We start from the raw sequence: 41,309 nt of genomic DNA, 5'->3' as shown, positions 1-41,309 counted from the left end.
CTGGCCGTCCCTCAGGCTGCCGGCCGCCTGGAGGAGGGCGATGGCCTCCGGGGTGAACCGCCGGCGCACCTCCTCGGGCGAGAGCCACCGGCAGCCCCATGGCCCGCAGCTTGTCGTTGACATCGGTGATCTGGTTGCCCGCCAGGACGCGCGGCAGCTTCAGCAGCGTCGTGCGGACCTTCTTGAGGGGCACCTCGCCCTCGCCGGTGCCCACGATGAAGTCGTGGACCGGGACGTCGGGCATGATCCGGGCCAGCTTCTTCTTCTCGGCCGCGAGCAGCGTCTTCACCCGGTTCGGGTTGCCCTCGGCGATCAGGACCACGCCCGCCTTGCCGACGGCCCGGTGGACGATGTCCTGGTTCCGGTTCATCGCGACGGCCGGGGTGGTCGTCCAGCCCCGTCCCACGTTGTCCAGTACGGCCGCGGCAGCGCCCGGCTGCCCCTCCATCTGCCCGAAGGCAGCCCGCTCCGCCCGTCGCCCGAAGACGATCGCCATCGCGAGGAACGCCACCAGGAAGCCCAGGATGCCCAGGTAGACCGGGTGGCCGATCAGGAAGCCGATCGCAAGAAAGACACCGAAGGTGACGATTCCCACGCCCGCGACGATCAGACCGACCTTCGGGTCGGCCTTGCGCGTCATCTTGTACGTCAGGGCGATCTGCTTCAGTCGCCCGGGGTTCGCAGCAGTCTCTGCGTTTGACTTCCTCGCCATAAGGCGAAGTTTACGTGGCCTGCGGGGTACGGGTCGCCGCGGCCTCGAGTACGTGCTCGGTTTCCACCCGGTCCTTGGCCCTGCGGCGGTCCTCCAGGACGGCCGTCCAGGCGTTGCGCCGGGCACCGCTCATGAGCAGCGATTCGATGCCGCGGAAGGCCTCGGTGAAGGACGGGATGGCGATGGCGCGGACGGGCGCGGCCTGCATGATGTCGGTCCCTACTCTCGGTACTCGCATCGGGGCGTGTGCGGTGCGTGGATCCAGCGTCACTGACTGGTGTTACCAGGGCATGACCGGTGGGTCAAACGTGATGAAAGATTGACGCGGCCCGCCGGGCTCCTCCATGAGAAGAGCCTAGGGGCCGCGTCATCGCGTATTACCCGTTGGTAAGTTTTTGTGCCCGACTTCACACGGAGTGTGACGAAGTGGATCAGGCGCCGGCGCGCTTCTCCATCGCCTGGCCGTAGAGGCGGCCGGCGCGGTAGGAGGACCGGACCAGCGGGCCGGACATCACGCCGGAGAAACCGATCTCCTCGGCCTCCTTCGCCAGCTCGACGAACTCGGCCGGCTTCACCCAGCGCTCCACGGGGTGGTGGCGCGGCGAGGGGCGCAGGTACTGGGTGATGGTGATGAGCTCGCAGCCGGCCTCGTGCAGCTCCTTGAGCGCCTCCGAGACCTCCTCGCGCTCCTCGCCCATGCCCAGGATCAGGTTGGACTTGGTGACGAGGCCGTAGGCGCGGGCCTGGCGGATGACGTCGAGGGAGCGCTCGTAGCGGAAGCCGGGGCGGATCCGCTTGAAGATCCGGGGGACGGTCTCGACGTTGTGCGCGAAGACCTCGGGGCGGGAGGCGAAGACCTCCTCCAGCAGCTCCGGGACCGCGTTGAAGTCGGGGGCCAGCAGCTCGACCTTGGTGTGGCCGCCCTCGCGGCCGGCGGTCTGCTGGTGGATCTGGCGCACCGTCTCCGCGTACAGCCAGGCGCCGCCGTCGGCCAGGTCGTCGCGGGCGACGCCGGTGATGGTGGCGTAGTTCAGGTCCATCGTGACCACGGACTCGCCGACGCGGCGGGGCTCGTCCCGGTCCAGCGCCTCGGGCTTGCCCGTGTCGATCTGGCAGAAGTCACAGCGCCGGGTGCACTGGTCGCCGCCGATGAGGAACGTGGCCTCGCGGTCTTCCCAGCACTCGTAGATGTTCGGACAGCCGGCTTCCTGGCACACGGTGTGCAGCCCCTCGCCCTTCACGAGGTTCTGCATCTTCGTGTACTCGGGACCCATCTTCGCCCGGGTCTTGATCCACTCGGGCTTGCGCTCGATGGGGGTCTGGGCGTTACGGACCTCGAGGCGCAGCATCTTGCGTCCGTCGGGTGCGACTGCGGACACGACCGGCTCCCTGTGACTTCGATTCTTCGGCGCCCACCAGGGTACGCCCGTAATTCGTACGCTCTTACGTCCGGCCAACCCGGGGGCGGCAGGACACATTCCCGCTGCCGTCAGCCGGCGGCGGGCTCCGTCTCCCGCTCGACCTCGCGCGGCTTCAGCTCGGCGTGCTCCAGCACGTCCTTCAGGTGCCTCTCGACCACCGGCAGCACCTCGGCGATGGTGACCTCGCGGCCCAGCTCGTACGAGAGCGAGGTCACACCGGCGTCCCGGATGCCGCAGGGGATGATCCGGTCGAACCAGGTGCTGTCCGGGTTCACGTTGAAGGAGAAGCCGTGCATCGTGACGCCCTTGGCGACGCGGATGCCGATCGCGGCGAGCTTGCGGTCCTCACGGCGCTGGCCGGCGTTGGACGGGGCGTACTCGGGACCGTTGAGGCGGGCGTCGAACTCGTCGTCGCCTATCCGGGGGTCGAAGTCCAGGGAGAGGCCGCCGATCCTCGGGCGCTCCTCCACCGGGTCGCCGAGGACCCAGACGCCGGAGCGGCCCTCGACCCGGGTGGTCTCGACGCCGAACTCGGCCGCGGTGCGGATGAGGGCCTCCTCCAGCCGGCGGACGTGGGCGACCACGTCGACCGGGCGGGGCAGCTTCATGATCGGGTAGCCGACGAGCTGGCCCGGGCCGTGCCAGGTGATCTTGCCGCCGCGGTCCACGTCGATGACGGGGGTGCCGTCGAGCGGGCGCTCGCTGGGGTCGGTGCGGCGTCCGGCGGTGTAGACCGGGTCGTGCTCCAGCAGCAGGCAGGTGTCGCCGGTCTCGTCGGCGAAGCGGGCCGCGTGGACGCGGCGCTGCTCCTCCCAGGCCTCGGTGTACTCGACGGATTCCGGCCCGAAGCCCAGATGGACAAACCGAAGCTCAGTCACCGCAGCGCCTCCTCGTTGAACCTGCTGTGTGCACGTATCCGCACCGGTCCAGGGTACGGCGGCCCGCGCGCGGCCCCTCAGCCCCCCGGGCGGGGGTCCTGCGCGGGGGCCGGCCCGGGCTCGGCAGCGGACCCGGCGCGGGGCTCGGTGGCGGGCTCGGCGCCGGGCTCCGTCCCGGGCTGGGCGGCCGGGAGGCGGCGGGGGCGGCGGCCGGCGGGCGGGCGGTCCGGGTCCTCGTCGGCGCCCGGGAGGCGGCGGTGGCCCTCGGAGTGGTCGTTGACCCAGCCGCACACCCCGCACGCGTAGCGCCCGTCCAGTCCCGCGATGTGGGTGCCGCACCGGCGGCACTGCCCCTCGGTGAGTTCGGGGGCGGGGAGGGGGGCGCCGGGCTGCGGGTTCGCGTGCGCGCCGGGCGGACGCGCCCCGTGTGATCGGCGGCTCATGGGGGCGCAGCTTACGCGGACGGAGTGGGACGGTCCGTAAAGAGCCCTACCCATTCTGCACACGATCGGATGAATGTGGGGCAGAGAGGGCGGCAGAGGCGGAGTTGGCCGCTACATTCACGCCGTTCAGAGGGCCGGGACTCCGGTCCGTCACGTACGGGAACCGTGGAGCCGATGACCGAACGACCTGCCCAGCGCGTCCCCAACCGGCAGCTCGCGGCGCTGATCGCGGAAGCCGGGTTCTCCAACGCCGGGCTCGCCCGCCGCGTCGACCAGCTGGGGCTGGAGCACGGGCTGGATCTGCGGTACGACAAGACCTCCGTGACCCGGTGGCTGCGCGGCCAGCAGCCCCGCGGCACGACGCCGGCGCTGATCGCGGAGGTCTTCACCCGGCGCCTCGGGCGGCGGCTGTCGGCCCAGGACCTGGGCCTGGACGCGTGCGCCCCCGTGTACGCGGGGCTGGAGTTCGCGGCCACCCCGGAGGAGGCCGTGGACATCGCGAGCGGGCTGTGGCGCAAGGACTCCGGTTCTCACGCCGAGCTGCGGAAGATCGCGTTCACCCCGGCCGGGCTGGTGGTGCCCAGCCGGGACTGGCTGATCGGGCGGGCCGACGAGCGGGTGGGGCGCGGCGCCGACCCCGCCGCGAACCGGGTCCCGTCCCAGGGCCGCACCACCGTGCCCCGGCAGCGGCAGATCGACCGGGGGCCCGGGCAGCGGGTCACGGGCGGTGACATCGCGGCGCTGCGGTCGGTGAGCGAGCTGTTCCGCACCCTGGACCACGCCTACGGCGGCGGGCACGCCCGCCAGGCGCTGGTGCGCTACCTGGAGCACGAGGCCGAGCCGATGCTGCGCGGCACCTACGGGGAGACCACCGGGCGGCGGCTGTTCTCGGCGGCCGCCGACCTGACCCGGCTCGCGGGCTGGACCTCGTACGACATCGCGGCGCACGGGCTGGCCCAGCGGTACTTCGTCCAGGCGCTGCGGCTGGCGCAGGCCGCCGGGGACCGGCCGTACGGGTCGTACGTGCTGGTGACGATGAGCCGCCAGGCGGTCTACCTCGGGCACGGCCGGGAGGCGGTGCAGCTGGCCCGGGTCGCCCAGCAGGGCGTGGGATCGGGTCCGCCGCCGGTCGTCCAGTCGCTGCTGCACGCGGCCGAGGCGCGGGGGCACGCGGTGCTGGGCGAGGTCCGGGCGGCGACGGCCTCGCTGGTGCGGGCCGAGCGGTCGCTGGGCGCGGCCCGGCCGGGGGACGACGTGCCGCACTGGGCGCGGGCGTTCGACGAGGCGCAGCTGGCGGACGAGTTCGGGCACTGCCACCGCGACCTCCAGCAGTACCGGGCCTCGGCGCAGCACGCGGAGCGCTCGCTCCAGCTGCGCTCGCCGGGGTTCGCGCGCTCGCGGCTGTTCTGCCGGGTGGTGCTGGCGACGGCCCGGCTGGGGCTGGGCGAGCTGGACCAGGCGTGCGCGCTGGGGGCGGAGGCGGCGCAGCAGGCGAGCGAGATGCGGTCGGTGCGGGCGGTGGAGTACGTACGGGACTTCGAGCGCCGCCTGGAGCCCTACCGCGACGCGTCGGCGGTCCGGACGTACCGGGACCGGGTGGCGGCGCTGTCCTGATCCCGGACGCGGCCCTCGCGGGGCCCCGGCCCGGCCCCTGTGCGGGGGCCGGGCCGGGGCGTTCGTGTCAGGCGGCTACCGGAAGGATCGGTTCCGGGTGGCTCTGGAGGGGGATGCCGAAGTCGCGGAGCAGGGCGGTGGCCGCGCGGCGGGCGGAGTGCAGGGCGCCCTGGACGGTGTTGGAGTCGCGGTGGTCGCCGCAGACGTAGAGCCCGGCCAGGACCCGTACGGGGCGCTGGCGGTCGTGCGGCGGGGGCATGGCCGGGACGGCCTCCGGGGTGTGGTGGACGGCCAGGAGCTCCCAGTCCCGGGTGGAGGTCTCGTAGAGCCGGGCCAGGCGGGCGGCGACCGTGCGGGCGGGCGGCGGGGGGCCGTGGACGGTGGTGGTGACCAGGCTGCGGCCGGCCGGGGCCCGGGTGGGGTCGACCGCGCTCATCACGGTGGTGTGGGCGACGGGCCACTGGGGGTCGGCGTCCAGCAGCAGCGAGCCGTCCCAGGGCAGGGGTTCGGGGGTCGCGTGGTGGATGACGGTGACCTCGTGGAAGGCGGGCACCCGCAGCCCCGGGAGCAGTTCGGCGGCGGCGCGGGCGCCGGTGGCGAGGAGGACGGAGCGACAGCCGAAGTCGCCGTGCTCCTCGGTGGTGACGAGGTTGGTCGCCACCGACCGCACCCGTATCCCGGTCCGTACGGTGCCGGGCGGCAGGCCGGCGGCGAGGAGGCCGGGCAGGGTCGCCGCGCCGCCCTCGGGCACGGCGAGGCGGCCCCGGGCGAAGGTGCGCAGGGCGAGGTCGGCGACGCGGCTGGAGGTGGTGAGGTCCGGGTCGCGCAGCAGGGCGGAGAGCAGGGGTCGCAGGATCCCGTTGACGGTGCGCGGCGGCAGGCTGCGGGAGCCGAGGGCGGCGTGGGCGGTGCGTTCGGGCCGGGCGAGGACGCGGTCCGGGGGCAGCGCGGCGAGCCGGGCGAGGGCCGCGCTGAGCCGGGCCTGGTCCAGGGAGCCGCTGGCCAGCGCGCGGGCGGGGGTCAGGGCCCCGGCCCGCTGCCGCTTGGCGTCGGCCCCGTGCACCAGGACCCCGGGCGCGAAGGGCCGCAGGACCAGTCCTTCGAGGCCCGGGGTGCGGGCGGGTTCGGTGTACGCGGTGTTGAGGAGCTGGCCGACCCGGTCGAGGCGGAAGCCCTCGGCCGATGCGGTGGCCATGCGGCCGCCGGGGTCGTCGGCGGTCTCCAGGACGCTGACGCTGACCCCGGCGGCGATCAGGTGGTGCGCTGCCGCGAGTCCTGAGACTCCGGCTCCTACGATGACGACGTCGCTGCTGAGCACGTGCCCCTCCCCGAGGTCGGCGCGGCGGCTGTGTGGGGATCCTTCTTCCCCCAACGGACTCCAGGAGAACCCGAGTCCGGCGCGGTATTGCGCACAACTCCGGTCGCACGGCGGTCGCATGCGGGTCACGAACGGTCGCACGTGGACGCCGGGTGCGCCGGACCAGCGCCTGGACCAACGCCCGTACCAGCGGTGTGCGGTTGGCGGACCAACGGCGTACGGGCGGCGTACGGGCGGCTAGGCCAGGGCGGCCCTGAGCGCCTCCTCGATACCGGGGTGGGCGAAGGTGAAGCCCGCCTCCAACAGCCGCGCCGGGCGCGCCCGCTGGCTGCCCAGCACGTCCTGGGAGAACTCCCCCAGCGCGACGCGCAGCACGGGCGCGGGGACGGCGAACAGCGTCGGCCGGTGCAGTACGCGGCCCATGGCGGCGGTGACCTCACGGTTGGTCAGCGGCTCGGGGGCGGTGAGGTTGAAGGGCCCGGACAGCCCGGGGGTCTCGATCAGGAAGCGGAGGGCGGCGACCTCGTCCCGCATCGAGATGAACGGCCAGTACTGGCGCCCGTCGCCGAGCCGGCCGCCGACGCCGGCCCGGAAGACGGGGAACAGCCGCCCCCAGGCCCCGCCCTCGGCGGAGACCACCAGCCCGGTGCGGGCGAACACGGTCCGGATCCCCGCCTCCCGCGCGGGGGCGGCGGCGGCCTCCCACTCGACGCAGACGGAGGGCAGGAACCCCTGCCCGGCGGGGGCGGACTCGTCGACGGCCCTGCTTCCGGTGTCCCCGTAGTAGCCGACGGCGGACCCGGACACGAGCACGGGCGGCGGGGCGTCCATCGCGGCGAGCGCCCGCGCGACGGCGGCGGTGCCGAGCACGCGGCTGTCGCGGATCTCCTTCTTGTAGGCGTCCGTCCACCGGTGGTCCCCGACCCCGGCCCCCGCGAGGTGCACGACGGCGTCGCACCCGCGCAGCCCGTCGGGGTCGACGAACCCGCTCCCGGGGTCCCAGCGGGCCTCGCCGGGGGCGGCGGGGGCGCGGCGGACGAAGCGGACGGTGTCGTGGCCGTCGGCGTGGAGGGAGCGGACGAGGGCCTTGCCGATGAGTCCGGAGGCTCCGGTGATGGCGATGCGCATGCCTGTAGTTTCCCTGGGGCTCCGCCCCGGACCCCGCGCCTCAAACGCCGGCGGGGCTGGAATTTCGCGCAGCGAAATCCAGTCCGCGCGGCGCTTGAGCGCAACGGGGTCCGGGGCTCGCCCCGGGAAACGGCGAAAGGGCGGGGCGGGGAGCAAACCCACCCGGCGGGGTCAGCCGCCGCCCAGCCAAGTGCCCACCGCGTAGGTGACCGTCATGGCCAGGGCCCCGCCCAGCACGTTCCGCAGGACCGCCCGCCCCACCCCCGCCCCGCCGAGCCGCGCGCTCACCACCCCGCACAGCGCCAGCGCCCCCAGCACCGCGCCCACCGTCACCGGGACCCGCGCGGACGCCCCCGGCAGGACGATCGCCAGCAGCGGCAGCAGCGCCCCGGCCGTGAAGGCGACCAGGCTGGCGAGCGCCGCGTGCCACGGGTTCGCCAGGTCGTCGGGCTCGATCCCCAGCTCCACCCGCGCGTGCGCCCGCAGCGCGTCCCGTTCCGTCAGCTGCTCCGCCGCCTCCCGGGCCACCTCCGGGGTCAGCCCCCGCGCGGCCAGCAGCTCCGTCAGCTCGGCCAGCTCCGCCTCGGGCTCCGCCGCCAGCTCGCGCCGCTCCAGGTCGAGCGCCGCCCGCTCCGAGTCCCGCTGCGAGCTCACCGAGACGTACTCCCCCACCGCCATCGACAGCGAGCCGGCCAGCAGTCCGGCCACCCCGGCCGTGAGGATCTCCGTCCGCGAGGTGGTGGCGCCGGCCACGCCCACCACCAGGCCGGCCGTGGAGATGATCCCGTCGTTGGCGCCGAGGACCCCGGCCCGCAGCCAGTTCAGCCGGGTGCTGATGGCCGCGCTCTGCGTCTGCGTCACGCCACCACTGTCGCGGCCCCCGCCCGTCCCGGCCAGCCCGCCGGGGCCACCCGGCGTGCGCGGCCCCGTACCCCGTACCAGGGTGGAGGGGTGAGAGCTGGGGCGAGACGGAGGGCGAGGGACGGACGGGACGAGCCCGGCTGGCTGCACGGGGCGCCGCCGCCCCGCTGGGCCCGGATCGCGCCGCCGGTGGCGCTGGTCGCGCTGTGCGCCGCCCAGTGGACCACAGCCACCGCCGAGCTCGGCTACTTCCTGGCGGCCCTGCCCGCCGTGGCCGCCTTCTCGTACGGGGCCGTCGGCTCCGCCTTCTTCGCCGTCCTGGTGCTGGTCCTCCTCGGCGTCCCCCAGCTCGGGGTCGGGCACGCGCGCGGCGCCGACCTGGCCACCGTGGCGACGGTCGGCCTGCTCAGCGTGGTCATCGCCTGGGTGCGGCGGCGCCGGGACGCCCAGCTGGTCAGCGTGCGGACCGTCGCCGAAGCGGCCCAGCTGGCGGTGCTGCCGCCGGTCCCGGCGCGGGTGGGCGGGGTGAACTGCTCCGGGCTGTACCGGGCGGCCCAGCGGGGCACGCTGGTCGGCGGCGACCTGTACGACGTGCGGGCCGGGCCGTACGGGGTGCGGGCGGTGGTGGGGGACGTCCAGGGGCACGGGCTGGCCGCCGTCGGCACGGTGGCCTCCCTGCTGGGCGCCTTCCGGGAGGCGGTGCTGGACGATCCGGGGCTGGCGGCGGTCGCGGTCCGGCTGGACCGGCGGCTGACGGCCGACGCGGCGGCGGACTCGGTGGCGCACCCGGAGCTGTTCGCGACGGCGGTGCTGCTGGAGTTCCCGCCCGGACTGGACCTCGTGCGGATCGTGTCGTGCGGGCATCCGCCGGTGCTGCTGCTGCGGGGCCACGGGGTCACGGAGGTGGCCGCGGAGCCGGGCCCGCCGCTGGGGCTGGGCCTGTCCGGGCCGGCCCTCCCCGAGGTCGCGGAGCTGCCGCTGCTGCCGGGCGACCGGCTGCTGGCGCACACCGACGGGGTGACGGAGGCGCGTGACGCGGCGGGCTGCTTCTACCCCCTGGCCACCCGGGTCCCGGCCCTGGCGCGCGACCCTGCGGGGCTGGCGGCGGCGCTGTGGCAGGACCTCGCGGCCTTCAGCGGGGGCGGGCCGCGCGACGACGTGGCGCTGCTGGTGCTGTCGCCCGATCAGCGGCTGTCCGGTGGGCCGGGGCCACCACTAGGTTCAGGGGCCACGCACTGAGCGTTCTCGTCCCGACATCCAGGGAGCCGACATGGCCATGCCGATGTTGCTGATCCGAGGAACCTTCCGGGCGAAGGGCTTCGAGCCGGACGGTGACACCGTCAACTTCACCCCCGACGACGTGGCCGACTGGAAACTCGTCCCCGGCGCCAGACCGGTCGTGCCGCGGGCGTTCGGCAACGCCGCGATCCGGCTGGAGGGCATCGACGCGCTGGAGACCCACTACGGGCTGGACGACTCGCCCTCGGGCGTGCAGCACCAGCCCCTGGCCCTGGCGCACCAGGCCGCGGACGCGCTCCTGACGGCGCTCGGCTTCACCGCCGTCGTCCGGGACGACCCCGAGCGGCCCGAGAAGGTCACCAGCACCACCCCGGAGGTGGTGCACGGCTACATCCTCACCCGCGGGGCCGACGTCTTCGGCCGGTGCGTCGCCCTCGTCGGCAAGGACTCCCAGCCGGCCTTCAACGGCTCCTTGCTCCAGGTCGACGAGCGGGCGCTGAAGAACACGGCCAACTACCAGCTGGTCAAGGCCGGCCTGGTCTACCCGACCTACTACAGCGAGTTCCCCGAGCTCCTGCGCGCCTCCCTCACCGCGGCGGCGGCGGCCGCGGCGGCGGCCCCGGAGCCGGGCAAGAGCGTATGGGAGAAGGACACGACCACCACCGGGACGAAGGTCACCGGACTGCGGTCCCTCACGGCCGACGACGGGGCGGTGATCCTCCCGAAGCTCTTCCGCCGCCTGAAGGACTACCTGGACCTGAACCCGTCGGACCCCTCCCTGTCCTGCTTCCGCGCCTACCTGGCCGGGGCCTCGGACGACCAGTTCTACCTCCAGGGCAAGCCGGAGGTGTTCAGCGGCATGCACCACGTCGTCGAGGTCACCGGCGACACCGTGCGGATGACGCACGGTCCGGAGGAGATCGTCTTCGTGGAGAAGTGAGCGGACGGGCCGGCCGGCGCACCGGCCGGCCCGCCGCCGTCTCAGCCGGCGTTCGCGATGATGAAGGCGCGGACCAGCCGGCAGGTGTGGTTCGACGGCCGGTGGATCCCCACCCGGACGGCCATCGTCCGTATCTTGCGGTTGGTGGCGCGCTTGGCGTCGTACGTCCCCGTGTCGAGCAGGGAGATCGCCAGTCGCATGGCCTTCAGACGGCGGTTGTGGTTCTCGTACCACTCGCGGGGCAGCCCCGCCGGCAGCGGCTTCTTCTTGGGCATCACAATGATCGCGGCAGCGGCCATCTACAGCCTCCCAAACGGTAGTTGGCTTCCTGTCGTGCTCCCTCGATTTTACCGGGGGGCACTGACAAAAGCCCTGGCCGGACGGGACCCGACTAGGCTTCCGGGCATGGAGATCTGGATCAATCCCGCCTGTTCGAAGTGCCGCGGCGCGCTGACCCTGCTGGACGCGGAGGGCGCCGAGTACACCGTCCGCCGCTACCTGGAGGACGTGCCGTCCGAGGCCGAGATCCGCGAGGTGCTGGGCCGTCTCGGCCTGGAGCCGTGGGACATCACGCGCACCTCGGACCCCCTGGCGAAGGAGACCGGCGTACGGGACCTCCCGCGCGAGGCGACGCAGGAGGCCCGCGCCCGCTGGATCGGCCTCCTGGCCGCCCACCCGAAGCTGATCCAGCGCCCGATCATCACCGCCGAGGACGGCACGGCGATCGTGGCCCGCTCGGAGGAAGCGGTCCGCGAGGCCCTCTCCCGCAAGGCGTAGGCGCCGGTCAGGGGGCGAGGAGGCGGGCGACCTCGGCGGCCGCCGTCAGGGGCAGCGCGTGGTGCGAGGTCCCGCGCAGCAGCCGGACCCGCGCCCCCGGCAGCGTGCGCGTGGCGGCGGCCAGCGCCCGGAGGGGGTCGTGGCAGCGGGCGCGCTCGGCGAAGAGGACGTCGATCCCGAAGGGGGCGAGCCCCGTCAGGTCCGGGCGGGGCCCGGTGACCGGCCGGGCGGTGGGGAAGGCGGCCGTCTCCTCCTGGAGGCGCAGCCAGGCCGGGTCGAGCGGGACCCCGCCCGTCTCCCAGGCGAGGAAGGAGCGGATCCGGCCCGAGGTGGGGCGCGCCAGCATGGGCAGCGCCCGCAGGACGTAGCGGGGGCTCAGCCCGGCGAAGACCTGGGTGGGGTCGAGCAGCACGAGGCGGTCGAGCCGTGGGCGCGGGGCGTACCAGCCCGCGCGGCGGGCGGCGTAGTGGGCGGCGATCCAGGCCCCGTAGGAGTGGCCGGCGAGGGTGATCCGCCCCTCGGGGACGAGCCCGTCCAGGACCGCGTCCAGCCATCCGGCCAGGTCCTCGGGCGTCCGTATCCCGCGGCCGGCCTCCGGGACGCTCAGCCCCGGCTCCCCCATCAGGTCCACGGCGTACACCCGCCGCTCCCGGGCGAGCCCGGCGGCGACGCAGGCGCCCCAGACGGTGGAGGTGGCCCCGCCGCCGGGGAGCAGGACCAGCGGGGGCGCCCCGGCGGGACCGCAGCGGTTGACGCGGGTGACCCCGTAGGGGGTGGGGACCTCGACGGCCTCGACGGGTACGGGCCACCGGGCGAGGGCCTCGTCGTAGGCGGCTCGGAAGGACGCCGGTACCGCTTTCGCCACTGCACTGCCCCGATCTCTCGCTGGGCGATAATCTCGCTTAGCGAGAGATCCTAGGCCGGAGGCGACGTGGACGACAACCATCTGGAACTGGTGCACCTGCTGCGGGCGGTGGCCGTCGAATTCGGCCTGCGGCAGGCGGAGTTCGCCACCGCCAACGGCATGCACCCCACGGACGTACGCGCCCTGGTCTGCCTGCTGGACGCCGCCCGGGCCGCCGAACCGGCCACGGCCGGCCTCCTGGGCGCCCGCCTGGGCCTCAACTCGGCGGGCACGACGGCGGTGATCGACCGCCTGGAGCGCCTGGGCCACGTGGCCCGCACCCGCGACCCCCACGACCGCCGCCGCGTCCTGCTGTCCGTCACCCCGGAGGCGGTCCGCCTGGGCCGGTCCTTCTTCGGCCCGGCGATCGAGACGCTGGCGGGGGTCTCGGCCTCGCTCACCCCGGCGGAACGGGAGGCGGTGCGCCGGTTCCTGACCACGGCACGGACGGCGTTCGGCGGGGCCTGAGCGGCTCACACCGGGCACTCGGCCCACACCGTCTTGCCGACCACCCGGTCGGCCACCCCCCACGCCCCGGCGACCGCCCCGACCAGCCGCAGCCCGTACCCGCCCTCCCGGAGGCGGGGCCGCCGGTCCCGCCGCCCGTCGGACACCTCGACCCGCACGAGTCCGTCGAGCCGGGTCACCCGCAGCTCGAAGTCCCGCCCGGGGACGCGTCCGTGCGTGACCGCGTTGGCGGTGAGCTCGGCGATGACGATCCCGACACCGTCGGAGGCGGCGCCGCCGTGGGGAGATCCCCAGGCGTGCAGCTGCACGAGCGCAAGATGCCGGGCGAGGCGCGCGCCGCGAGGGGTGGCGCTGAACCGCTGCACGAAGACGTAGCCGCGCAGGGCGGCGTCGAGGCCGGTGACGAGATCGGCCCAGGCGCCGTCCAGCTGGGGGAGGACGGCAGCGAGCCATTCGGTGTCGGCCGTCTCGCCCCCTGGCCGCACTGGTTCACACATGACACTCCACCATTCGTTCGAGTGGGCAATCGCCCTGAGTGAGGCCAGGGTTACGGACGGGGAGATACGATCGGAAGCACTTGGGCGACCGACCTCGACTGCGGTCAGAGCGGCATATTCCAGCATTCTGACCTGCACAGATACCGTCGGCTCGGCCCTGACCAACCGCTTGGGAACGTGGGAAGGGGACGTCCGTGGAGTCGGACCCGCGCCGCCGGTTCGCGGAGGAACTCCAAGGCGCCAGGGAGCTGCACCCCGGTCGTCGCCTGACCCAGACGGACGTCGCGCTCCTGACACGCACGTCGAAGAGCACGATCAGCCGCGTCGAATCGGGCAAGGGGCCGATCCCGCCGGAACTGCCGGCGATTCTGGACCAGGCACTCGGCACCGACGGCCTCTTCAAGCGGCTGTACGGAGAGATGACCGCCTACAGCTTTCCCACGACCATGCGGCGCCGTATCGAACTGGAGCAAAAGGCCGTCGCCGTCTGGGAATGGTCCCAGAGCCTCGTACCGGGGCTGTTCCAGACGCCCGACTACGCCCGTGCGATCCTACGCGCGGGCGACACCCGCGCCAGCGACGCCGAAGTGACGGCCGCCGTACACGCGCGACTCGCGCGCCAGGAAATCTTCCGACGGCCGGTCCCCCCGGAGGCACGCGTCGTGCTGTGCGAGTCGGTGATCCACCGCACCCTGGGGCAGAGGAAAGTCATGCGCGACCAACTCGCCGCGCTCCTGTCCCACATGGAGCGCCCCACGACGCGGATCCGCATACTCGGCCTCGACGCGGAACCACACCTCCTGATGATGGGTGAGGCGAGTTTCATCATCAGCCCCAACCGCGCGGTCGCTACCTGTATCGATACCTACCGGGCTACGGAAATCGTCGAGGACGCCAGGTACGCCCGGAGAGCACAGCGCACCTTCGAGGACCTCGTGGGCGAGGCCCACTCCGAGGCACGCAGCATGGAGCTCATCCGGGCTCAGATGGAGACATTGGCGTGAGGACGCACTCACCCCCGGACCGTTCCTCGGCGGGGGACCGTGCCGTTGATCCGGACGGCGTGGGGTGCGTGAGGGCTTCCGTATACGTGCGGACGACCCTATGGGCCCGGGCCCGGCGGATCTTCATCTCCTCCCCACCCCTCGCCTCGTAGGGTGGAGCGGAACCAAAGGGATGAACCGTAGCAAACCGCACCCCAGTACGAGGATCCGCCGTGACCGACCAGCTCCCGCAGCAGCCCGCCCCCGCAGGCCACCCCCTGCCGCCGCCGCGACGGGGGGCCGACTGGATGTTCGGCGGGGTGTACGGGACCGTGCTGGCGAGCGGGCTGCTGGCCGCGCTCGACCAGAAGGGCGGGGAGTACACCCCCTTCTACGACGCCAGCTGGGTCCTCGTCACCGCCGCCACCGCCGGCCTCGCGCACGGGTACTCGCACCACATGAGCAGCCACCAGGCCGGCTCGGCCGCGCACCGGTGGCGGCTGCTCGTGCGGGCGCTGTGGAACGAGTGGCCGATGATCGCGGCCACCCTGCCCACGGTGCTGCTGCTCTTCGTCGCCGGCGTCGCGCACTGGGAGTCGTACGGGGTGACGGCCGTCGGGCTCGGGCTGAACACCGCGCTGCTCTTCGCCTGGGGGGCCTTCGTGGCGATCCGGGTCGGCTACCGGCTGGGCTCGGCGCTGCTGATCGGCCTGGCCGACGCCACGATCGGCCTGGCCATCATCGTCGCCAACGCCCTGATCAAATAGCCCGCCCCAGCTGGGCCTCCGCCTCCGCCAGGATCTCCGTCAGCCGGGCGCCGAACTCCGCCCCGCGCGGGTCGGGGACCCCCGTGCGGGCGGCGGTGAGGACGGCGTCCAGGGCGCGCCCGTAGGCGCCGGGCACGTCGCTCCAGTCGGGCAGGCGGAACACGCCCTCGGCCCCGCGCAGCTCCAGCCCGACCCCGGCCGCCGCGCGCGGCGCGCTCAGGCTGAGGACGGCCGTGCTGGCCGCGCCCGAGGCGTGCCGCAGGGCGAGCTGGACCAGGTCGGACGGGCCGCGGGCGGCGGTGACGGCGGTGACCTCGCCGAGCACCGGGATCAGGACGGACAGGGCGTGCGGGCCGACGTCCCACAGCCCGCCCTTGGCCTTGCGCCAGGGCGAGTCGGCGTACGCGCTGGGCTCGCCGTCGGGCGGGTAGACCGCGCCGAGCCAGCGGGCGGAGGCGGTGAACCAGCCGCTGCGCCCGGCCTGTTCGAGGACCCACCCGGCGGTGGGTTCGGCGAAGCGGAGGGTCAGGAAGACGACGGAGGCGACGCCGTGCGCGGCGGCGGCGTCGGCGACGGCCCGGGCGTCGCCGACGGTGGTGGCGAGGGGCTTGTCGAGGAGCAGGTGGCAGCCGGCGGCGGCCGCGCGGACGGCGAGGGGGGCCTGGACGTCCGGCGGGAGGGCGAAGGCGACCACGTCGCAGTCGGCGAACAGCGCGTCGGGGTCTTCGTACACCTTCACCCCGAAGGCGGCCGCCAGCTCGGCCGCCGCTTCGGGCCTGCGGCCCCAGACTCCGGTGAATTCGGAGCCGGCGTGGGCGGCGAGGGCGGGGGCGTGGGTGCGGCGGGCCCAGGGGCCGGTTCCCAGCAGGCCGACACGGGGGCGGGGGTGGCCGGGGGTCCGCTCGGGGTCCCCGCCGGAGGAGTTCAAATCATACGAAATGCTCACCCGCTCAGTCTGCCCCACTCGGACGGATGCACGGCCGCCAACCCGCACGGGCCACCCGACCTGCGGCGTAAACCCCGGTAACAAGGGGTTCACATACGGGCAACGGATGAGAAATCGCCGAGGGGGACGCTTTCGGCCAAGACGCAGCACCCGCAGAGTCAGGATGGATGGGCCCGTGAGTCACAAGGCTGAGTACATCTGGATCGACGGCACCGAGCCGACGGCGAAGCTCCGCTCCAAGACGAAGATCCTGGCGGACGGCGCGGAGCTGCCGATCTGGGGCTTCGACGGCTCCAGCACCAACCAGGCGGAGGGGCACGCCTCGGACCGCGTGCTCCAGCCCGTCTTCTCCTGCCCGGACCCGATCCGCGGCGGGGAGGACATCCTGGTGCTGTGCGAGGTCCTGAACATCGACATGACCCCGCACGAGTCGAACACCCGCGCGCGGCTGCGTCCGGTCGCGGAGCGGTTCGCCGCGCAGGAGCCGGTCTTCGGCATCGAGCAGGAGTACACCTTCTTCGACGGGGCCCGGCCGCTCGGATTCCCGGTCGGCGGCTTCCCGGCGGCGCAGGGCGGCTACTACTGCGGGGTCGGGGCGGACGAGATCTTCGGCCGTGAGATCGTCGAGAAGCACCTGGACCACTGTCTTGCGGCGGGGCTGGAGATCTCCGGCATCAACGCCGAGGTCATGCCCGGCCAGTGGGAGTTCCAGGTCGGTCCGGTGGGCCCGCTGGAGGTCTCCGACCAGCTGTGGATCGCGCGCTGGCTGCTGTACCGCACGGCGGAGGAGTTCAACGTGTCGGCGACGCTGAACCCCAAGCCCGTCAAGGGCGACTGGAACGGGGCGGGCGCGCACACCAACTTCTCGACGAAGGCGATGCGCGAGGACTACCGCGCGATCATCTCCGCGTGCGAGGCGCTGGGCGAGGGCAGCAAGCCGCTCGACCACGTCAAGAACTACGGCGCGGGGATCGACGAGCGGCTGACGGGCCTGCACGAGACGGCCCCGTGGAACGAGTTCAGCTACGGGGTCTCGGACCGCGGCGCGTCGGTGCGCATCCCGTGGCAGGTGGAGAAGGACGGCAAGGGCTACATCGAGGACCGCCGCCCGAACGCGAACGTGGACCCGTACGTGGTGACCCGCCTGATGGTGGACACCTGCTGCACCGCCCTGGAGCGCGACGGCCTGCTCTGACCCCGGCCCCGCCGACCCCGCCCGCCGCCCGCCGTCCCCGCTCCGGGGAGGGCGGGCGGCGGCCTTTCCGCTGACGGTATGTCGGGATTGTGGCGGCCTGACGAAGACTTGACGACGGAATATGAGATTCCGATCCACGAAGTGAGACGCCGCCTGCCCCGGGCCCCCGGTTTCTGCTTCAATGACGCCCATGGCCAGCCATCCGTACACCCCGACAGGTCGCAGCGACCTGGAGCCGTTCTGGCCGTCCCGTCAGGACCACGACTTCGACCGGGTGTGTTGCCGCGCCGAGAACGCGCCGGCCCTCTAAAGCCTTCCGGGACCTCTCACCAGACCCGCCCGAGGCCTTCGGTCTGCGCGGTACGCAACGACTACGTGCATACGCACACGTGCCCTTGCACACGTACGTCTTCTGCCGACCACTCCGCGTGAAAGAGCTGACCACTCATGGCTAACACCCGCTCCATCACCTCCGCCGCCTCCGCCGCGACCTCCGCCCCCCTGCCCTTCCCGCCGTTCCCGACCGGGCCGCGCCACCGGCTGCGCGCCGTGGAGCGGGACGAGGTGGCCCGGGTGGTGGACCTGCTCCCGCCGGGCGCCACCTGGCTGCCCGCGCCCCAGCACACCGTGCCCGCGCTGCCGGGCCAGCCGCCGATGGTCGGCTACCTGGTCCTCGTACCGGCCGACCAGCACCCGATCGCCTTCGCCCCGCAGTCCGTTCCCGTACCGGGACCGGGGCCGGTCCCGCCCGTCCAGCCTGCGGCGCAGGCCTCGACGACGACCGGAGACGCGCTCGTGCGGATCGACGCCGCCCAGCGCACGGCGGAGGTCGACGGCGAGGTGCTGGACCTGACCTACCTGGAGTTCGAGCTCCTCGCCCACCTGGTGGCGCACCCGCACCGGGTGCACAGCCGGGACCAGCTGGTGACCACGGTGTGGGGCTACGGCCACGTCGGCGACGGCCGGACCGTCGACGTCCACATCGCCCGGCTGCGCCGCAAGCTGGGCGCGGCGCACCGCGGGGCCATCCAGACCGTCCGCCGCGTGGGGTACAAGTACACGCCGTGACGGCCGGTATGACGGTGGGCCCGTACGCGATCGCACGCGTACGGGCCCACCGTCGTCGCTACGCGGCCCCGGCCGTCGCCGCCCGCCTGCGGGAGACGAGGCCGAGGGCGACGTCCACCGCGAGGAACGCCACCAGGCTGATCCCCAGCAGCGGGATGAACCAGCCGATGACGGCGGTCACGCAGGCGAACGGCAGCAGCACGGTCACCGGCAGCCGGCGCCAGGCCCCGCGCGGGTGGGCGCGGCCGACGGAGAGGGCGCGGTCCTTGGTGGGCCGGCGCATCCACCACATCCGGTAGCCCCAGACGATCAGGAACATCACCGCGACGGCGAGCGCGGCCAGCGCGATCTGGTTGGCGATCCCGAAGGTCAGGCCCATGTGCAGGTCGATCCCGAACCGGGTCAGCTGCGCGAGCAGCGGGTAGTCCGCGAAGCGGAGCTCGTCCATGACGCGGCCGTCGGCGGGGTCGACGGCGACCGAGTCCAGGTGCACGGGAAGGGTCTTGTCGGTCTCCTTGATCACGTAGCCCTTGCCCTGGGCGGGCAGGGTGACGCGCAGGCTCTCGGTGACCCCGGCCGCGCGGGCGGCGGCGACGGCCTCGTCGATGCCGATGTCGGCGGCGGGCATCGGCATGGACATCTCGGTGCCGTCGGGCATGACGTGGCCGGCGTGCTCGCCGCCGCCGTCGCCGGCCCCGGCCCCGTCCCCGGAGCCCGGCGTCAGCTTCGCGGCGACGGAGGGGGTGGCCCCGCCGAGCCGGTCCTGGAGCTGCCCGATGTTCTCACCGGCGTACTTCGACCAGGTCAGGCCGGTCGCGGAGAGGCCGACGAGGCCCACGGCGGCCCAGAGGCCGATGCTGCCGTGCCAGGAGAGGGTCTTGCGGCGGCCGGTGGCCTTCCGGTCGGGGACGAGGAGGGCGGCCTTGCGGGTGCGGCGGCGGCCGATCCACAGGGCGAGGCCGCCGAGGGCGACCACCCACAGCCAGCTGGCGGCGAGTTCGCTGTAGTTCCGGCCGAACTCGCCCAGCTGGAGGCTCGCGTGGAACTCGCTCAGCCAGGCGCGCAGCGGGAGGGCGTCACCGCTGGTGGTGAGCTGCCCGCGGACCTCGGCGGTGTAGGGGTCGACGAAGACGGTGAGGGTCTTGCCCTCCTCCAGCTTCGGGTCCTCCATGATCACCCGGGTGGTGGCGTCGGGCTCGGGCGCGGGCCACACGCCGACGACCTTGCCCCCGGGTTCGGCGGCCTTGGCGGCCTTCACCTGGGTACCGAGGGGGACGGCGGCCTCACCGACCCGGTCGACGGTCAGCTCGTGGGAGTAGAGGATCCGCTCGGCCTGCCAGGAACCGGCGTACAGCAGCCCGGTGGCGGCGGCGAGGAAGAGCACCGGGGCTATGAGCAGCCCGGCGTAGAAGTGCACCCGCAACAACAGCGGCCGCAGGGCGGCCCACCCGGCGCCTCCACCGGTCCCTCGCAGGGGCGTGGCGGGGGCGGTGCCGGGGGCGGGAGCGGGCTCCGGCCGGGCGCCGGGCGCGGGGCCGGACGCGGACGAGCCGTCGGCGCCGGGCGCGGGAGCGGGATCCGGCATGGCACCGGGTGCGGGTACGGACGCGGCGGCGGGGGCAGTGTCGGGGGCGGCTCCGGCTTCGGGCGCGGGGCCGGACGCGGACGGGCCGTCGGCGCCGGGCGCGGGAGCGGGCTCCGGCGTGGCGCCGGGTGCCGGGTCGGACGCGGGGGCGGGGGTGGTGTCGGGGGCGGGGGTCGGCTTCGGGTCGGCCTCGGTGGCCCGGGTGGGGGCGCCCGTGAGGTCGTCAAGGGACATGTCGGTCCTAGGGTTCGGCGAAACGGGGGAATCGGCCCCCGGTCTCGCCGCCCCCTCGCCAGCGGAGGGTGCGCCGGTCAGGCGCGGGCAGGAAGCGGCCGGAGGGCCGTGGTGCGGGTGCTTCGCCGACGGGGCGGGCCCCGGCGCACGGCCGTATGCGCGTGTACGGCTCCGCGCAGGCGGCGCGGCCGTGGGTACCCGGGCCGGTGCGCGGGCGGGCGCGGCACGGGGGCGATCCGGGTGCGGAGCAGCGTGAGGACGCGGACGAGCGGGCGGGCGGCCAGCAGGGCGGTGGCCCCGAGGGCCCCGGCCAGCCGGAACACGGCGGCCTCGCCCCAGGCGAGCCAGGCCGCGCAGAAGAGCCCGGCGAGCAGGTGCGCGGCGACCATGCCGAAGCCGCCGTGCCCGGCCATCCCGAGCAGATCGACGAGCCCGCCGCCCATACCGTCGGCCATCCCGGGCATGGAGCCCAAGCCGTCGGCCATCCCGGGCATGGAGCCCAAGCCGTCGGCCATTCCGGGCATGGAGCCCATGCCGTCGGCCATTCCGGTGGCGTGGGCCGCACCGGAATGGGCCATCCCGGTCGCGGACCCCAGCCCGTCGGCCAGTCCGGAGCCGTGCGCCATGCCCGAGTGGGCCATACCGGAGGCCGAAGCCAGCCCGTCGGCCAGCCCGGACGCATGCGCCATGCCCGAGTGGACCGTCCCGCTACCCGAAGCCAGCCCGTCAGCCAGCCCGGACGCATGGGCCGCGCCCCCGTGGGCCGCCGCGGCGGTCGAGCCCAGCCCGTCCGCCAGACCGCCCGCAGGAGCCGCGCCCGTGTGGGCCGTCCCGGCAGCCGAAGCCAGCCCGTCAGCCAGACCCCCCGAGTGAACCGCCCCGGTACCCGACCCCATCCCGTCGGCCAGACCGCCCGCGTGGGTCGTGCCCGCGTGGGCCGCCCCGGTGGCGTCCGGCAGACCGGAGGGCTGAGCCCCGCCCGTGTGGGCCGTGCCCGACGGCGGAGCAAGCCCCTCGGACAGGGCCGACGGGCGGGGTGGTGCCGTGTGGCCCGTGGGGTGGTGGTGCGCCATCGGGGTGGAGCCGTGGGCCTGGCCCTGGGAGAACGCGGTGTGCAGGGCGGCCTGGACCGCCAGCAGGGACGCGGTGATGCCCAGGGGGCCGCGGCGGCGGCCCGCCGCCGCCCAGGCGAGGGCGGCGACCGCGGCGAAGGCCCCGAGGAGCCGGCCGAGGGGGATGTCCTGCCCCGACATGTGGACGTGGCCCACGGCGGCCAGCGCCACGCACACCGCCGCGAACATCGCGGCGCGCGGGGCGCGCATCGGCACGCGGGGGCGGGGATCGGACATGTCCCGGTCATGCTCTCACGGGGCCCGCCGCCGCACGCGCCGGACCCGTATCCGATCATGGACGGGTGAACCCACAGCCCTGGTCATGGTCGAAGCCGCCCGCAGGCCCGCTGGCCGCGCTCTACGCCGGCGGGGTCCAGCTCGGGGCCCACGCCCTGGAGCGACTGGCCCCGGCCGAGCGGGAGCGGATGCTGCGCGACTGCTCGACGAACGTCGACAACCTCGACGGCGGCCGCTGGGAGACCCTGCTGAGCAGCGCGCTCGTCGTCGAGGAGCCGATGCCGCTGCCGTACGCCCTGCTGCTGGTCGCGGTGCTGGGCTACGCCGAGTACGCGTACGGGGCCTGGTGGACCGCCGCCGTCTTCCTCTTCGGGCACGCCTCGGCGACGCTCCTCGTCTACGGGGTGCTGCGCCGCACGGCCGACCGTGAGACCCGCCGCGCCGTGGACGTCGGCACGAGCTACGGGTTCAACGCCGTCCTCGGCGCGCTGACCTCGGCCCTGCCGCGCGGCCCCGTGCGCACGACGGTCCGGGCCGGGCTGCTGGCGCTCGCCGTGCGGCCGGTGCTGCGGCGCGAGCGCACCTTCACGGACGCCGGGCACCTGGTGGCGCTGGGCCTCGGCATCGGGGTCTCGTTCGCCGTCGATTGTCTTTCCGCATCAAAACATCGGAAAATCGCTCATATCTGAGCGCACCGGCGCGACAGCGGCCGCCACCGCTTCGCGACCACGCCTGACACGAGTCACCTCACCCCGCGCGGCCGGTTCCTCCCGCACCGCGCGCTGACCGCAGAACGCTGGAGCCGCCACGATGACCGCCAAGCCCTCCACCACCGTCGCCAACCTCCGCGACCTCGGTGGCACCCCGCTCACCGGCGGCCGTACCGTCCGCTCCGGCCTCCTGCTGCGCTCCGGCGCCCTCGACCGGCTCGACCCCGGCGCGGACCCGGCGGTGGCCGCCCTGGGCCTGCGCACGGTCATCGACCTGCGCAGCGACGCCGAGCGCGCCGACCACCCGGACCGGATACCGGACGGGGTCCGGCTGCTGGTGCGCGACGTCCTGGCGGACAAGATGAGCGAGTCCCGGATGCCCGCCGCGGCCCAGCTCAAGGACCTCCTCGCGGACCCGGTGGTGGCCGAGGAGCACCTGGGCGACGGCAAGGCGCAGGCCCTGTTCGGCTCGGTCTACCGGTCCTTCGTCAGCACCTCCTCCGCGCACTCCGCGTACCGGACGCTGCTGACCGAGGCGGCCGACCCGCAGGCGGGTCCGCTGCTGTTCCACTGCACGGCCGGCAAGGACCGTACGGGCTGGGGCGCGACGGTGGTGCTGTCGCTGCTCGGCGCCGACGACGACACCCTGATGGCCGAGTACCTGTCGGTGAACCCGGCGGTGAAGGCGGCCTTCGCCCCGATGATCGAGGGCTTCACCGCCGCCGGCGGGGACCCGGACATCGCGCTGGCGCTGATCGGCGTGTTCCCCTCGTACCTGGAGGCGGGCCTGGACGAGGTCCGGATCCGCTACGGGTCGATGGAGAAGTACGTCCGCGAGGGTCTGGGCGTCCCGGACGAGACGGTCGAGGCGCTGCGCGCCCGCCTCATCGCCTGACCCCCGGTCCGGCCGGACGTCACGCCCGGCGCACCCGATTCGTCCGAACGTGTGCGCTGGTGCGGGTGACCATCCCACGATTCGCTCGTTCTGCTGAACGTGACTGCGCCGGATACCGCCACCCGCCCCCTGCCCCCCGACGTCGAGCAGGCCGAGGCCGCCATCGTCGAGCACTACCCGCGGCTGGTGCGGCTCGCCTATCTGGTGCTGCCGCCCTCCCTCGGCCGCAACCGGCGGGTGCTCACCGCCCACTCGCTGACCCAGCGCGCGCTGCCGCGCGGGCGGCGGGCCGCCGACGCCGGGGCGGTGCAGGGCGGGGTGCCGGCGCAGCGGGGCGGGCTGGGCGGGCCCGAGTCGGGGTACGCGTACGTGCGGCTGCGGGTGCTGCGGTCCGCCCTGGAGGCGGGGATCCCGCTGACCTTCAAGGCGCTCCCGCTGCGCGGGCAGCTGCCGGCGCTGCTCCCGCAGGTGTGGGGGCTGCGGCTGTTCCCCCGGGCGGGCGGGGCCGAGGAGCTGGCCCTGGACCAGTGGCTGGCCACCCTGAACGGCCCGGGCCGGGCGGCGTGCGTGCTGCGGGCGCTGGAGGGGCTGGCGGAGCCGGACGTGCTGCGGGTGCTGGCGGAGGCCGGGGTGGCCGACCCGGCGGCGGCGGTCGCGGAGTCCGGTGATCCGGCGCACGACGCCCTGTTCGCCTCCCCCGAGTTCGACCCGTGCGTGCTCCAGGCCCGGCCCACCGACCTGCTGCGCCGCCGCCGGTTCGCGCGGGCGGCGGTGGCCGGAGCGGCCGCCCTCGCGGTGTGCGGGACGCTGCTGGCGCTGCCGGGCGGCGGCTGGGGCGCGGACGGGCCCGCCGCCCCGCCGTACGCGCTCAACGCGGCGGCGCAGCAGGCCCTGGACCCGGGGCAGCTGGTGCGGGTCGCGCCCGCCGCGTGGCGCACGTCCTCCCGTACCGACTACTCCGCCTGGCCGGCGCGCGGCGACCGGGCCGGGGACACCGAGCTGCTGCGGCGGGCGCTGGCCGTGTGGGCGCGGCCGGGTAAGGCGGTGGTGGTGTCGGCCACGCCCGGGACCCCGGCGGGGCCGCCGATGGGACCGCCGCAGCTGCTGTTCGCGGGCACGGTCGACCAAGCGGTGGTGGTGCTGCTGTACGACGGGCTGCGGGTGGTGCGGTACGCCGAGCCGCGCAGCGGGACGGCCGGCGCGGCCCTGGACTTCGCCCGGACCGACGGGGCGACGGCGGACACCGCGACGGCCCTGGTGCTCAGCCGGGTCGACGGCAACGTCCGCTATCTGACGGCCCCCTGGGTCAGCGGGGCCGCGGTGCGCGACCTGCTGAAGCCGGCTGACGAGCCGGCCGCGCTGAAGCTCACCCCGGACGGGCTGACCCCGCCGGTGCTGGGGCCGGCGGCGAACGGCGAGTGCACCAGCTGGAACGCGCTGGCGCTGACCGGCGACGGGGCCACCCGGCTGGTCACCGACCTGGGCGAGCTGACCCCGGCCCGGCTGACCTCGGGCGCGCCGGGCGCGGCGCGGGACGTGACGGAGGCGGCGGAGCTCGGCGAGTGGTCGAAGACGGCGTGCCTGCTGCCGTCGGTGCGTTCGCACGGGGTGCGGTCCGTCAACGCGTGGACGTACGCGAAGCAGCCGCTGCCGGAGGGCGACGGGGCGGCGACCTGGCTGTGCAGCCGGGCCGAGACCTGGCAGGGGGCGGCGGACCGGGTCCAGGTGCAGTTCCTGGCCCCGGGGGCGCCGCTGGCGGCGCAGGCGGCCAAGGCGGAGGGGTCCCCGGCGTGCGGCCCGCGGGAGCCGAGGGTGCTGGCCGGGGTGCTGTGGAAGTCCCGGGCGGGGCAGTGGTACGTCCTGGCGGCGGGGAGCGCGCAGTTCGCCTCCCTGACGGCGACGGGGGCCGGGGTGAACGGCAGCGCGAACGGCAACCGGCTGGCGGTCAAGGCGCCGGAGGGGGCGCAGGTGGACCTCTCGGGCAAGCTGACGGACGGCAGCAAGGCGGGGGCGCTCCGCTAGGTTCCGGGATCGGGGGTGCCGGAGGGGTTTCCCTCTCCCGTACCCCTCAGTACATTGACGCCATGTCTAATACGCCGCTCGCGCCCGCCCCCGTGGCGTCGGAACACATAGACCTCCAGGCGCGGAACGTCTCCTTCTCCTGGGAGGACACCCCGCTGCACTGGCTGCCCGGCGAGCCCTTCGCCGGGCACACCATCAACGTGCTGCACCTGCTCCTGCCCGCCGGTGAGCGCTGGTTCGTGCACGTCTACAAGCAGGTGCTCCCGTACATCACGGACGAGCGGCTGCGGGCGGACGTCGTCGGGTTCATCGGGCAGGAGGCCATGCACGCCGCCGCCCACGACGACGTGCTCCCCCACCTCAAGCGCCTCGGCCTCGACCCCACCCCCTACACCGCGCAGGTCGACTGGCTCTTCGAGAAGCTCCTCGGCGACCGCACCCTGCCGCCCGGCCGGGCCCGCAAGTGGTGGCTGATGGAGCGCGTCGCGATGATCGCGGCGATCGAGCACTACACGGCGTTCCTCGGCGACTGGGTGCTCAACGCCCGGGAGCTGGACCGGCGCGGCGCCGATCCGATGATGCTGGACCTGCTGCGCTGGCACGGCGCGGAGGAGGTCGAGCACCGCTCGGTGGCCTTCGACCTGTTCATGCACGTGGACGGCAACTACCGCCGCCGGGCCCGGACCTGGGCCACCGCCTTCGCCGCCCTGGTCTTCCTGTGGCAGCGCGGCGCCCGCTTCTTCATGGAGAACGACCCCCAGCGGCCCGGCGCCAAGGCCTCCCTCGGCCAGTTCGTCCGGGCCGGGCGCAGGGGGGTGCTGCCCTCCACGGGGGCCATGGTCAGGTCGATCCCGACCTACCTCTCGCGGACGTACCACCCCTCGCAGGAGGGTTCCACCGCCCAGGCCGTGGCCTACCTGGCCTCCTCCCCCGGCGCCAACGGCGGGGTGCGGCCGTGAGGCGGGCCCTGGCCGTCACGGCGGTGGCGGGGGCCGCCGTCCTCACCCGGCGCGCGCTGCGCCGGCGCATCGGCCGCTCCCCCCTGTGGCCGCTGCCCGCGCTGGAGACCCCGGTCTCGGGCCACTCCCCGCGCCGCTGGCTGCGCACCCTGATCGTCTCGCGCACCGAGCCCGCCGAGGGGGTGCTGCGGCTGGTGCTGGAGTCCGGCGAGCTGCCGGAGTGGACCCCCGGCTCGCACCTGGACGTGCGGCTGCCGTCGGGGCTGGTGCGCCAGTACTCGCTGTGCGGGGACCCGGCCGACACCGGCCGCTACACGATCGCGGTCCGCCTGGTCGAGGACGGACGCGGGGGCTCCCGCGAGGCGCACGAGCAGCTGGTGGAGGGCGCCGAACTGGACGTGCGGGCGCCGCGCAACCGCTTCGAGCTGCTGCCCGCCCCCTCGTACGCCTTCGTCGCGGGCGGCATCGGCATCACCCCGGTGCTGCCCATGCTCCGCGCGGCGACGGCCGCCGGCGCCGACTGGACCCTGCTGTACGGGGGCCGTTCGCGCGCCTCGATGCCGTTCCTGGACGAACTCGCCGGCTACGGGGACCGGGTCACGGTCGTCGCACAGGACGAGGCGGGCCTGCCCGACCTGGCCCCGCTGGCTGCGCTCCGGCCGGGCGCCCTGGTGTACTGCTGCGGCCCGGACCCGCTGATGGAGGCCGTCGCGGCGGCCGCCCCGGACCCGTCGGCGGTGCACCTGGAGCGGTTCGGCGCGGCCGTGACCGGCCCGGCGCGGGCCTTCACCGTCGAACTCGCCCGCACGGGCGGCGAGGTGGAGGTCGGGGCCGGCGAGTCCGCGCTGACGGCGGTGCGCCGGGTCCTGCCGGACACCCCGTACTCCTGTGAGCAGGGCTTCTGCGGGACCTGCCGGCACCGGGTGCTGGCCGGCGCGGTCGATCACCGCGACGAGCTCCTGACCGACGAGGAGCGCGCGGACTCCATGCTGCTGTGCGTCTCCCGGGCCGCCTCGGACCGGCTCGCTCTGGACCTCTGAACAAGTGGCCCGCCCGCCCTCGAAGTAGGGTGTTCGGCATGACGACCGGGGTGCGGCGCAGGATGGGTGTCGAGGAGCGGCGGCAGCAGCTGATCGGGGTTGCCCTGGAGCTGTTCAGCCACCGCTCCCCCGACGACGTGTCGATCGACGAGATCGCGGCGGCGGCCGGGATATCCCGGCCGCTCGTCTACCACTACTTCCCGGGCAAGCTGAGCCTGTACGAGGCGGCGCTGCGGCGGGCCGCCGACGAGCTGGCCGAGCGGTTCGTCGAGCCGCACGACGGGCCGCTCGGGGCCCGGCTGCTGCGGGTGATGGGCCGGTACTTCGCGTTCGTCGACGAACACGGGCCCGGTTTCTCGGCGTTGCTGCGCGGCGGTCCGGCCGCGGGCAGCAGCCGGGCCAACGCGATGATCGACGAGGTGCGGCAGGCCGCGTACGAGCAGATCCTGCTGCACATCGGCGTCGAGGAGCCCCCGGCCCGGCTGGAGCTGGTGGTGCGGTCCTGGGTGTCGCTGGCCGAGTCGACGGCGCTGCTGTGGCTGGACGGGCGGCGGATCCCGCGGGCCGAGCTGGAGCTCCAGCTGGTCCACGACTTCGCCGCGCTGGCCGCCGTGAGCGCGGCGTACGACGCGGAGATGGCGGGGATCCTCGTACGGATCCTGGCGGGCGAACCGGCCGACGGTCCGTTCGGCGAACTGGTCGGGCGGCTGGCGGCGCTGGTGCCGGGGCCGCGCGAGGGCGGACGGGCGATGTGACGGCGGGGTGCGGGGCGGGTGTGACCCGGCCGCCGCGCTGGCGATAATGCCCGCGTGATCATTGACGACGGGATCGTGTTCCGCGCGGCCGAGGAGAAGGACGCCGGAATCCTGGTGAAGCTGTACGACCAGGCCGCCCGGTGGATGCGCAAGCAGGGCATCGACCAGTGGAAGCCGGGCGAGAAGGACGCCGCGCACTTCCGGGGGAAGATGCGCGACGGGGAGGTGTGGCTCGCGGCCGACGCCGACGGGCAGGTGGTCGGGGCGTACGAGCTGTGGTGGTCCGACGAGGAGGCCTGGGGGGTCCAGCCGCCGGTCGCGGGCTACGTGCACCGGCTGATGGTGGACCGTGAGACGGCCCCTCCCGGGGCCGGGCTGCGGATCCTCGAACACGCCGAGCGGCGGATCGCCCGGACCGGGCGGGAGCGGGCGCGGCTGGACTGCGTGTCCACGAACCCGCGGCTGCTGGCGTACTACCAGGGCGCGGGCTACCGGGTGGTGGGCGAGTTCCCCTCGAAGCAGGGCAAGGACGGCCGGGTGTACGGGGTGATCCTGCTGGAGCGGCGCCTCGACGTCTGAGGCGCGGGGGCGGCGGGGCGGCGGGGCGGCGGGAACGGCAGGCACGGCGCGGCTCCGGGGCGCAAGTCCGCCGCGCACGCCATGCCGGGGCGGCTCTCGGCCGTCCGCGCGGGGACCGGTTGCCCGGGTTCCCGGCCCGCCGGTACTGATGGTCTCGACCAGTCGGTACCAGGAGGGGAACACCATGAGGATTTCCATGAGCAGGTCCGCGGGCGCCGTCTTGGGGCTGGCGCTGGCGGGCTTACTGGGGGCCACGGGCGTGGCCGGGGCCCAGCCGCTGCCGTCGGCGCCTGCGCGGGACGGGGCGGTGGCCGAGGCGCCGGCCTCGGTGATCGCGGACGTCCAGGCGGCGGCCGCCCGGCAGCACGCGCTCGCGCCGGCCGCCCGGTCGGTCTGCTACGCGGCCCACGTCCAGGACGTCGGCTGGCAGTCGGCGGTGTGCAACGGCGCCGTGGCCGGCACCACCGGGCAGTCGCGCCGGATGGAGGCGCTCACCATCGCGACCAGCGGGACCGGCGGGATCTGTGCCGACGCCCATCTGGCGGACATCGGCTGGCAGGGCTGGCGGTGCGCGGCCGACGGCCAGGCGGTGACGGTCGGCACCACGGGGCAGTCCCGGCGGATGGAGGCGCTCGGCCTCCAGGTCGGCAACGGCAGCGTGGCGGCGCAGGCGCACGTGGCGGACTACGGCTGGCTGAACGCCCTCAACGGGAACCCGGTGTACGTGGGCACGACCGGGCAGTCCCGGCGGATGGAAGCCGTCCGCGTCTGGGTCTGACCGGGGACGCGCCGAGGGGGAGGTACCGGACGCGGCCGGTGCCTCCCCCTCGGGGTCGCAGGTCGGGAGCGCCGGTCAGCTCCGCTTGAAGACGGCGACCGTGCGCGCCGGGACGGTGAACTCGCCCGTGGCCCGTTCGTACGCGGACGACTTGACCGCCGGGTCGGAGCCGCCCGCCTGGACCGGGTGCAGGGCGTAGCCGGTGCCGGCGAGGGCTGACACGTGCTGGGCCTGGGCGGCGGGGGTGGCGTTGAAGACCACCACGAGGTCGCCGACGGCCATGGTGAGGACGCCCGGGGTCTCGTCGGGGCCGGACAGCGGGAAGGACAGCCGGTCCTGGACCTGCCGGGCCGTGGTGAGGGCGAAGGCGGGTTCGGACGTGCGGATCCTCAGCAGGTCGCGGTAGGCGGCCGAGGCTCCGTCGATGTCCGCGCAGCCGGGGACCGGGCCGGTCAGCAGGGGTTTGGCGTAGGGCCATTTGGCACGGTTGTCGGCGGCGGGCGGCAGGCCCCGGCCGAAGCCGTTGCCGGTGCGGCAGTCCCAGTGCAGGGCGTTGAACCAGTCTCCGCTGTCGAAGGAGTTGCGGTCCAGGGACTTCGAGCGCAGCAGGTCGCTGCCCGCCTGGGAGAGGGCCGGGCCCTGGGAGAGGGCGGCGGTGGCCATCGCGAGGACCTGCATCCGGGCCCGGTCGGCGGTGGGCGTGCCGGCGGGGAGCTTGTAGGCCAGGGCGTCGTACAGGGACTCGTTGTCGTGGGCGTCCGCGTAGGCGAGGGCGTCGCCGGGGGCGGCCGCGTAGCCGGCCGGGGCGCCGTTGTAGTCGAGCCCGGCGCCGGTGGTGCGGCGGCCGGTGGAGTCGGTGAAGGCGTACGGGGCCAGGTTGCCGGTCAGGCCGACCTTGAGGAGGTCCTGGTCGTGGAGGAGGCCGGCGCGCTGCTCGGCCGGGGTGCCGTTGGCCGGGGAGCCGTTCGGGTCGGTGAACAGGCCGGTGGCGAAGCCCTGGACGCGGGGGTCCTCGTCGAAGGGGCCGCCGCCGCGCACGGCGTCGCGGGCGCGGTCGGAGAAGGTGGCGATGCCGGTTCCGGCCATGTTCTTCTGGGTGGCCTGGACGAAGCGGGCGTCGTCGGCGACCTCGCCGAAGTTCCAGCCCTCCCCGTAGAGGACGATCTTCTTGCCGTCGACCCCGTCCTTGGCGACGGTCAGGGCGTCGAGGGCCTTGCGGACGGCGAGGATGTTGTCCTTCGGGTGGTGGCCCATCAGGTCGAAGCGGAAGCCGTCGACCTTGTACTGCTTGGCCCAGGTGACGACGGAGTCCACGACGAGGCGGCCCATCATGGCGTTCTCGGGGGCGGTGTTGGAGCAGCAGGTGGAGGTGGCGACGGCGCCGTCGGCGAGGAGGCGCTGGTAGTAGCCGGGGACGACGCGGTCGAGGACGGACTGGTCGGCCTGTCCGGAGGCGATGGTGTGGTTGTAGACCACGTCCATCACGGTGCGCAGGCCGGCGCCGTTCAGCGACTGGACCATCCTGCGGAACTCGGCGGTGCGGGCGGTGCCGTTCGGGTCGCTGGCGTACGAGCCCTCGGGGACGGTGTAGTGCAGCGGGTCGTAGCCCCAGTTGAAGCCGTCCTTGGCGGCGGCGGCCGCCACGCAGGCCTGCTGGGCTTCGGAGTCGGGGGCGTAGACCTTGAGGTCGCAGGCGGGTGCGGTGCGGTCCTTGGGGTCCTCGGGGACGCTGCCGAAGTCGAAGGCGGGCAGCAGGTGGACGTAGGAGGTGCCGGCGGCGGCCAGTTCGCGCAGGTGGCGCATGCCGGCGGAGTCGGTGTCGGTGAAGGCCAGGTACTGGCCGGGGTGCCTGCTCGTGGCGTCCGCGATGGAGAAGTCGCGGATGTGGAGTTCCTGGATCTGGGCGCTGGTGAAGGGGACGGGGGCGGGCTTGCGCAGGTCGCGCCAGCCGGGCGGGGCGAGCTTCGGGTCGGCGAGGTCGACGGCGAGGCTGCGGGCGGAGTCGGTGGTCAGGGCGGTGGAGTAGGGGTCGGTGACCAGGTTGCGGACGATCTGCCGGGTGCTGGGCGCCCAGACGGTGACGGCGTAGCGGTAGGGCTTGCCGGTCCAGGAGCGTTCGCCGCGCACGGACCAGACGCCGGTGGTGTCGTCGCGGTGCATGGGGACGGTGCGGCCGTCGAGTTCGAGGTCGACCTGCCGGGCGGTGGGGGCCCAGACGGAGAGGGTGGGGCGGCCGTCCTTGAAGACGGGGCCGAGGGGGGTGTCCTTCGCGGGGCCGGCGTAGAGGTCGTCGAGGACGCCGGCGAGCTGGACGCCGGTGGCGGCGAGGACGGCCCCGTTCGCGGCGCGGGCGCTCGCGACGAGCTGGCCGCGCAGGGCCTCGCGGACCCGGTCGCGGTCGCGGGGGTCGACGGTGAAGGCGGTGTACGGGGCCAGGTGCGGGAACTTCTGCTTCTGGGCCGGGGTGAGGGCGGAGCGGTTCAGGCGCAGCCACCGGGCGCCGGATTCCCGCAGGACACCGCCGTCGGCGGTGATCCGGCCGTCGGGGGAGGCGAGGAGCTGGGCGGAGGCGGCGGTCTGGGGGGCGTTCCAGGCGAGGGTGTCGCGGTCGATCCAGACGGCCTGCGCCTTGGTGAGGTCGAGGGCGGCGGCGGATCCCGCGGGCTGCGGGAGGAGGTACTCCTGGCGGCCGCCGAGCATCCACACCTCGTGGCCGGTGGCCTTGAGGTCGAGGGACTGGTCGGCGGGGAGGTCCTTCTCGTCGCCCTTGTGGAGGATGTAGCTCAGGCTGGTCGCGCCGGGGGCGAGAGGGACCTCGTAGACGGCGCCGTAGGAGTCGGTGCGGACGGGGAGCAGGGGCTTGGACCAGTCGGTGGGGGTGGCGGCGCCGGTCCACACGTGCAGGCCCCAGCCGTCGTGGGCGCCGTCGGGGCGCTGGTAGTGGAGGACGGCCTTGGCCTGGTCCTGGGGCGGGTAGGCGGGGCGGTCGGTGCGGGCCGTCTCCTTGCCCTGCTCCAGCCAGACCTCACCGCCGCGGGTCAGGTCGAGGGTGCGGTCGGCGGCGACGTCCTTGGTGCCGTCCTTGTCGATGACCAGGTAGCCGAGGGTGGTGGCGCCGGGCTTCAGACGGACGTAGGCGAAGGCGCCGTAGGCGTCGCGGCCGGTGAAGGGGTGGCCCTGCGGCCAGGGCGTCGCCTCCCCGTCCGCGAGGTCGCCCCAGGCGTAGAGGCGCCAGTCGGCGTAGTTGCCGTCGGGGCGGTTGTAGTGGACGACGGCGTAGTCCCGCTGGGTGGCGGTGGGGGGTGTGGGCGGCGGGGTCTGGCCGGCGGTGGTCGAGGCGAGGGCGGAGGCGGTGCGGCCGGTGGAGTCGACGGCCACGGCCTTGTAGCGCAGGGCGGTACCGGCGGGGGTGGTGGGGTCGATGGCCTGGGTGACCTGGTAGGGGGCGTGGTCGGCGGAGCCGAGGACCTTCCAGGGGCCGTTGCCCGTCTGCGCGGCGAAGACGACGCGGTTCAGCGAGCCGCCGGAGACGTCGGCGGACAGCTCGACGGTGCCGGTGGCGCCGGGGGCGGGGGGCTTGAGGGTGGGGGCGGGTCCGGTGGCGGGGGGGGGGGGGGGGGCGGGGGCCCGCAGGACGGTGGTGGAGTGGGCGGGGACGGTGACGGTGAGCCTGCCGTCGGTGGAGGCGGTGGTCAGGCCGGTGGAGTAGCGGGAGGCGGGGGTGTCGGGGGCGCCGTAGAGGGTGCGGTACCGGGCGCCGGCGGGGGCGTCGAGCCGGACGGTCCTCGGCTCGGCGGAGTTGTTGGCGGCGACCAGGTACTCGGTGCGGGTCTTGGGGTCGGTGCGGGCGAAGGCGTAGACGCCGCCGTCGGAGAGGCGTTCGCTCTGGACGCCGTCGCGCAGGGCCGGGTTGGCCTTCACCAGCTTCGAGAGAGCACTGATCTGCTTGTAGAGAGGGTGCTCCGGATCGTAGGCGTCGCTCGCGGCGGTGCGGCTGGTGCCGAGCTCGTCGTCGTCGAGGTAGTCGGCGATCCGGGTGCCGAAGAGGGGCTGGCGGGCGTCCTTGTCCCCGCCGGAGCCGGTGAAGCCCTGCTCGTCGCCGGAGTACACGACCGGGTTGCCGCGGGAGAGGAACATCAGCTCGTTGGCGAGCCGGTAGCGGTCCAGCAGCTCGGGCTCGGCGGCGCCGGGCCGGTCCTGCTTGAGGAAGGAGCCGAAGCGGCCCATGTCGTGGTTGCCGAGGAAGGTCACCTGCTCGTAGGCGTTGGCCTTGTCGGTCGTGTACCGGTAGTCGTCGCCGAGGACGGAGGCGAGGCGGCCGGCCGGTGCGCCCTGGGAGGCGTACGCGCGGATCGCGTCCTGGAGCGGGAAGTCGAGGGTGGCGTCGAGGCGGCCGCGGGTGACGTAGGGGGAGGTGACGGAGGTGTCGGCGGAGTAGACCTCGCCGAACATGAAGAAGTCCTTGCGTCCGTGCTTGGCCGCGTACTGGTCCAGGGCGGTGGCCCACCGGGTCCAGAAGTCCATGTCCACGTGCTTGACGGTGTCGATGCGGAAGCCGTCGACGTCGAAGTCGCGGACCCACTTCTCGTAGATCTTCTCCATGCCGCTGACGACCTCGGGACGCTCGGTCCACAGGTCGTCGAGCCCGGCGAAGTCCCCCTGTTCCGCCGATTCCCCGGCGAAGGTGGAGTCGCCCCGGTTGTGGTACATCGCCGGGTCGTTGAGCCAGGCCGGGGACTTGAGGTCCTTCTTGGCGGCGGGGACGAAGGGCGTACGGGGGAAGGTGCCGGCGGCGTCGACGGCGGGGAACTTCCTCTTCCCGTCGGCGTAGTCGGCGTCGTCGAAGGGGACCCCGTCCTCGGTCAGGTACGGGAAGGCGCCCTTGGACAGGTAGTCGTGGGAGCCCTCCTCGTAGTCGACGACGTCGGCGGTGTGGTTGGTGATGACGTCGAAGAAGACCTTCATCCCCTTGCCGTGCGCCTTGTCGATGAGGCGGGCGAGGTCGGCGTTGGTGCCGAAGTGCGGGTCGACCTGGGTGAAGTCGGTGATCCAGTAACCGTGGTAGCCGGCGGAGGCGTTGGCCCCCTCCCCCTGCACGGGCTGGTTCTTGAAGATCGGCGCCAGCCAGATGGCGGTGGTGCCGAGCCCCTTGATGTAGTCGAGCCGGTCGGTGATCCCCTTGAGGTCTCCGCCCTGGTAGAAGCCCTTGTCGGTCGGGTCCAGGCCGGTCTGGAGCCGGGTTCCGGTCAGTCCGCCGGTGTCGTTGCGCGGGTCGCCGTTCGCGAAGCGGTCCGGGAGGACGAAGTAGAACTGCTCGCGGGTCAGGTCGTGCCGGGCGGGCTCGGCGGCGAGCTTCGCGTCCGAGGGCGGGGCCGGGGGCGTGGCGGCGGCCGCGCCGGGGGGCAGGGCCGTCAGGACGGTCGCGGCCAGGGCGGCGGCGACGGTCCCCGCTGCGGGGCGTATCAAGGGGGTCTCCTCGGGGAGGGTGAGGGCCGCCCGGCGCGGCAGGGTCTGGGGTGCCGGGCGGCCCTGGTCGGGGGGCGCGGGGTCAGTTGCGCCAGGTGTCGGTCAGGGTGACCCTGCCGTTGGCCGGGACGGTGGCGGAGCGGTTGGCCCCGCTCTCCCAGGTGACGTTCCCGGAGGCGTCCTTGCGGACGTACTTGTAGGAGAACGCGGTCCCGGCGGGGAGGGTGACGTCGAGCTTCCAGACGGGGTAGGAGGCCGGGTCGAGCTTGAGGGCGGCGCCGGTGTTCCAGCCGCCGAGCTCCGGCCGGTCGCCGGTGACGTAGACGTCCTGGCCGGGGACGGTGGTGGCGTTGACGGCGAACGAGGCCCCGGCGGGCGCCGAGGGGCTCCCGGTGCAGGTGCGGGCGCCGGTGTGCAGGGCGAGGGCGGTCTGGGGGGCGAGGGTGACGGTGAACCGGCCGCCGGAGTCGACGCTCACCGCGCGGCCGCTCTGGACGTCGCAGTAGGTCCCGGCGGGGAGGGAGGTCTGGAAGGTCCGCGTCAGGGACGATCCCTCGTGGTTGAGGGCCACGTACGCCTTGGTCCCGCGCCCGAAGGCGATCTGGTTCCCGCCGTTGTCCCACCAGTCGGTGACGGCCTGCCCCCGGGCGGTGTTGCGCAGGCCCACCATGGAGGAGATCTCCGGCCAGGCGTGCTGGCACTTCCACCCGTCGCTGTAACAGGCGTTGACCGTGCCCCCGTTGGGCGGGCCGGCGTCCTTGTCGGTCCACTCGTAGCCGGAGTGCACGTCCGGGGAGCCGTAGGGCCAGGCCAGCATGAAGACGGAGGCGAGGGTGTAGTTCGCACCGTCCTTGTAGTTGAGGGTGTCGCCGACGCGCTCGGTGTCGTGGTTGTCGACGAAGACCGCCGACTGCCCGGAGGGCATGTAGCCCCACGCCTCGCCGAAGTTCTTCAGATAGGCGAGCTTCTCCCCCTGGAACACCCGCTTCAGGTCGCGGGCGTACCGGAACTCCTGCACGTCCCCGTTGCCGAGGTACTCGCTGGGCTGCACGGCCTCGCCGGCCCCGTATATCGCCTCCTGCTTCCAGTAGGCGTTCGGGTCGGCGAGCCGGGACTTGATGTTGGCGAGGTCGGCCGCGGGCATGTGCTTGGCGGCGTCGATGCGGAAGCCGTCGACGCCCAGCGACAGCAGGTCGTTGAGGTAGGCGGCGATCCGCCCCCGCACGTACTCCTCGCCGGTGTCGAGGTCGGCGAGCTGGACGAGTTCGCAGTTCTGGACGTTGGCCCGGTCCTGGTAGTTGGAGACGGTCGCCCGGCAGTCGTCCATGTCGGCGCCGGAGTAGACGCCGGGGTAGTCGTACTTCGTGTACGGGGACCCGCCGGTCCCGACGCCGTCACCGGCGGCCATGTGGTTGATGACGGAGTCGGCGACGACCTTGACCCCGGCGGCGTGGCAGGTGCCGACCATCCGCTGGAAGGCGGCCCGGTCCCCGAGCCGTCCGGCGATCTTGTAGCTGACGGGCTGGTACGAGGTCCACCACTGGGGCCCCTGGATGTGCTCCTGCGGCGGCGAGACCTGGACGTACCCGTACCCGGCGGGCCCGAGGCTCTCGGTGCACGCCTTGGCGACGGAGTCGAACCGCCACTCGAAGAGCACGGCGGTGACGTCCTTGCCCTCGGGCGGGGCGGCGGACGCGGGCGGGGCCTGGACGGTCAGGGCGGAGGCGGCGAAGACGGCGGCGGCGAACGCGACTCTGCCGCTCCTCGCCCCTCTCTCGGATCGGGACATGCGGGGAACCTCCTGGCGGGAGAGGTGTGGGGGGTTGCACGCGACCGTAGGGGGCACCCCGGAGTGTTGCAAGACCTTGCGCAAGAGATTGCAGAATTGTTTCCGACATACCCGCCCAAGCCGCGTACCCGACCGCACGCAGTGCCGTTTTTGCAGGTGAACCGGACGGTCCAGGCGGCCTAGCCCCCGGCCCCGCCGCCACCCCGGGCCTGACCGCGGCCACTACACCCCGTGATGTGATCAAGCACCTGACGACGCGCGGCCTGTCCGCCCTCGCCCTGGCCGCCCTGCCGGTCCTCGCCCCCACCCCGGCCCACGGCACCACCCCGGCCGCCCCGGCCCTCCACCACCGCCGGGTCTTCCCGGAGCCCCCGCCGGCCGACGTCGTCCGCACCGAACTGGACCGGCTGACCGTCGAGCCCCCACACTCCATGGCCGGCTACAGCCGCGCCATGTTCCCGCACTGGGCCAGGCAGTACGCGGAGTGCGACACCCGCGAGGTGGTCCTCTCCCGCGACGGCGCGGGGGTGACCCAGGACTCCGCCTGCCGCGCCGTCACGGGCACCTGGTACAGCGAGTACGACGACAAGACCGTCGACTCGGCCTCCAAGATCGACATCGACCACATGGTCCCGCTGGCCAACGGCTGGCGCTCCGGCGCCGACACCTGGGACACGGCCAAGCGCAAGCGGTTCGCGAACGACCTGGACGACTCCCAGCTCATCGCGGTCTCCGCCGCCTCGAACCGCTCCAAGGGCGACCAGGCCCCCGACCAGTGGACCCCGCCGAACACCTTCTACTGGTGCACCTACTCCAGAGCCTGGACGCACATCAAGAGCCTGTACGGCCTGAGCGTCACGGCGACCGAACGCACGAAGCTCATCGAGATGCTGAACACCTGCGACTGACCTGGTCCCGGACGGACAAAAGCGGGTGGGGGTGCGCCGATCCGCACCCCCACCCGCACCCGCGTCCGCGTCCGCGTCCGCGGTACGACTACTTGACGTTGACGGCCTTCCAGGCGGCCGCCACCTGCTGGTACTCCACGCCCGTCGAGCCGTACAGGTCGGCCGTCGCCTTGAGGGTCGCCGTACGGGCGCCCGCGTAGTCGGTCGTCGACGTCATGTACGTGGACAGGGCCTTGTACCAGATCTTGTAGGCCTTGGTCCGCCCGATGCCCGCGACGGTGGAGCCGTCGTAGGTCGGCGAGTTGTACGCCACCCCGTTGACCGTCTTCGCCCCGCTGCCCTCGGAGAGCAGGTAGAAGAAGTGGTTGGCGACGCCCGACGAGTTGTGGACGTCGAGCCGGCCCACCGTCTTGGACCAGTAGTCGGCGGAGGCGCCGTCCTTGCTCGGCTTGTCCATGTAGCGCAGCGGCTTGCCGTCGCCCCGGATGTCGATCTTCTCGCCGATCAGGTAGTCGCCCGGGTCGGAGGCGTTGTTGGCGAAGAACTCCACCGACGTGCCGAAGATGTCGCTGGTGGCCTCGTTCAGACCGCCCGACTCCCGGCTGTAGTTGAGCTTGGCCGTCGCCGCCGTGAGTCCGTGACTCATCTCGTGCCCGGCCACGTCCAGCGCGGTCAGCGGCTTCTGGTTGTTCTGGCCGTCACCGTAGGTCATGCAGAAGCAGCTGTCGTCCCAGAAGGCGTTCACGTAGGCGTTGCCGTAGTGGACGCGGGAGTAGGCGGCCTTGCCGTCACCGGCGATGCCGTTGCGGCCGAGCTCGGACTTGTAGAAGTCCCAGGTCACGGCCGCACCGTACTGGGCGTCGACGGCGGCGGTCTGGCGGTTCGACGGGGTGCCGTCGCCCCACTTGTCGTCCGCGTCGGTGAACAGGGTGCCCGTACCGGAGGAGCCGCCGTTCAGGTCATAGGTCTTGTGACCACCGCGCGCGGTGTCGGTGAGGCTGAACACCGAACCGCTGGGCGCGGTGCCGATGGTGACGGAGCCTGAGTACTCACTGGCGCCGACACCGGTGTCGATGGCCTCGTACGCGTACAGCTCGGCGCCGGTCGCGGCATCCGTGACGACGTGCCGCTCGCTGGGCGTGCCGTCGGCCTGCGTACCCCTGACGACGGCCTCGTAGGCGAAGACCGGCTTGCCGGTCGCGGCCCACACGACCTGCCGCGCACCGGCGGGCGCCCTCAGGCTCGAACGCGCCCCGGCCGGGGCTATCTTCGCCTCGACGGCCTTGTCGGTCTTGCGGCTGCCGTCCTTCTTCTGGTGGACGACGAGGTCACCGCCGAGGACGGGCAGCCCGGCGTAGGTGCGCTCGTAGCGGGTGTGGACCGTACCGTCGGCGTCCTTGACGACGTCACGGGCCACGAGGGCCTCGTCGCCGCCCAGCCCGATGGCACGCGCGGTACCGGCCGCCGCGCTCTGCGCCTCACCGATCGCCTGGGCACGCGCCCCGGAGGACAGCGTGAGCGCGGTGGCCCCGGCCTCCCGCTCGGCGGACGCACTGGCGGAACCGGTCTGGACGGCGATGGCGACCATGGCCGCGGAGGCGACGATCGCGGCGGCGCGCATCGTGCGGGGGGTGCGGAATGAGGACATGGGGGAGGTCACTCCTTGATAGCCGTGGGGGACTGGCTGAGAGAGTGCCAGCAGATTGGCCGAAGTGACAGGTACGCAACAAGGATTTGACCTGCCGTTGTCCGGAGAGCGACACCGAAGCACCGCTCAACGAACGAAAACCCCCCATTCCGCTTTCCCTGCGGCGGAGTTGCTTCGAGCCCGGGCCGCCCCCTCCCCGGCCTTCAGATCACCGGCGGTCGCCCCAGCCGGGTCATCCTCCACACCGTCCGCCACCGCATCGGGCGCCGCGGCGGACACGGAAGACGGACCCCCTCGAAGAATCCGGCCCACCAGGCGCCGAGCCCGGCGAGCGGCGGTCGCTGTGCCACGGTGTAGACCGCCCACGCCGCGAGATAGACGGGCACCAGGACCGCGGGCAGGTGGCGTTTGGCCAGCCAGACACGGTTGCGGCCCGTGTTGCGGTAGTAGACGGCGTGACGGGAGGGCTCCGTACGGGGGTGCTGGAGCACGAGGTCGGCCCGGTAGTGGATCTCCCACCCGGCATCCAGCGCCCGCCAGGCGAAATCGGTTTCCTCGTGCGCGTAGAAGAACGGCGCCGGGAACTCACCGACCCGGTCGATCACACGCATGCGGATGGCGTGCCCGCCACCCAGGTACGTCGTGACCGGTCCGGACGTGAGCGGGTCGGCTCCCCCCAGGCGGGGGACGTGCCTGCGCTGACTCAGTCCTTCCTCGTCAGCGATCCGGAAGCTTACGATCCCCAACCTCGGGTTCTCGGCGAAGGCTTCCCGGACCAGCCGGAAGGTATCGGAGCGGGGCAGGAGCCCGTCATCGTCCAGGACCACCACGACGTCCACGCCGCCGGCCTCGCGCAGCACGCGCACACCGACGTTCCGGCCGCCCGGGATGCCGAGGTTCTCCGGCAACTCGACACCGGTCACCCACGCCGGAAGGACGGGCAGCCTCACACCCTGGCCGAGCACCACGACGGCCGCCGGGTCACCTTCCTGCCCGGCCACCGAATCCAGGAGCGCCCGCAACTCCTCGGGCCGGTCCCCCATGGTCAGCACGACGACGCCAACCGTCAGGGCCTCCGCGCCACGAGCCGTCACGACCGACCCCGCAACAACTCGGCGGCTCGCCGCTCCAGGCTCCCGGCCCCGTGCGCCGCCCCGAGATCGACGGCAACCGCCTCATGGTCGTGGGCCGACGAAAAACCCATCGCAGCACCAGCAACAGCCAAGTTGCGGAGTTCCTTACGCCGGAGCATCACAAACCTCCAGAGGTCGGCAGCGGTCGCCAACGGATCGGCACCCAGAGCCGCCCCGCTGCCTGCGCAGCCTAGACCGAGCTCGCCAACCGTCACCCTCCGCTTCATCCTTCTGGTGAGAGCCTCGGCGATATGGAACGGCGCCTGCCCTGACAGTGTTCCGCCCTTACGCGCGATCACATGAATCCGGCCCCGCCACCTACCCTGTCGGTGTCGAGCTGCAAGGAAGGGGCAAGGCCGCATGTCGCAGAACACAACCCCGGACCCGTACTCCGATCCGCTGGTGTTCGGCCAGAGAATGCAGATCCTCCGCACCCGGCGCGGACTCACCCGCGGCCAACTCGGCGGTCTCCTGGGCAGATCGGGCTCATGGGTCAAGGCGGTCGAGACCGGCCGCCTGCGCACCCCGCACCTCCCGCTGGTCCTCCGCGTCGCCGAAGTCCTCCGCGTCCGGAACCTGTCCGAGCTCACGGGGGACCAGTCCCTCCCCGCCGACCTCTTCGCAGGCCCGGGACACCCCCGCTTCGCCGCCGTCCGCGAGGCCCTCAACTCCCTGAACCTCGGCAGCACCCACGAGGCACCCCCGGCCGCGCACCTCACCGCCCGCCTCTCCCGCGCCTGGGCCGCCCGCCACTCTGCTCCCGACCACCGCGAGGTCGTGGGCGCGCTGCTGCCCGGCCTGATCCGGGACGCACAGGCCTCCGTCCGGCAGGCGGAGACCGTCGCCGACCGCAAGGCGGCCCAAGCCCGCCTCGCCGAGACCTACTTCCTCGCCCAGTTCTTCTGCGCCTACCAGCCCGACGCCCCCCTGGTCTGGCGGGTGGCCGAACGCGGCATGACGGCCGCGCAGGACTCCGAGGACCCCCACGCCATCGGCCTGGCGGCCTGGCTCACCACCCAGGCCCACCGCGACAGCGCCCACTACGAGGCGGCCGACGCCGTCACCCTCGAAACCCTCCGCTACCTGACCCCTCTCCTCCCCGACGCCACGGCCGACGTACGGGCCGTGGCGGGCGCACTCACCGTCGAGGCCGGCCTGACGGCGGCCCGGCGCGGCGAGACCGGCACCGCATGGCACCACTGGGACCAGGCCCGCCTCCTGGCGGAAACCCTTCCCCCCGCCTACTTCCACCCGGTCACGAGCTTCTCCCGGGCGGTCATCGGCGCCCACGCCGTCACCG

The 41,309-nt window shown here is 73.8% G+C and carries 37 protein-coding genes (1 of these 37 running past the window's edge); 19 read left to right on the top strand and 18 right to left on the bottom strand.

Annotated features, from left to right (window positions below):
• The 5 genes from AB0O29_RS05535 to AB0O29_RS05515 form a co-directional block, all read right to left on the bottom strand.
• A partial coding sequence (locus tag AB0O29_RS05535; RefSeq protein ID WP_365146503.1) for a DUF4191 domain-containing protein occupies window positions 1–712 on the bottom strand: 712 nt, incomplete at its 3' end.
• 10 nt (window positions 713–722) lie between these two features.
• Window positions 723–920, bottom strand: coding sequence for a hypothetical protein (locus AB0O29_RS05530; RefSeq protein WP_030233071.1), 198 nt, complete (start codon window positions 918–920; stop codon window positions 723–725).
• A 223-nt stretch (window positions 921–1,143) separates the two neighbouring features.
• A complete protein-coding gene (gene lipA / locus AB0O29_RS05525) occupies window positions 1,144–2,091 on the bottom strand; it encodes a lipoyl synthase (protein WP_344153645.1) in 948 nt (315 codons plus the stop codon).
• A 110-nt stretch (window positions 2,092–2,201) separates the two neighbouring features.
• Window positions 2,202–3,011 carry a lipoyl(octanoyl) transferase LipB gene (lipB, locus tag AB0O29_RS05520; RefSeq protein WP_365146498.1) on the bottom strand — a complete coding sequence of 270 codons (810 nt, stop codon included), beginning with the start codon at window positions 3,009–3,011 and terminating at the stop codon, window positions 2,202–2,204.
• A gap of 77 nt (window positions 3,012–3,088) precedes the next feature.
• On the bottom strand, window positions 3,089–3,454 hold the full coding sequence (locus tag AB0O29_RS05515; RefSeq protein WP_365146495.1) for a hypothetical protein: 366 nt from the start codon (window positions 3,452–3,454) through the stop codon (window positions 3,089–3,091).
• 174 nt (window positions 3,455–3,628) lie between these two features.
• Between AB0O29_RS05515 and AB0O29_RS05510 the strand changes: the two genes are divergently transcribed.
• Window positions 3,629–5,068, top strand: coding sequence for a regulator (locus tag AB0O29_RS05510; protein ID WP_365146492.1), 1,440 nt, complete (start codon window positions 3,629–3,631; stop codon window positions 5,066–5,068).
• 67 nt (window positions 5,069–5,135) lie between these two features.
• Here AB0O29_RS05510 and AB0O29_RS05505 read toward each other — a convergent pair whose 3' ends face one another.
• The 3 genes from AB0O29_RS05505 to AB0O29_RS05495 all read right to left on the bottom strand — a co-directional run bounded on the left by AB0O29_RS05505 (window position 5,136) and on the right by AB0O29_RS05495 (window position 8,375).
• Entirely contained in the window at window positions 5,136–6,386 is a 1,251-nt protein-coding gene (locus tag AB0O29_RS05505; RefSeq protein WP_365146490.1) for an FAD-dependent oxidoreductase, read from the bottom strand.
• A 237-nt stretch (window positions 6,387–6,623) separates the two neighbouring features.
• Complete coding sequence (locus AB0O29_RS05500; protein ID WP_365146487.1) at window positions 6,624–7,514, bottom strand: TIGR01777 family oxidoreductase; 891 nt, start codon at window positions 7,512–7,514, stop codon at window positions 6,624–6,626.
• Between the two features lie 171 nt (window positions 7,515–7,685).
• The gene (locus AB0O29_RS05495; protein ID WP_365146484.1) at window positions 7,686–8,375 is read right to left on the bottom strand and encodes a VIT family protein; all 690 of its coding nucleotides are present in this window, start codon (window positions 8,373–8,375) and stop codon (window positions 7,686–7,688) included.
• A gap of 90 nt (window positions 8,376–8,465) precedes the next feature.
• Between AB0O29_RS05495 and AB0O29_RS05490 the strand changes: the two genes are divergently transcribed.
• Together AB0O29_RS05490 and AB0O29_RS05485 are read left to right on the top strand one after the other, a co-directional pair.
• Complete coding sequence (locus AB0O29_RS05490; protein WP_365146481.1) at window positions 8,466–9,614, top strand: PP2C family protein-serine/threonine phosphatase; 1,149 nt, start codon at window positions 8,466–8,468, stop codon at window positions 9,612–9,614.
• A gap of 37 nt (window positions 9,615–9,651) precedes the next feature.
• On the top strand, window positions 9,652–10,554 hold the full coding sequence (locus AB0O29_RS05485) for a nuclease (RefSeq protein WP_365146478.1): 903 nt from the start codon (window positions 9,652–9,654) through the stop codon (window positions 10,552–10,554).
• A gap of 41 nt (window positions 10,555–10,595) precedes the next feature.
• Here AB0O29_RS05485 and AB0O29_RS05480 read toward each other — a convergent pair whose 3' ends face one another.
• Complete coding sequence (locus tag AB0O29_RS05480; RefSeq protein WP_365146475.1) at window positions 10,596–10,853, bottom strand: hypothetical protein; 258 nt, start codon at window positions 10,851–10,853, stop codon at window positions 10,596–10,598.
• Between the two features lie 106 nt (window positions 10,854–10,959).
• Between AB0O29_RS05480 and AB0O29_RS05475 the strand changes: the two genes are divergently transcribed.
• A complete protein-coding gene (locus AB0O29_RS05475) occupies window positions 10,960–11,331 on the top strand; it encodes an ArsC/Spx/MgsR family protein (RefSeq protein ID WP_365146472.1) in 372 nt (123 codons plus the stop codon).
• A 7-nt stretch (window positions 11,332–11,338) separates the two neighbouring features.
• On the opposite strand, the gene AB0O29_RS05470 is transcribed toward AB0O29_RS05475, so the two are convergent.
• Window positions 11,339–12,196, bottom strand: a complete 858-nt coding sequence (locus AB0O29_RS05470; protein ID WP_365146469.1) for an alpha/beta fold hydrolase — start codon at window positions 12,194–12,196, stop codon at window positions 11,339–11,341.
• Between the two features lie 66 nt (window positions 12,197–12,262).
• On the opposite strand from AB0O29_RS05470, the gene AB0O29_RS05465 reads away from it, so the two are divergent.
• On the top strand, window positions 12,263–12,703 hold the full coding sequence (locus AB0O29_RS05465; protein WP_365146466.1) for a MarR family transcriptional regulator: 441 nt from the start codon (window positions 12,263–12,265) through the stop codon (window positions 12,701–12,703).
• A gap of 5 nt (window positions 12,704–12,708) precedes the next feature.
• Here AB0O29_RS05465 and AB0O29_RS05460 read toward each other — a convergent pair whose 3' ends face one another.
• Window positions 12,709–13,086 carry an ATP-binding protein gene (locus AB0O29_RS05460; protein ID WP_365146521.1) on the bottom strand — a complete coding sequence of 126 codons (378 nt, stop codon included), beginning with the start codon at window positions 13,084–13,086 and terminating at the stop codon, window positions 12,709–12,711.
• A 308-nt stretch (window positions 13,087–13,394) separates the two neighbouring features.
• Between AB0O29_RS05460 and AB0O29_RS05455 the strand changes: the two genes are divergently transcribed.
• The gene (locus AB0O29_RS05455; RefSeq protein ID WP_365146463.1) at window positions 13,395–14,204 is read left to right on the top strand and encodes a helix-turn-helix transcriptional regulator; all 810 of its coding nucleotides are present in this window, start codon (window positions 13,395–13,397) and stop codon (window positions 14,202–14,204) included.
• 212 nt (window positions 14,205–14,416) lie between these two features.
• Window positions 14,417–14,950 carry a hypothetical protein gene (locus tag AB0O29_RS05450; RefSeq protein WP_365146460.1) on the top strand — a complete coding sequence of 178 codons (534 nt, stop codon included), beginning with the start codon at window positions 14,417–14,419 and terminating at the stop codon, window positions 14,948–14,950.
• On the opposite strand, the gene AB0O29_RS05445 is transcribed toward AB0O29_RS05450, so the two are convergent.
• A complete protein-coding gene (locus AB0O29_RS05445; RefSeq protein WP_365146518.1) occupies window positions 14,943–15,878 on the bottom strand; it encodes a Gfo/Idh/MocA family oxidoreductase in 936 nt (311 codons plus the stop codon). The two genes, AB0O29_RS05450 and AB0O29_RS05445, sit on opposite strands and share 8 nt — an antisense overlap.
• A 193-nt stretch (window positions 15,879–16,071) precedes the next feature.
• Between AB0O29_RS05445 and glnII the strand changes: the two genes are divergently transcribed.
• Window positions 16,072–17,091, top strand: coding sequence for a glutamine synthetase (gene glnII, locus AB0O29_RS05440; RefSeq protein ID WP_365146458.1), 1,020 nt, complete (start codon window positions 16,072–16,074; stop codon window positions 17,089–17,091).
• Window positions 17,092–17,538: 447 nt separating this feature from the next.
• Entirely contained in the window at window positions 17,539–18,159 is a 621-nt protein-coding gene (locus AB0O29_RS05435) for a winged helix-turn-helix domain-containing protein (RefSeq protein ID WP_365146455.1), read from the top strand.
• 58 nt (window positions 18,160–18,217) lie between these two features.
• Here AB0O29_RS05435 and AB0O29_RS05430 read toward each other — a convergent pair whose 3' ends face one another.
• A complete protein-coding gene (locus tag AB0O29_RS05430; protein WP_365146452.1) occupies window positions 18,218–19,978 on the bottom strand; it encodes a PepSY domain-containing protein in 1,761 nt (586 codons plus the stop codon).
• A gap of 77 nt (window positions 19,979–20,055) precedes the next feature.
• Window positions 20,056–21,327 carry a hypothetical protein gene (locus AB0O29_RS05425; protein WP_365146449.1) on the bottom strand — a complete coding sequence of 424 codons (1,272 nt, stop codon included), beginning with the start codon at window positions 21,325–21,327 and terminating at the stop codon, window positions 20,056–20,058.
• A gap of 65 nt (window positions 21,328–21,392) precedes the next feature.
• Here AB0O29_RS05425 and AB0O29_RS05420 point away from each other — a divergent pair, with 65 nt between their 5' ends.
• From AB0O29_RS05420 to AB0O29_RS05385, 8 genes are all read left to right on the top strand, one after another.
• On the top strand, window positions 21,393–22,016 hold the full coding sequence (locus AB0O29_RS05420) for a rhomboid-like protein (protein ID WP_365146446.1): 624 nt from the start codon (window positions 21,393–21,395) through the stop codon (window positions 22,014–22,016).
• 121 nt (window positions 22,017–22,137) lie between these two features.
• A complete protein-coding gene (locus tag AB0O29_RS05415) occupies window positions 22,138–22,932 on the top strand; it encodes a tyrosine-protein phosphatase (protein WP_365146444.1) in 795 nt (264 codons plus the stop codon).
• 99 nt (window positions 22,933–23,031) lie between these two features.
• Complete coding sequence (locus AB0O29_RS05410; protein WP_365146441.1) at window positions 23,032–24,954, top strand: hypothetical protein; 1,923 nt, start codon at window positions 23,032–23,034, stop codon at window positions 24,952–24,954.
• A 62-nt stretch (window positions 24,955–25,016) separates the two neighbouring features.
• Window positions 25,017–25,913, top strand: coding sequence for a metal-dependent hydrolase (locus AB0O29_RS05405; RefSeq protein WP_365146438.1), 897 nt, complete (start codon window positions 25,017–25,019; stop codon window positions 25,911–25,913).
• Complete coding sequence (locus AB0O29_RS05400; RefSeq protein WP_365146435.1) at window positions 25,910–26,953, top strand: PDR/VanB family oxidoreductase; 1,044 nt, start codon at window positions 25,910–25,912, stop codon at window positions 26,951–26,953. The genes AB0O29_RS05405 and AB0O29_RS05400 overlap by 4 nt, the downstream gene beginning before the upstream one ends.
• Before the next feature lie 38 nt (window positions 26,954–26,991).
• Entirely contained in the window at window positions 26,992–27,708 is a 717-nt protein-coding gene (locus AB0O29_RS05395; RefSeq protein WP_365146433.1) for a TetR/AcrR family transcriptional regulator, read from the top strand.
• Between the two features lie 54 nt (window positions 27,709–27,762).
• Entirely contained in the window at window positions 27,763–28,287 is a 525-nt protein-coding gene (locus AB0O29_RS05390) for a GNAT family N-acetyltransferase (protein ID WP_365146430.1), read from the top strand.
• Between the two features lie 196 nt (window positions 28,288–28,483).
• On the top strand, window positions 28,484–29,065 hold the full coding sequence (locus AB0O29_RS05385) for a polysaccharide deacetylase (protein WP_365146427.1): 582 nt from the start codon (window positions 28,484–28,486) through the stop codon (window positions 29,063–29,065).
• Between the two features lie 75 nt (window positions 29,066–29,140).
• On the opposite strand, the gene pulA is transcribed toward AB0O29_RS05385, so the two are convergent.
• Both pulA and AB0O29_RS05375 read right to left on the bottom strand, forming a co-directional pair.
• Entirely contained in the window at window positions 29,141–34,495 is a 5,355-nt protein-coding gene (gene pulA / locus AB0O29_RS05380; RefSeq protein WP_365146515.1) for a pullulanase-type alpha-1,6-glucosidase, read from the bottom strand.
• A gap of 118 nt (window positions 34,496–34,613) precedes the next feature.
• On the bottom strand, window positions 34,614–36,320 hold the full coding sequence (locus AB0O29_RS05375) for a carbohydrate-binding module family 20 domain-containing protein (RefSeq protein WP_365146425.1): 1,707 nt from the start codon (window positions 36,318–36,320) through the stop codon (window positions 34,614–34,616).
• Window positions 36,321–36,556: 236 nt separating this feature from the next.
• Here AB0O29_RS05375 and AB0O29_RS05370 point away from each other — a divergent pair, with 236 nt between their 5' ends.
• Window positions 36,557–37,228, top strand: coding sequence for an HNH endonuclease family protein (locus AB0O29_RS05370; protein ID WP_365146422.1), 672 nt, complete (start codon window positions 36,557–36,559; stop codon window positions 37,226–37,228).
• Window positions 37,229–37,316: 88 nt separating this feature from the next.
• Here AB0O29_RS05370 and AB0O29_RS05365 read toward each other — a convergent pair whose 3' ends face one another.
• Both AB0O29_RS05365 and AB0O29_RS05360 read right to left on the bottom strand, forming a co-directional pair.
• Window positions 37,317–38,876, bottom strand: a complete 1,560-nt coding sequence (locus tag AB0O29_RS05365) for a M4 family metallopeptidase (RefSeq protein WP_365146420.1) — start codon at window positions 38,874–38,876, stop codon at window positions 37,317–37,319.
• Window positions 38,877–39,079: 203 nt separating this feature from the next.
• On the bottom strand, window positions 39,080–39,970 hold the full coding sequence (locus tag AB0O29_RS05360; RefSeq protein ID WP_365146417.1) for a glycosyltransferase: 891 nt from the start codon (window positions 39,968–39,970) through the stop codon (window positions 39,080–39,082).
• 399 nt (window positions 39,971–40,369) lie between these two features.
• On the opposite strand from AB0O29_RS05360, the gene AB0O29_RS05355 reads away from it, so the two are divergent.
• Window positions 40,370–41,309, top strand: partial view of a helix-turn-helix transcriptional regulator gene (locus AB0O29_RS05355; protein WP_365146414.1) — the 5' portion only. Its footprint extends 305 nt past the window's final position; only the first 940 of its 1,245 coding nucleotides appear in the window; the start codon lies at window positions 40,370–40,372; its stop codon lies beyond the right edge, outside the window.

This window comes from Streptomyces sp. NPDC089915 (genome assembly GCF_040684675.1).
In the GTDB taxonomy this organism is placed as follows: domain Bacteria; phylum Actinomycetota; class Actinomycetes; order Streptomycetales; family Streptomycetaceae; genus Streptomyces.
The sequence above is the reverse complement of the archived record's forward strand: the minus strand, read 5'-3'. Positions and strand labels throughout refer to the sequence as shown.

What these genes read in the sequence shown, in the direction of transcription:
- AB0O29_RS05530 (WP_030233071.1), bottom strand. Translation starts at nt 920, where the DNA reads ATGCAGGCCGCGCCCGTCCGCGCCATCGCCATCCCGTCCTTCACCGAG.
- AB0O29_RS05515 (WP_365146495.1), bottom strand. Translation starts at nt 3,454, where the DNA reads ATGAGCCGCCGATCACACGGGGCGCGTCCGCCCGGCGCGCACGCGAAC.
- AB0O29_RS05510 (WP_365146492.1), top strand. Translation starts at nt 3,629, where the DNA reads ATGACCGAACGACCTGCCCAGCGCGTCCCCAACCGGCAGCTCGCGGCG.
- AB0O29_RS05500 (WP_365146487.1), bottom strand. Translation starts at nt 7,514, where the DNA reads ATGCGCATCGCCATCACCGGAGCCTCCGGACTCATCGGCAAGGCCCTC.
- AB0O29_RS05485 (WP_365146478.1), top strand. Translation starts at nt 9,652, where the DNA reads ATGCCGATGTTGCTGATCCGAGGAACCTTCCGGGCGAAGGGCTTCGAG.
- AB0O29_RS05480 (WP_365146475.1), bottom strand. Translation starts at nt 10,853, where the DNA reads ATGGCCGCTGCCGCGATCATTGTGATGCCCAAGAAGAAGCCGCTGCCG.
- AB0O29_RS05475 (WP_365146472.1), top strand. Translation starts at nt 10,960, where the DNA reads ATGGAGATCTGGATCAATCCCGCCTGTTCGAAGTGCCGCGGCGCGCTG.
- AB0O29_RS05435 (WP_365146455.1), top strand. Translation starts at nt 17,539, where the DNA reads ATGGCTAACACCCGCTCCATCACCTCCGCCGCCTCCGCCGCGACCTCC.
- AB0O29_RS05430 (WP_365146452.1), bottom strand. Translation starts at nt 19,978, where the DNA reads ATGTCCCTTGACGACCTCACGGGCGCCCCCACCCGGGCCACCGAGGCC.
- AB0O29_RS05425 (WP_365146449.1), bottom strand. Translation starts at nt 21,327, where the DNA reads ATGTCCGATCCCCGCCCCCGCGTGCCGATGCGCGCCCCGCGCGCCGCG.
- AB0O29_RS05415 (WP_365146444.1), top strand. Translation starts at nt 22,138, where the DNA reads ATGACCGCCAAGCCCTCCACCACCGTCGCCAACCTCCGCGACCTCGGT.
- AB0O29_RS05405 (WP_365146438.1), top strand. Translation starts at nt 25,017, where the DNA reads ATGTCTAATACGCCGCTCGCGCCCGCCCCCGTGGCGTCGGAACACATA.
- AB0O29_RS05395 (WP_365146433.1), top strand. Translation starts at nt 26,992, where the DNA reads ATGACGACCGGGGTGCGGCGCAGGATGGGTGTCGAGGAGCGGCGGCAG.
- AB0O29_RS05385 (WP_365146427.1), top strand. Translation starts at nt 28,484, where the DNA reads ATGAGCAGGTCCGCGGGCGCCGTCTTGGGGCTGGCGCTGGCGGGCTTA.
- AB0O29_RS05375 (WP_365146425.1), bottom strand. Translation starts at nt 36,320, where the DNA reads ATGTCCCGATCCGAGAGAGGGGCGAGGAGCGGCAGAGTCGCGTTCGCC.
- AB0O29_RS05365 (WP_365146420.1), bottom strand. Translation starts at nt 38,876, where the DNA reads ATGTCCTCATTCCGCACCCCCCGCACGATGCGCGCCGCCGCGATCGTC.